We start from the raw sequence: 56,282 nt of genomic DNA, 5'->3' as shown, positions 1-56,282 counted from the left end.
TGCCATGGGTGTCGTGCAGCGCGTCGAGGACGGCGAGATAGCTTTCGCCGGGAACGCCGAAGCTCTTGGTCGCGCCAAGCGCGATCAGGCACTCGACAAGAAGGTGACCGCCATTGCGGACCATGCTTGGACATCCTCACGATTGGCGGCAAACGGACCGGGCCTGCCTTCTCGGATTTATACCTGCACGCTGGCAGGCCGGGACGAAATCAAGAAATGCGGTCCATTCGAAAGTTTTTCTTTACAGTGTCGAACGCACCAGAACACCGGGGTTCATCGTGCCCTGCGGATCGAGCGCGCCCTTCAGCCGCGCCATGATTTCCCGCTCCACCGCGCCGCGATTGCTGTCGGCCATGGCGATCTTGGCGCGGCCAAGCCCGTGCTCGGCCGCGAAGCTGCCGCCCATTTCCGTGGCGAGCGCCGACAGCGCCTCGGCGAACTGCCCGGCCTTGCCGTCGAAATCGGCGCAGCCTACCGGCGGGGTCAGATTGTAGTGGATGTTGCCGTCGCCGAGGTGCCCGAACGGATTGATGCGCACACCGGGCAGAATCTCGTTGCAGGCCTTGGCACCGGCCTCGATGAAACGGGCGATCGCTCCCGGCGGCACCGAGATGTCGTGCTTGAGCTGCTCGCCCTCCAGCCGCTGCCCCTCCGGCTGCTCCTCGCGCAGTCGCCAGAACTGGGCCCGATGCGCGCCCGATGTCGCCAGCGCGCCGTCCAGCACAAGGCCCTGCTCCATGCCCCATTCCAGTGCTGAAGCCAGAATGTCGTCGAGGGGAACGCGCGCCGAGCCCGAAGCCAGCTCGACGAGCAGATAGACATCGCCCCTGGTTTCCAACTGGTAGGCGAGATCGGGCACATGCTTGAGAGCGAGTTCAAGGCCGAGGTCGCAGAAGAATTCAAGGCCGGTCAGGAATTCCCCCGCCTCGCCGCGCAGGAAGGCGCCAAACGCAACCGCGGCGGCAAAGTCGGGCATCACCAGAAGCGCGCCCGCCTGCTGCCTTGGCGTGGGGTACAGCCTGAGCACCGCGCGCGTCACGATGCCGAGCGTGCCTTCCGCGCCGCAGTAGAGCTTGCGCAGCTGGTAGCCGGCATTGTCCTTCTGCACCGCGCGCAGCCCGTCCCACACCGCGCCGTCAGCTGTCACGACTTCGAGGCCGAGCACGAGGTCTTGCATCATGCCGTATCGGAAGGCGTGGCTGCCGCCGGCATTGGTGCCGATCAGGCCGCCGATCCTGGCGCTGCCTTCGGCGCCGAGATGCATCGGAAACATCAGGCCGTGCGGCTCCAGCGCCTCGTGCAGCGCCGCGAGCACGACGCCCGCCTCGACGACGATCGAGCCGCTGTCGAGATCCGGTTTGCCGATCGCCGCCATGCGCGACAGCGAGACGATCACCGCGTTCGGCTGCTCCGTGACGGCGCCGCCGCAAAGCCCGGTGTTGCCGCCTTGCGGCACCACCGCCAGACCGGCCTCCCGGCACAGCTTGACGACCGCGGCCACTTCCGCGGTGTTGGCCGGCCTGGCGACGCCCAGGGGGGCGACGCCATACCGGTTGAGCCAATCGCGCTGGTAAGGCTCGGCGTCGATGCCTGAAAGCCAGCCTTTCGGTCCGAGAATCGCGCGCAATTCGAGAACGGGATCAGTCATTGAAATATCCGGAAGATAGCTGTGCGGCGTGCTGCTCGGGAACGTGGCATCTTCCAGAATGTCGTTCAATGACCCAGCACCTGCGACAGGAACTGCCGCGTGCGCTCGTTGCGGGAGGCGGTGAAGAACTCCTCCGGCGGTGCCTCTTCGACGATCTCGCCGCCGTCCATGAAGATCACCCGGTTGGCGACGCGACGCGCGAAGCCCATCTCGTGGGTGACGCAGATCATCGTCATGCCTTCCGAGGCGAGCGTGACCATGACGTCCAGCACCTCGGAAATCATTTCCGGATCGAGGGCCGAGGTCGGCTCGTCGAACAGCATGATCTGCGGCTGCATGCAAAGGGCGCGCGCGATCGCCACCCGCTGCTGCTGGCCGCCGGAGAGCTGGCCGGGAAACTTCATCGCCTGCTCGGGGATGCGAACCTTCTCCAGATAGCGCCTAGCGGTTGCCTCTACTTCCGCGCGCGGCTGCTTGCGCACGATCATCGGCGCAAGCATGCAGTTCTCCAGCACCGTCATGTGCGGAAACAGGTTGAAGTGCTGGAACACCATGCCGACCTCGCGCCTGATCTCGTCGATGTTGCCGACATCGTCGTTGAGTTCGGTGCCGAGCACGGTGATGCGGCCGCCATTGTGCTGCTCGAGCCGGTTGATACAACGGATCATGGTGGATTTGCCGGAACCGGAGGGACCACAGACGACGATCCTCTCGCCTCGTTCGACGGACAGGTTGACGTTCCGCAGCGCGTGAAAGGCGCCATAGTATTTGTCGAGGCTTTCGATGCGGACCGCGGGTCCGCCGGGCTCGCCCGAACTGCCTATCGTCATGCGGACCTCCTTAGCGTTCGCCGACCGACATGCGGCGCTCGAGAAACGCGCCGTAGCGGGACAGGCTGAAAACGAAGACGAAGTAGATGAAGGCGATGAAGGCGTAGACTTCGACATAGGCGAAGCGCCATTCGCCGGTTCCGTAGGCGGCGTTGCCGGAGGCCAGGATCTCGAAGAAGCCGACGATGACCACCAGCGAGGTCTCCTTGAACGCGACCACGAACTGGTTGATCGTTGCCGGCAGCGCGTTGCGCATGGCCTGCGGCAAGAGGATGCGGCCGATGCGCTGCCAATAGCTCATGCCGAGCGCCATGGCGGCTTCCTCCTGCCCTTTTGGAACGCCCTGCATGCCGCCTCTGACGATCTCCGCCTGGTAGGCGGAGAAGAACAGGGCGGAGCCGATGATCACCCGGTACAGCTTGTCGCCTGCCAGCCACTGCGGCAGCGCGAACGGCAGGACGATGGCGAAGGTGAACAGGATCGAGATCAGCGGCAGCGAGCGGACCGAGTCGATGATGAGGCCAGTGGTCCGCGATATCCACGGCAGCTCAGACCGCCGCAGCAGGGCCAGGCAGATCGCCAGCGGAAAGCCGATCAGGCAGGTGGTCACGAAGATGAACAGGGTGAGCGCCAGGCCGCCCCAGGCTTCCTCGCCGACATAGGGCAGGCCGAGCACGCCGCCTTTCATCAGCACGTAATAGAGGGCCGTCCCGGCTCCCCAGACCAGCGCGATCCGGCGTCCGGTCCAGAAGGCCGGAATGCAGCTCAGCACCGTCATCACCACCACGGTGACGCAGGCCAGCGCCGAACGCCATTGCTCCTCGAAGGGATAGAGGCCGAACAGGATGATGCGCCACCTGGCCGCGATCACCGACCAGCAGGCTCCTGCCGCTGCCTGGCAGGCCTCAGGCCCGCCGCTCGTCGTGAAGACGGCCGAGAAGATCGCCCAATTGAGCAACTTCCAGGCAAGGAAGACCATGACTGTCAGGGAGATCAGCGACAACAGGGCCTGAAGCGGCGTCGCGAAAAAGCGCCGCCTCAGATCCTCGAGCGTCCCTGGAGCAGGCGGAGCGAGAACGACCATTTCCATCTCTCATCCCCTCAGTTGATTGCCCTTGAGGGCAATAGCCTTGTTGATGCGGTTGAACACGGCGGCGAGGCTAAGGTTGATGGTCAGGAAGCCTGCCATCAGGATGCCGATCGATTCCAGGGTCTGGCCGGAGTGGTTGATGGTCAGCGACACGATCATGAAGAAATCGGTGAAGCCGATTGCGATGCCCATCGTCGTCGCCTTGATCAGCCAGACATACTGGTTGGCGAGGATCGGCAGCATGGCGCGCAGCGCCAGCGGCAGCTTGACCAGCGTGAACACCCGCCAGGGACTGAGGCCCAGCGAAAGGGCTGCCTCCACCTGGCCCTTGCCGACGGCCTTGAAGCCGCCGCGCACGATCTCGGCGATGTAGGAGCCGCCATAGATGGCAATGGCGACCGCGAGTGCGGAAAACTCCGGCGGAATGCGCAGGCCGCCCTTCAGGTTGAGGCCGTGCAGGGCGGGGAAATCGAGCAGCGGCGCATCGGGCAGACGGCCGATCATCAGGATGAGAACGACGCAGGACAGCGCCGCGGCGGCACCGCCAAGCTGGACGGCGGAACGCTCGCCGACCGGCTGGCTCAGCCGTGACGTCCGGCCCAGCCAGACAGGCAGCGCGATGGCGCCGATCACGGCCAGCATAGCCAGCGCCATTGCCAGGCCGCCGACATTCGGGATCGGCATATAGAGGCCGCGGCTGGTGAGCAGAAAGCCCCACGCCTCATGCGCGGCGCGCGGTGTCGGCAGATGGGTGATCAGCGCGTACCAGAAGAAGACCTGAAGGATCAGCGGGATGTTGCGGAAAATGTCGACATAGGTGCGTCCAAGCAGCCGCGCCAGTTCGTTCGAGGAAGTTCGCGCCAGACCGACGATCGTTCCGACAATCGTCGCCAGGACCAGCCCGACGCTGCCCAGGAACAGGGTGTTGACGATGCCGATAAGGAAGAACCACCAATAGGGATCGTTGGCGGTGGCGGGCAGGAGCGAGAAGTTCACGTCCCAGCCCGTCGACTTGTACAGGAAGTCGAAGCCGGAGGTGATGCCTTGCTCTGCCAGGTTGCGCCTGGCGATCATCGCGCAGGAAAGCACAAGTGCTGCAAGCGACCCGACATAGAGAACCTGCAGCAATGCGTTGCGGACCTTCTGATTCCTCAGCAGGCTGACCATATGCCAATCTCCCGGATTGCCGCCGGCCCCGCCCGGCAAGGCCGGGCGGAACTCACAGCGGGACGCGTAAGGAACGGTCAGTCGATCACCAAGGGGATCAATCGATCACCAGCGGGAACAGGACGCCGCCATTGTTCCACAGGTTGGTCAGGTCACGATCCATCTTGTAGGGCGAATCCTTGCCGAGATCGCGATCGAAGATCTCCGCGTAGTTTCCGACCTTCTTGATCACGTTGTAGGCCCAGTCGTCGGGAAGCCCGAGACCCTTGCCCATGCCCGGCGCCGCGCCGAGGAACTTGGCGACTGCCGGTGACGTGGGCTTGGCCTTGATCTCATCAACATTCTTCGAGGTGATGCCCTCCTGCTCGGCGAAGAGCAGGGCGGTGAGCGTCCAGTTGGCGACGTCGACCCAGTTGTCGTCGCCCTGCCGCACGATCATGACCTCCGGCTCGACCGCGATCACGTCGGGCAGGATCACATGCTCGTCGACCTTGCCCTTGGCGACGCGCGCGATTGCAAGCACCGGCCCCCATTGGGCGTACATGTCGCAGCGGCCCGAGAAGTATGCCTGCTCGAGTTCTTCCGTCTTTTCGATGACGACCGGCTCGAGCTTGATGCCGATCTTCTGGCTGTAGGCAGCAACCTGTTGTTCGATGGTCGTGCCGGCGGGGATGCAGATCGTGCCGCCCTGTGCATCCTTGAGCGATTTCAGGTTGAGCTCCTTGTGCGCCATCACCTTGGTCGTGCCGAGATAGTATGACATCGAGAACTGAAGCCCCAGTTCAGTATCGCGGCTCAGCGTGCCGCCCGAAGCCTTGACGACGATATCGACGTCGCCCGACTGAAGGGAGGGCCAGCGCTGGGCCCAGCTGATCGGCACGATCTTCAGCTTCGCCGGATCACCGAACACGGCCGTGGCCACCGCCCTGCAGAGATCGATGTCCATGCCCTTCCAGTTGCCCTTGTCGTCCACCTCGGCAAAGCCGAGATAGGAGCCGTCATGGCCGGTGCAGTTGAGCACGCCGCGCGCCTTGACGGTTTCGAGCGTCTTGCCGCCAGCGGCCTCGGCCGGCGCAGCGAAATGAACCAGGCCAACGGCCAGGGCCGCAGCCCCCCATTGCATCACTTTCATGTTGTTGTCTCCACTGTTGAGGTTGTTCCGTTTCTTGTTTTTGTTGGAGCCCGAAACAGCGTTCGGAACTCGGTCGCGAAGCCGCCTCCTAGTCGGAAAGCGGGGTCGGTTTCGGCAAGGAAATCTTGAGGTCGCTCCGCCAATCCTGCTGGGCCAGCCACCGGTGCAGCGCGGCTACCGCCTTCACACGCAGATGCCCGCGCGGAACGACCAGGTAGAAGCCGGGCACCTCCTCCGGCCGCATATCGGCAATGGCGTCGCGGCCGATCGGCGCGACCAGCGCGCCAGACCGGAAATCCTCCTCGGCGTCGATGACGGAAACCAGGCCAACGCCGATGCCTTGCAGGGTCGCGCGGCGCATGGTTGCCGCGTCGTCGAAGCTGATGCTGCGGTCGCCATCTGTCAGCTCCACCCCCAGGTGCCGCAATATGTCCGGCCACAGGCGCTTCGACTTGACGGTGTCGAGCAGCGTGAACTTCGTCAGGTCGTGCGCCGACTTGATCTTCTCGCCGATCGCCGGCGTGCAGCAGATGATCTTCGGATCCGGCACCAGCAGCGTCGTGTCGTAGTCGGGCCAGCTGCCGTAACCCCACTGCACCGTCATATCGATGTCGTCGCGCCCGAAATCCGGCAGGTCGACCATCGTCGTCAGGCGCAGGTCGGCGCCGGGCAGGATCTCGCGGAACAGCGAAAGCCTGGGCAGCAGATAGTGGGTGGCGAAATACGGGCTCGCATTGAGGTTGATGCGGTCGCGGTAGGTCGACTTGGTGACGCGGCGGACGCCTTCCGAGAACTCGTCGAAGCCGGCCTTGACGTAGTGCGAGAGCAGGATCGCCGACTCGGTCAATTCGATCGACCGGCCCTTGCGCTCGAACAGCGTCACCTGGAGCGTGTCTTCAAGCAGCTTGATCTGCTGGCCGACCGCCTGCGGCGTCACCAGCAGTTCGTCGGCCGCTTGCCTGAAGCTCTTGTGCTGCGCGACGGCATGGAAGACCCTGAGCGCATTGAGCGAGGGAAGGCGAAGCTTGCCGGTCATCGTAGTTCCGCCTCCTCTTGCTTGAGACTCCGTCGATCATGCACTGCCCGTATTTCCGCTGCCGCCGGCTGCGGAATGTCACCTCATGCGTAGATATAACCGCCTGAAACGATTACGTTTTCTCCGGTCATGTAGGTATTCTTGGGGCCGCCCGTCATCAGCACCCACTCGGCGATCTCGGTGGGCTCGGCGCCGCGGCCGAGCGGGCTTGCCTTGGCCAGTTCCTCGAGGAAGCCGAGGGCTTTCGCCTTCTCCGTCGCCATGCCGGCCGGCGCCACCGAATTCACCAGGATCCCGTCCTTGGCGGCGTGATGGGCGAAGGACCGCGTCAGGCTGACGACGGCAGCCTTCGTTGCCGCGTAATGGGCGTTCTGCGGATGCGCCTTGAAGGCGTCGACCGAGGTCAGGTTCACGATCCGCCCGCGTACCTGGGCTTTCGGTTCCTGCGACTGCATGTGGCGCACGGCCGCCACCATCATGTGGTAGGTGCCCTTGATGTTGATGCCGTTGGAGGCATCCCACTCGGCGTCGGTGATCTCGAGGAGCGGGCGGCGCGGATAGATCGCGGCGCAGTTGATCAGCGTGTCGACGCGCCCGAGCTTCGAGACTATGGCATCGAACGCCGCGTGGGACTGAGGCCCGATCTGGATGTCGCCGGTCGCCGCCGCGGTCGGCAGGCCCTTGGCCTTTGCCGGCTCCAGCGCGGCCTCAGCCGCCTCCTGGTTGATGTCGATGATGCCGATCTTTGCCGCCCCGGCTTCTACGGCCATCCGTGCCAAAAGCGCGCCGAGGCCGGCGCCGCCACCAACGATGAGAACGGAAAGGTCTTTCATCCTATTTTCCTTGCTTGCTGCCGCTTGGGCTGGTCGGCCGGGTCGGCATGATGTCGAAGCGGGTTACGTCGGCCCAAGCGGGCAGGCCGAGCAGGGTGACGACCATGCTCGCCACGTCGTCCGGCTGAACGGCGACGTTCCCGGCGTACATGGCGGCCCGGGCCTCGGCGTCGAGTATGTCCTTGTAGAGCTGCGTCTCTACGCGACCGGGCACGATCTCGGTCACGCGGATGCCGTACTGGGAGAGGTCGGCGCGCAACGCGGCGGCGAAGCCGGCGATCGCTGCCTTGGTGGCCGAATAGACGGCGACGTTGGGAAAAGCCGCATGGCCGGCGGAAGACCCGGTGAACAGAATGTGCCCCGATTGCCGCTCGCGCATTTGCGGCACGATGAGGCGAGTGAGCAGGATTGCCGCGCTGACATTCACCTCGAGCGCGGTGTCGATGTCAGCGATCTTCATGTCGGCGAAATTGCCGAGCGGCGGCATGATCCCGGCATTGTTGATCAGCACGTCGATGGTGAGGTCGGCCACGACCGATTCCAGCGCTTCGCGGTCGGTGACGTCGACGGCGATCGGCACGATGCCGGGCCGTTCGGCCTGCAACTCCTTGAGCGCGGCCTGGCTGCGCCCGACGGCATAGACGTCGTAACCCGCGTCGCTCAACGCGACCGCGATGGCTCGCCCTATGCCGCTCGTCGCACCTGTGATGAAGGCTGTCGTCACGTGGGCTTTCCCCGATTGCCTGGCTTTCAGTGTGCGGCTTCGACCGCTGCCGCGAAACCAAGAAAACCAGCAAAAAGGAAAGATAAACTTTCGAAGGCCTTTTTGGCGGCTGGAATATTCCAATGCGCTTGCGCGGCCGCGAAACCCGCAAACCCAAGCAAAGTAAAGCTTTCACCGCGTGAAGCTGGGCTTTCGATCGCCGATCGAGCAAAAACATGGCTTTCGCGAACGCCCGCCCGGCCGTGCTCGGCGAATGCGCGGCGCGTTGACGGCGGGGCCCTATCCGGCCGTCGGCATGGGCTTGTTCATTTCGGTGAACAGCGAGGCCGCGGCCGCCTTCTGCTCGGCGTCCGTCGCCTCGACGCCCGAGGCCCGGGCGAGCGCGCGCACCCGACCGAGACTGTTGTGCAGGTGCTTGCGCATGGCCTGGCGGGCTGCGCGGCCGTCCTGTCGTTCGATGGCATCGACGATAGCCTTGTGCTCATTGTGGATGCGCGCGTAGTAGCTGTCCTTGAGTTCGGGCTCGACCACGTAGCCGAGTTGGAAGCGCGGCACGATCATCGGCCGGAGATAGGCCAGGAAGCCGTGGATGAATTCATTGCGCGCGGCCTTGGCGATCGCCAGGTGGAAATCATAGTCGTAGTGGATCTGGACGACGGCCGGATCCGCCTGCTGGGCGTCGACCTGTTCCATCACGGCCCGGATCGCGCCCGCCTCGGCGTCGCTCCGCCGTTCGGCGCAGAGCCCGGCGGACTCCACCTCGACACTCAGCCTGAGTTCCAGCAGGGCGATGGTTTCCGGCAAGGTCCTCAACGCCTCGTCCGGGATCGAGAAATTGCGCGGCGCCGGCGTTTCGCTGACGAACATGCCGCGTCCCTGCTGCGGCACCACCATGCCTTCGGAGCGCAGCCGCGCCACCGCCTCCCGCACCACGGTGCGGCTGACGTCGTATTCGGCGCACAGCTCCGCCTCGGTCGGCAGTTGCGCGCCAGGCAGCAGCCGTCCGGAACGGATCTTTTCAGACAGGCTCTCCGCCACCACGGTGGAAAGCGGCTTGCGCTTCGTCATCAATATCCCTCCCGCCAGATTCGGGATGATGCCCGAACCGGCAAGACCATTCAAACCGCCGCGGTCACGATCAGCTCGACCAGCATGCCGGGCCTGGCCATCCGTCCCTCGCCGGAAGAGCGCGCCGGCGCATGCTCCTTCGGCATCCAGGCGTCCCAGACCGTGTTGACCTCGTCGAAATCGCGCACATCGTCCAGCCACATCTGGACGTGCAGGATGCGGCTCTTGTCGGTGCCGGCCTTGGCAAGCAGCGCATCGATCTTGCCGAGCACCTCGCGCATCTGGTCGGCCGCGGACTGGCCGGGTTGGGCGACCTGGCCGGTGAGATAGAGCGTGCCGTTGTGGATGACACCGTGGTGGATGCGGGTGTCGAAGTCGAAGCGCTGGATATCGCCCACTGGATTGTCCTTGTCAGATTGCCGGCGTTTGCCGGATCGGGTTGCCTTGCAGATATTGCGCGTAGGGCGCCTGAACGAGCCAGCCGGCGTCGACGGGCAGGGTGACGCCGGTGATCGACGCGGCGCGCTCGGAGCAGAGGAACAGCGCGGCCTCGGCGACGTCGCGCGGCTCGACGAAGCGGCGCAGCGCTGTGGTCGCCTGTATGGCTTCGGGGTTGCGCTCACCCTTGGCGATTTTTGCCTTCAGCCCGTCCGACAGCGTGTAGCCCGGGGCCACGGCGTTCACCCGAACCCCGTTCGGCCCAAGCTCGGCCGCCAGGATCTGCGTCAGCGCCAGAACGGCGTGTTTTCCCGGCGCGTAGGCCGGCAGCGACAGCGGCGCGAAGGAGGCGAGCGAGCCGACGTTGAGGATGGCGCCGCGCCCGGCCGCCGACATCAGCCGGCCGAACACCTGGCAGCCGAGCAGCGTGCCGCGGTAGTTGATCCGCCACATTTTCTCGTCTTCGTCCAGGTCTTGGTCGAGCACGTGCTTGCCGCTCTGCAGGATGCCGGCGCAGTTGACGACGACATGCGGCGTGCTGAACGGTTTCACGACGGCTTGTGCCAGCGCCTCGACCGAGGAGGGATCGCCGACATCGGTCTGGACGAACAGAGCGCGCGGCGCACCCCCGCTCTCGCAGGCGAGAGCCGTCTCCTTGCCTCGTTCGAAGTCCCTGCCGGCGACGACTACCTGATAACCGTCCTCGGCGAAGCGCAGGGCGATCGCTCGCCCAATGCCGGAAGTGCCGCCGATGATGACGGCTGTCAAAGCCTCAGCCATGGTGGCGATCCTTGCGCTCGATGTCGAAGAATTCGGCCATGGCTTCGACTTGGAAATCCATCATCGGGCGTCCGGGCTGGATGCGGCATCCGATCTCTTTCGCCGCCTTGAGCAGCGCTGTCTCGGCCGGCTCCATGATGATGTCGACCACCGTCATCTCCGGCGTCAGCCTGCTCACGTCGAGCGGCAGCGGATCGCTGGCCTTCAGCCCTGAAGGCGTCGCGTTGATCGCCATGTCCATGCCGGACGGATCGGGCTGGCCGACTTCGATTCGGCAGTTGGGGAAGCTCTTGCCGACCAGCGCTGCAAGGTTCGCGGCGCGATCCCTGTCGATGTCGGCCAGCCGGATCTCCGCCGCGCCTTCCTCCGCCAGACAGTAAGTCAGCGACGCCCCGGCGCCGCCAGCGCCGACCTGCAGGATGCGCCGGCCGGCGATCTGGTGCCCGCCGGCCTTCAGCCCATCGATGAAGCCGACGCCGTCGAAATTGTCGGCGTACCAGGTGCCGTCCGCCTGCCTGCGTACCGAGTTGGCGCTCTGCACCCGCGCGGCGCGATCGTGGGCGGCCGCACATTTGTGGTAGACCGGGACCTTGTACGGCACCGAGATGATCACGCCGCGGATGTTCTCGGCCGCCGTGATGCCGGCCCAGAACGTGTCGAAATCCTCCGGGCGACAGCTCAGCGGCACCATCAGGCTGTCGAGCCCCTTCTGCTCGAAGATCTCGTTGAACATGCCGGGGCTCTTCGCATGCCCCACAGGATGGGCCAGCATCACGAAGACATCGGCCTTGCCGGTACCGCGCATCGGTTCATTCCTTTCCGGTTGACAGTTCATGGGCGCTGAGGTTCTCGAGCGCCTGGACGAGGGACGAGTGGTCGGCCTCCGCGCCGCCTGCTCGGGCCGAACAGGCGTTCATCAGTTGCTGCGCCGCCGCCGTGTTCGGCAGCGCCACGCCAAGCGCGCGCGCACTTTCCAGCGCCAGATTGAGGTCCTTCTGGTGCAGCCGGATGCGGAAGCCCGGCGCAAACGTCCGCGCGATCATGCGCTCGCCATGCACTTCGAGCACGCGCGACGAGGCGAATCCGCCCATCAGCGCGCTGCGCACCCTGGCGGGATCGCACCCGGCCTTGCTGGCAAAGACCAGCGCTTCGGCGACCGCCTCGATGTTGAGCGCGACGATGATCTGGTTGGCGATCTTGCAGGTCTGGCCGGCGCCGTTCTTTTCGCCGATCAGGGTGATGTTCTTGCCAAGCTTCTGAAGGATCGGCAGCGCCCGCTCGAACTCGGCGGCCGGCCCGCCGACCATGATGGTGAGGCTCGCCGCCTTGGCGCCGACCTCGCCGCCCGAGACCGGCGCATCGAGATAGCCTGCACCTGCCTGCCTGATCTGTGCCGCGAAGTCCGCCGTGGCGATCGGGCTGATCGAGCTCATGTCGATCACAAGCTTGCCGGCCGCGAGTCCGTCCAGCACGCCGTCTCGCCCAAGCAGCACGCGTTCCACGTCAGGCGTGTCAGGGAGCATAGTCACGATGATCTCGGACATCCGCGCCACTTCGGCCGCGGAGGCCACGACCGATGCGTTGAGGTCCTTCGGCAGAGGCGAGCGGTTGAGCACGGTGGCGATCTCATGCCCGGCGTCGGCGAGATGGCGCGCCATTGGCGCGCCCATGACGCCAAGTCCAATGAAACCGATCTTCATTTTCAACTCCCTTGCGGACCAGCGCGAACTGCTCTTGCAGCCAAAGTTAGCCATATGATATAGGACATCATACAAATTTCAATCCTGGAGACGATCGCAAAATGCAAGAGCGCGTCAATTCGCTGAAGGCAGCCGTAACGGCCGGCCGGGCTCATATCGGCATCTGGTGCTCGCTGGCTTCGGCCCTCACCACCGAGATCGTCGCCGGCTCCGGAACCGGCTGGGTCCTGATCGACGGCGAGCACAGCCCAAACGATCTGCGCAGCATCATGGCGCAGCTGCAGGTGATAGGCGGCTTCGACAGCGAGGCGGTGGTGCGGCTGCCCTCCGACGACGCCAACCTGATCAAGCAGGCAATGGACATCGGCGCGCGCAGCCTGATGATCCCCAACGTGCGCACGGCCGCGCAGGCCCGCGCCATCGTTGCCGCGATGACCTACGCGCCGGGCGGCATCCGCGGCTTCTCCGTCGGCCATCGCGCCAATGCCTTCGGCCGCATCGCCGGCTATCATGCCGATGCGCGCGTCCAGCAGCTTCTTGCCGTGCAGATCGAGGATGAATCCGGCGTCGCCAATGCCGCCGCGATTGCCGCGGTCGACGGCGTCGACGTTCTCTTCGTCGGTCCCGGCGACCTCTCGACCAATATGGGCGCGATGGGCAATCCCAACGCCCCCCATGTGCAGGAAGCGATCGCCTCGGTGCGCAAGGCGGCAGCGTCGGCGGGCAAGGCCAGCGGCATCCTGGCGCCGGCCAAGGCCGATGCCGACCGCTATCTTGCCGACGGCTTCACCATGGTGGCTGTCGGGTCGGACCTTGGCTTGCTGGCACGGGGTTCCGATGCCCTGATCGCTTCCTTCAGGCAGTAGGAAAAATCATGGCGATCCCTCCCTACAAGGCCCCGTCGCGCTCGGCCTACGACATTGTCATCGTCGGCGGCGCGGTCATCGGTTCGTCGACGGCCTACTGGCTGACCCAGGCGCTGGGCAGCGGCGCCTCGATCCTCGTGGTCGAGCGCGACTCGAGCTACGAGTTCTCCTCGACCGCGCTTTCCACCAGCGCCATCCGCCAGCAATATTCCAATCCGATCAACGTCAAGATCAGCCAGTTCGGCATCGAGATCATCCGCGACTTCCAGGAGCGCATGGCGCCCTTCTACAAGGACGAGCCGGCGCCCGACCTCGGCTTTCGCGAGCATGGCTATCTCTACTGCTGCTCGCCCGAGGGCGTGGACGCGGCGCGCGAGCGCGTCGAGCTGCAGCGCAGCCTTGGCGCCCACACCGTCTTCCTCGAGCCGGGTCCGCTGAAGGAGCGTTTCCCCTGGCTCAATGTAGAGGATCTCGGCGGCGGATCCTGGGGCTCGCGGGAAGAGGGCTGGTTCGATTCCATGGGCATGATGAACGGCTTCCGCCGCGCCGCTCGCGCCAGCGGCGTCGAATACATCGACAACGCCGCGACCGGACTGGATCTCGCCGATGGGCGGGTTGTTTCAGTCCGCCTCGCGACCGGCCAGACGGTCGCCTGTGGAACCCTGGTCAACGCCGCCGGCCCGCGCGCGCAGCAGGTCGCGGCGATGGCCGGCCTGTCGATCCCGGTGGCGCCCTACAAACGCTACAGCTTCGTCTTCGCCAGCGCCAATCCGATCCCCGGCCGAATGCCCAACGTCATTGACCTCTCGGGCACTTTCGTGCGTCCGGAAGGCGAACTCTTCCTCACCGGCAACACGCCGCAGGGCGACGGACCGGCCGACTACGACGACTTCGAAATGCACTTCGAGGAGTTCGACGACCATATCTGGCCGGCGCTGTGGCACCGCATTCCGGCTTTCGACGCGCTGAAGGTCCAGACCAACTGGACCGGTCACTACGAATACAACATGCTCGACCACAACGGCATCGTCGGCTTCCACCCGGAGGTGAGGAACTTCATGTTCGCCAACGGCTTCTCTGGACACGGCCTGCAGCAGTCGCCGGCCGTCGGCCGGGCGGTGTCGGAGCTCATCGTCCACGGCGCCTTCCAGACGCTCGACCTGTCGCACTTCTGCTACGAGCGCATTCCGCGCAACGAACCTTTCCTGGAAGAAGCGGTGATCTGAGCCCGGCTGCGCCGAACGGGCTCCGCGATGAAGGTCCGCACGAATGGCCGACGGGGTATGGTCCGAGGACCAGCCTGTCAGGCAGCGGATTTGAGCGCCTCGATCTTGCTCAGGACTGCGTCACGCGCGCGTTCGTAGCGTTGCAGGGCGGGCGTCAGGTCGGCGCCATCGATGCAGCACGTCTCAATGTCGCGGCACAGATCGGACAGTGTTTCGAAGCCGAGCATGCCCGATGACGAGACCAGCGAATGGGCATCTCTCTGGACGACGTCCCGCTCGATGGCGTCAGGCGCGATCGACACGAGCCGGGTTCTGAGCACGTCGGCCAGCTTGTCGAGCAGCTGGTTCACCCTGTTCTTGCCGAGCACTTTTGCCAGGTTTCCGAAGACGTCGGCATTGAAGACGCCGTCCCGATCGGCGGTCGCACCCGGTTCGTCGGCGCCTCGGTTAGGTCTGCCGCCGGTGTTGCGGACGATCGCCGCCAGCAATTCGGGCTGCTTGAAAGGCTTTCCGACGTGATCGGTCATGCCGGCGGCCCACAACTCGGAGAGCTGGAACGGCAGCACATTGGCGGTCAACGCGACAATCGGGATGTCCCGGACCGGGGAATTCAGCTCCCGGATATGCCGGGTTGCGGTCAGCCCATCCATGACTGGCATCTGAACGTCCATCAGCACGACATCGTAGCTCCGGTTCTGCACGGCTGCGACTGCTTCCGTGCCGTCAACCGCGACATCGACCTCATGGCCGTGAGCCCGAAGCACCGCACAAGCTATGTCGCGGTTGATCTCCATGTCCTCGACCAGCAGTATCCGGGCCGGTGCCGTCGTCTCGTTCATCGCCTGGGCAAACCGTGAAGGTTCGGCGTCCGCGGCGGCCTCGGGAAGTGCGACTTCGAACCAGAACAGTGAACCCTCCCCGGCGGTGCTCTCAACGCCTATCCGTCCCCCCATCAGTTCGACAAGGCGCTTCGAGATCGCCAGTCCGAGACCGCTGCCGCCAAATTCACGACGGACCGATCCGTCAACCTGCGAGAAGCGCTGGAACAGACGGTCCTGCTGTTCGGCCGGAATGCCGATGCCGGTGTCGCGGACGGCAAAGCGCAGCCCGATAGAGCCGGCGCCGGCATCGCCGATGCGGTCGACGGCCAGGGTCACGCTTCCCGTGGCGGTGAATTTCACGGCATTGTTCAGAAGGTTGAGCAGCACCTGCCTCAGCCGGTCCTGATCACCGACCAGGTGCGGCGGCAAGGTCGGGTCGATCCGCCGCACCATTGCCAGACCCTTGCGTGCGGCGATGCCGTTGACGATCGAGAGCGTATTGTCGATCAAGGCGCCGAGCGTGAACGGATGAGCGTCGATTTCGATCTGACCGGCTTCGATTCTGGAGAAGTCGAGAATATCGTTGACGACGGTAAGCAGCGCCGCGGCCGACGTCCCGATGCGCTCGGCGTAGCGTCTGTTCTGCTCGGACAGTTCCTTCGAGGAAAGCAGAAGATCGCCATAGCCGATCACGCCGTTGAGCGGGGTGCGGATTTCATGGCTCATCGTGGCGAGGAAGGCCGTCTTGGCTTCGCTCGCCTGCTCGGCATTCGTCTTGGCGATCTCTGCTTCCGCCTTGGCAAGCTTGAGCTCTTCCGCTCTTTCCTGCTGAAGCGTGACATCGCGCTCTGTAACGACCAGCTCGGTGGGAGTTCCCGCTTTGTCGCGCACCAGCTGCAGAGTGATCTCCGCCTGCACCCAGTCATCGTCCTTGCGGTGCAGCGTGAACACGCCTTTCGATTCGCCTATTTCGCCTCGTGCCAGCTTTGCGTACTCGGCCTGGAGGCGGGACCGCTGCTTCGGGTGAACGTCGGAAAATGCGTTCGAGTTCTGAAGCTCCTCCGGCGTGTAGCCGAGAAGCCGCATGCAGGCAGGCGAGGTGTAGAGCCGTGTCCCGTCGAAGGCGACGCGGCTGATCATGTCCGAGCTGTTTTCCGCCAGGAGCCGGTAGAGCGCTTCACGCTCGGCCAGTTCGCTTGTCTTGCGATCAACCAGTACTTTGACGGTTTCGGCACGGCGTGCGAACAGGAACAGCAAGGCGCCGAACAGCGCAGTGAAGACGATGCCGCTGCAAAGCACGAGCAGCGGCTCCTGGCTGGCGACGCTGTGCTCGAACGCGGGCGTGCTGTGCCAAGACAGCGTCCAGCGCTGCTGCATCACGTCGACCTGCTTTCGTATCGAAAACGCAGGCGCGGACGCAGTCTCGTCGGGCTCGCTGCTGTGGTAGATCAATGCTTCGGCGTCCTCGCTGTCGCCGTCATAGACGTGCAACGCCAGCGAGCGGTCTTCGCTTGTGGTCAGCCCGCTCATGAATTTCTGCGCGACGAACGGGGCATAGATCCAACCGGTCAGGGCGGCGCGACGCTCGTCGACCGAATTGAGCGGCACGTTCTTGCGATACATGGGATGGAGCAGGATGAAGCCGTTGCTCTTCGTCTGGTCCTGCACCAGCACGATGCGCTTGGTGATGGCCGGCTGGCCGGTGTCTCGGGAGAGCGTCGCCCCTTCCAGACGATTGCTCTCGAACGCGATGTTCAGTCCGAGGGCCGGGCGGTTCGGTGCCAGCGGCTCGATATAGGTGATGACAAAGCGAGGTCCGCCGGGAACAGCGGGATGGATGGTGAACTGGGGCTGCGTCATTTGAGCCCGCAGAAGGAAGTCCGCTACCTTTTCCACCGGAACGTTTTCGATGTAGCCGATGCCGTTGACGCCGGGCATGCTGCGCTTGAGGTCGAGGACCTCGACATAGGAGCGCCATTCCTCGGCGCTGACGTAGCTCGACCCTTCGAAGAAGCCGACGCCCCCAACCAGGGCCTGGTCGTAGGACGCCAGGCGGTGCATCAGCGCCTGCTCGTTCTCGATCGCCATCGAGGCGAAGATCGCGCTGTTGCGGTCGTAAATGAACTGGTTGCTTGCCTTCCAGCCGTAGAACGTCAGCCCGAGAGGCAAAAGCAGCAGCAGTATCGCGGCAACCGGCAGTGCGCCGAGCGGCGCGCCACGCCACGTAAGCCGGCGCTTGGCGCCGGGGGCAACGAGCACGATCGGCAAGAAGATGACGATGCCGAGGACGTCGCCACTCCACCATGTCAGCCAGTTGTGTGCCACGCCGGCGTACGGAACGACTCCGGCGACATAGAGCGAAGCCACACCGACTGAGGGGGCGACGATACAGCTGATCGGAGCGGCTGCGAGGAACAGCGCCATGATATCGCGGATGCCTCTGAGATCGATCGGTATCCCGACCGCCCGGCTGACCAGCCAGCGGGCGACCAGGGCCTGCACGGTCGAGCCGCCGGCAATCGCGGCCGCTACAGCCAGTTTGTCGAGCGCCCACCCGGTTTCAGCCGAATAGCCGCCGCCGATCACGGCGTTGAGCACCAGCGATCCGATGAAGATCCCCGGCCAAAGTGAGCGCCCATAGGCAAGCAATGCCCCGACCGCGATGCCGGATGCCGGCCAGATGATCGTCGCGTAGCCGGGCGGCACGGCCAGAAGCAGCCCCAGTTGTCCGGTCAGGTAATACAGGGCCGCAACGGCGACGATCTTGGCAAGCGCATGCGACAGCAGGCGTTGCATGGGGTGAAGAACCATCACCAGACGCGACATGGTTCGCTCACGAACAAGAAGATCGCCCCGACATCCGGCGGTGCGTTACGAAATGATCCGCTCATTCCTGCGACAGCACGCACATTCGTAAGCCAACCCGACCGGAGCAGAATTCGGCAGATCGCTGCATCGATCCCGCAGAGATTGCGCCGAACCCGTCAACGTCCGATTAATGCTGCGCTCTTCAGCTGCTCAGATGCGACAGTTCCAGCCCGGTCTGTGAGGCCGGAGGTCGCGGGTTCGAGCCTCGTCACTCGCGCCATTTAGATCAAACACTTAGCGGTGTTTTGATTTTTCAGTTTCAACTTTTTTCTCCAGCGAGTTTCAACTTTTTGAACTCGTTCTGTTCCGAGCCAAGTTTCCGTCTCCCTATGCGACGGGACTCATCGGCGGCGCGAACAGCCGCGAGGTTGACGGGCATATAGGTCTTCTGAAGCGTCTTGTTTTGGTCAATGCTGTTGCCCATCTTGGCTGCAATCGACTCGACAGACGCACCACCAGCATTGGCCTCGACGGCGCCAGCTCGCCGCATGTCCATCAGCCGCCGCCGCTCATCCGACCCGAACACGAGCCTGCGAACTTCGGCGAAATCATCAACAAGCGAATTTTTCTGGTACGGCACGGCAACGCGCGGCCTACCGCCTTTTCGCCCGGCGCAAAGCCTTGTGTGCGAAACATAGGCGCGTCGTCATGGAGGGTGTAGTCGAGGCCGGAGACATATAATTCGACCGTTGTCGAGCCTCGTCTTATTCCGCCTGAAAAGGCCGCTCGCCGGCTGCACCTAACGCCCGCCGAGTTCGAGGCCAAGCGCACCGCGCTGTACCAGCATGGTTTCCCCATGCCAGTTACGAAGCGAACAGATGCCCACTGCGGTCGGTTATCATTCGCTGCTCTGGCCACGCGCTTCTCCTACTCTGAATGCCCGGCGCCGAGATATGTATTGTTGAGACGGGTATCTCTCCAGCTTTAGGCCGCCCTCAGGTAGCCGCCGCCCTCAGGCTTCCGCCACATTATGTCGTAGGTTTCGACCCGCTCGCTACCCTTGTGATCACGCCAGCGAATCTCCCAAACACCCGCAGCATTGAAGCCTGCGGCCAGGGGGGCGTTCGTTCGGGCGGTACAGATTGGCGCTCTCAGTCATCGTTGCGACTCCTTGGGTGGTAGTACCGGTAGTCAAAGACGCACTTGAGCGCGCTGCCAAAAGCGATCGCCGAACGTCGCCTCCTACGTCGAGATTCTCCTAATCGCCGATCTCGAGGCCAAGGGTTTCCTGCCCAAGGGTGCGGCGGAGTAGGAGGCGCGCCGCTGCTATCAAATTCACGGCGCGCCTGGTTGGCGAAGCGTCGCCGACCGGCCTTCCGAACCCCGCCCGCCCGATCTCGGCGAGCTAACCCATATACTCCTCATATACCAGGCTTTGCAGCTCACAGCTCGAGCCTAAAGGCGTTTTCGCATATATAGTCAAGTACAAGTAGGCGCTTTCGCCTAAGCACTTCTCCACTGGACACCAACGTTGTTCTGTGGAATCTATCGGCGTCGTCAGCAATGAGTGGCAACGATGGAACAGACTTTCAATGAACTCGCTCGGATCCTTGCACAGGGCCCCGTTCGCGCCCGCTACGCAGCGTTGATGATCCGCCTGGCCGAGAGCCTCGCGACAGGTGTTGCGATCGGCGTAGGAGTTGCTGTGGGCCGCGTGTTGGCGGGCTGAGCTTCTTGTGCTCGTCCACGTTCTTCATTACGAACGTTGTTGAGCATAGGAGTTTGAAAATTGATCGACCAAGCCGAAGACCACGAAATAGTCAGTCTTACTGCGGATATTGTTTCCGCCTATGTGAGCAACAATCCTATCCCCGCGGCCGGCCTGCCGGACCTCATCGCGTCGATACATTCTTCGCTAACTGGCGTGCGCCAGCCTACCGCGGCCGAACCTCCGAAGCAGGAGCCGGCGGTCAATCCTAGGCGGTCAGTGTTTCCCGACTACATCATCTGCCTTGAGGACGGGAAGAAGTTCAAATCGCTGAAGCGGCATCTGAACGTCCACTATGGACTGACGCCCCATGAGTATCGCGAGAAGTGGGGTCTCGACGCAAGCTACCCGATGGTGGCGCCGAGCTACGCTGCCCAACGGTCGGCCTTGGCGAAGGCGGCCGGGCTCGGGCGGAAGCCCGGTGCGAAGCCTACGAAGAAGGCGGCGGCGAAGCGAAAGGCGCGGGCATAGTTGCCGCTTAGCGCTTCCGCTGCACGAACTGCAGATAGTAACCGCTTGTTCACCATAAGCCGGCAATCTGATTGAGGGTGATCTAAACACACCCAAAACTGACTCTGCGTCATTCGTGACGCACCCCCGCCGAGGCCGGCGGCCGACGTTTTCAAGTACCCCAATGCGCCCCAGCAAAAGTATACGTCGGCCGCCGGTTCTTCTCTCTATTGGGTGTTATGCCCTTCGTCCCGCTTACATCAGCGCCGTCTACGCCTCGGTAGGCATGGCGGCCTGCCTTCTGATGGCCGGCATGTGCGCCTACAGTCTGTTGCGCTAATGCGAAACCCGCTGCCGAGGGGACAGCAGCGGGCTTGGCTTCTCAAGGCATTGGCCGGATGCGGGGTTGGGACACAAGGCATCCGGCCAGCATTTCCAACGAGGGTGGCGATCCTTTGTTCCCCATATATTAGCAACATCTTGATTAAACTCGCGCTCGCCCCAGAATCGCCTGCATGGCGACGGGAAAAATCGGCATTGGCGATCTGGTGGCAGGGGGCGACTTGGGGACTATACGCCGTCTTCAGGAATCGGCGAGCGGAATGTAACGACAAAAAATGGCCCGCACCCGAGAAGGGGACGGGCCACATTGCGAATCGGGGATTTCCCGGCCCGTAATGAGGAAAACGGCCGGTGGAGGTCTGAGAAGCCAGGCGGTCAGAACGGTGTGTTTCGTCTCGACAAGGGCCGCATTCAGCGGATCCGCTAGTGTTCGGCCGGCAACCCTCTAGTGTCGACCTTTCAGGAACCTAGCCTCGCGAAGCAGCGAATTCCAATCTGTGCCAACCAGCTCGATCAGCTGCTTGGCCTCTTCCTCCCCGATGCCAGTTTCTCTCGTCAGTCGCTCCGCCAACAGTTTTAGCTGGCCTTTCCGCTCCTCCCCATTGTCGATTGCCGGGCACATAACGGTCCTCCAATGAAGAGAAACCGCTGAATCTAGCTTTTGTTTCGAGCGCCCGGCTCGCTTAAACTACGCGGGGGCACCGCGCACTCTGGCTAGCTCCCCTACTGGGTAGCCTATGACCAGTCGTGTAGCCCGATCCATGCTGTTGCCACGATCAACGTGGCGAGTATGGCGAACTCTACTATGGTTTGACGTGAAGGCATCTCTGCTTAGCACGGTCCAAGCATGAGTTTTGGCTTAATTCAGTCCCAATGCCGCCGGGCACCATCACATTGACGAAATCCACGGCGCCGGCCGAAACCAATGAAAGCCGACTTGGTTCTATGTGATCCCAGGCACCGGCGGAGGATCATGTGGGTAAGCAATTCAATAGCAGCGACCCGGACTCGGACCAGTTTCCGTATGAGGTCGATTTTTTTGCAGCGAAGCACGGCATTCCAAGACGCATGGCCGAACTCATCTTGCACTCCAATGGCCCATCTCGCCATCAATGCGACGCAGCCGCGGCGGCCTTTTTGCAGGTCATGCAATGGCGTCAACGGCCACGGCCAGTTACGAGTTGATCCGTCAGTTCTCCTGACATCCTGCAACCATACATTAGCAATCACTTTCGAACCTATTTGCCGTGTCGGAGTTGTATCGACATGGCGAAGGGCAGCATCAAAGTCGGCGACGAGGTCGCGATCAAAGCGACCGTGCGCAAGCGCATGACTGAGGATTGGGTCGCCGTGTTGATCCCTTCCTACCACCAGCCGCATTCGATCGTAGACCGGTCGCCAAACGTGAGCAGCGGGCAGAAAGTCGAGCTTGTCGGGGTAGTGACGCGGGTCGACGAAAGCACCGTCACCGTCAGCGGCCGGAATCTTGGGATAACGGTTAGCCGTGACGCCGTGCGGCGCCGTTCCGGCTAGCCCCATGCCGTAATGGACACGGCAACGTGACGGCCATACTCTCGCATCGCGGGAGAAACAGGGCGATGCAATTGTATATCGGTGCCGACGACGCTGATCGTTGGCGAAAGAATAAGGAGCGCGGTCGTGGGGAGCCTAAGACCGGCCCGTGGTCGCCGCCTCAAAAGATCGAATTGCCGACCCGTGCGCCGGAGCCCACGCCTCCTCCTGTGGAGCCACCCGTTCCGGAAGAACCAAAGCGAAGACGGCCCGCGCTGATTGTTCTAATCGCGACCGTCGCCTTGGTCGTAGGCTACTTCTCACCGTTGCTTCTCCAGCGGCCATCGTCGCCGAGCGCCCGCCTCAGAGAGGCACCCCAACTGCCATCGAAGGTGCCGCCCCCATCGAGCCGGCCTGACAAGTAAGCGACGGCGTAGGCTTCGCTATGGGCAAGGTCGCTTGCCAAGGGCTTTTGCGATCACTTCTGGTCTGGCTTTGAAATCGCCGCCCAAGTGCCGTCTGGTTGGCACTCATTGCTGCCTTCATGGACGGCGCCTGTGTTGAAGAATTTTTGCTCGAAGACACAACCGGATGCTGACGCCTTGCCGGTCTCCGATACAAACGAGGGCGTGCACAACATGGCGCCCTCGCCTGCGCGAACCGTTGCTCCAGGGGCTCCCAGCCATCGCGACTGCTCTGGAGCGACTTGCTGTTGGGCGAATGCCGAATGTGAGACCATCAGAAACGCTGCTGTCACGAACATCATGCGCATTGGATTCCCTCCACTTGAAAATCCTGCATTGTCGCATGCCGTAGAATATGCTCGCCGCGAAGGAATTTCACCCGGCCAGCCGGTGATGCCTACGCGATCACGCCATAGCCTTTCGAGGTAGTTTAGCCGAATTGCATATGCGGCGGCTCCTCGGGGAGCTGCCAGGCCGGCGCACGTCCTCAGGCATTCTCCCCAAAGAGAGGCGCCGGCCACTATATTAGCGACTGCTTGTAAACGGAACGAAGTAGGAAGATAATGCCTGTTGCGAGGAGGTTTGAGGGAGGTTCCGATGCGATGGCCTTTGATCGTGATCGCGCTGGTTATTGGCTTGATCCTCTGGGACCGCTTTGCCAACGACAGCGCCTATACCGCCGACGTTGAGCGCAGCTTTGCATCTTTGCAGATGCCGAGCGGCTGGAGAGAAGCCCCTGTTATCCATTTCCACAACCCGCTCGACCGGTGAGCGATCCTAGCAGCCGTCCGCAGTTTCGCCCTCGCCATCGACGGCTACGTCTCGATAGCCGCCGTGCTTATGATTTGGTGGCTGCGCCTTAGCTCAGCGTGATCTTCGGGTCGATATAGAAGGTTGACGAAGCTGCCCCTGCATTTACATAGGCAAAGAGCCAGCCCCTCTGCTGTGGCGTGAACGTAACAGCCAATTTGAACTTGGTCGTGCTTCCGCCCCATGTCCCGGAGCCCGCCGAAAGCGCCGAGCTAGATGCGAGAATGTCAGCCTTGCTGTTGTAGGCGAAGCTGGCATTCGGCGACGACCCACTGCCTAGATATTCCACCTCAAGCCAGATGTCGTTATTGTGCGGCACGGCGCCGCCGCCCCAGATGCCTCGATTGTCGCGGTGACTGATGACCCTGTGGTGTCGTTCCAGATGGCTATCGGAGGGCTTTTGAACGGAAAGTGTTCGGAGCAATTGGCAGTGGTGACAATCTTCTCGGCGATCACCGTGGTGCCGTCGCTGGCACCGCGGCTGCGTACAATCGTCGTCTCCTCGGTCTGCGTGCCTTGATAGCGGACACGACCGTGCTTGTAGTTGGTGCCGCCGGAATCGACCCTTACATAATCGAGGCCGCCTTCGCCTCTCGCCGCAGGCCGCGAGCTGAGCGTCACCGCCGAATCGATCTTGCAATCCATCAACACAAGCTGGGCCGCGATCTGACCAGCGCTGTTTGTAAAAATCGTCTTGCCAGAGCCGAGCGCGCTAAGATCAACGCCACGGCATTCGATGTGAGCGCCACGCGTGCTCGCGGCCACGACGAACAGCGTGGTTGGTATTGTTGCCCCGGTTACGGCGGAAGGTGTGTCCCTCCATAATATTTCTGCCGAACAGGTGATTTTTTGCGAAGCGTGTCCAAACTGGACTGTCGTGTTTTCCAACTCGACGCTGGCGCCGCCGGCGCTGGCGGTCCCGAGAGCGATCTGCGCACTGGCGCTCGACGTTCCGAGGCGAAGGGCGCAGTTCCTGAATTTGACAATCTTGTCAGTTGCGTTGAGCACCGTCATGCTCGCGCTGAGGGAGCTGCTTCCACAGGTGAATGTTATCCCGTCGTAGACGCAGAACGACCCATCAAACGTCATCGAGTTGCTGGTCGTCGTGGCTTCCGTAGCCGTTGTCCGGATATCGGCGGAGACCGGCGGCACCGAACCGGAGTGGTTGACGCATACGACCCTGACTGGCGAAGCGGCGGTGCCAGGCGATGTATAAGCCTGCTGGCGCTTGAAGCCGCGTGATCTTCCGAGACATAGATCGTGTCGCCTGCGGCGGATGCGGTTAGCGCGGCGGCAAGGGCCAGATAGGCGTTGGCCCAATCGGTGCCATTGGCGGCACCACCGGCACCTGAGCGGACGTAGCGAAGAGTCATTTATTTGTGTTCCCTTTTTCAATGAATGATGTGCCCACGGCTGCGCGATCGCGCCGAGGCGCGTTTGTTGGTCATGACTGGGATTCCTTTGGAGGGCGGCCAAGCGCGTATGGCGACGCGAGCAGCGTGCAATGTGGTGCACTGTTAACAGTTTATTTAGTGTTTCCGGAAACAATGGCGATTACGTTGAGTCCACTGTTGGAACCGAAAAAATGTATGATGTGATACGGGTCGCCGGAGCGATTCTTGTCTTACTCTCAGCCGTTGGCGCTATCTCGAAGAGACTTGGAAAGGTGCTGCCTATAGGAGGATCCCATACCGCACAGATGGCAATCGTGCTTGGTCTGGCGTTCGCCATCTCAGAGTTCGGTGAGGTATTTATCCGGTGATGGGATAATGGCTGTTCAGAACCGAATTTCCGTATCGTTTGACGACGAGCAATTCATAGTGCTTGAGCGGCTATCGACACAAACGCACAAGACCAAGGCAGAACTAATTCGGACGATTGTGACCGAGTACCTGAGGGACAATCCGAACCGTTTTCGTAGGGCAACCAGCGTCACAAGGGCGAAGAACATCGTTCTTCCAGATGACGACTAACGACACAGTAATCTCACTAGCTTCAGCCTTCGGGGAGACCGGGTGATAATGCGCACCGCGGGGGTTCACTAGAGCCATGCTTGAGCTAGACAAGATATGCAAAAGCCCACCTAGCGAGGATTTCGTCAATTCGTTTGAGATCATCCCCATCAGGAGATAGGTTTGTCTGCGGATCTATCATCGTATCTGCGGTCGCAGCCCAAAACTCCGTTGTGTATTTTTCCGAGAAATGTGTAGTCAGTCCGCTGTACACTTCCCCATGTAATAACATCACAAACGTTATCGTCATACGCTAGACCCAAGACGCAATGACTATTGCTACGCAGGCCAGCGCCCATGTATCCAAGCCACGGATCGCCAAGCCGCCAAGCGTCAACGGCCGCATCCGGTAGATCCAACATAATTATCACACCGCCAAGCCTATCGATGGCAACTTGGATGCAGTCCTTATATGTTAAGACAACAGGCGCGGTCATGCCAACTTTGAACCATCGTAATTTGCGACCAGCAATCCCCGTTGTTGTCCAGTAGCTGGCCGCCTTCGGAATAGTTAATCCCGGATCAGGAGCGCCAGTTCGCGGGTTCCATCCGGTGAGGTTCGAATAATCTTGAAGGATTCCTTGCGCGGAGACATTCATCATGCCGGCTGACGTTGCCCCCGTCCAAGCCATGAGGAGGCGTCCAAAGCAAGCTAGTACGCAGTCGCCAGCGACAAAATTCCCTAAGTCATCCCAGTTAGTTACACCGCCAATACGGTCTAGCTGAGAAGGAGGTTTTGGTATCGGTTCACCAGGGAATTCTATGATGACTGGCGGCTCAGGCGCCACCGCCTCCGTGGGTATTGCTCCAAATTTCAGTGGGCCGTCGTATCTGGTCGTTCTGCGCGGTCTCTCTGGAAGCATTTTGACGGTCTCCCAAGCGTAACCTCTATGCGCAGTTTAGATATAGATGAACCTTAAGTACAGCGCGGCAATCAACGTGCCTTGAGTACCAGAGCAGGCGGTCTCATCGGATGCCCGCACCCGGATATGTTAGAACCGCCACCGCCCCCATTCCAAATTCCTAATTTTGCGGATGCGAATATTTCCTTTCGGCGCCGGTACCCGCTAAAACGCGACGCAGAGTGAAGATGCCCCTCACCGGATGCCGCGCAACCGTATCGCCGCTCGGACATGCCGCCTCAATCGCACAACATAACGTCTTGAATTTTTACTTGATGCTGGTGCGCTTGCCGCCGGCACGGTTAACCGTGTTTCTTTGGATTTGATTAAATTGAGCGGCGCACGATGTCCCAATGAGAAAGATAAATCCGACATGCGCGGCGATCCTGATCGCTCCATTTCTCATAGTTGGAGTGCTGTTTGTCGTTGCGTACACGCTAGACCGCAGCCCGCAAGTTGACCTCAGATACACGTCGACCATCAGATAGCAGCATCTAATTGATGCCACGCAACCTGTGATCTCGCTCTATTTTCTGAATTACGCGGCGCCTGGCTGCAGCCGCGTTGTCCATTGAGGTTTCGGAGCGCGTCAGACTGGCCGATGTCTCGTTGTAAGCCGGGTCTGGGCAGAGCGACACCTCCCATAGAACAGCCTCCTCAATGATACGCAGAGGCAACTGCGCGTCGTCGCCGTCGTCCCAGGTCTCTCGCGTCACCGTGAAGCCGAAACTACAGCCTGAAACGTCCTGCCTGCGCACCGTTCCGATCGCTGTCATGCCATCTGGAGTAGTGTCGTCAGGGTTAAGCCCAAAATACAAACCAACACGGTCTGAGCGCAGGTCCAGCGTACCGGACGAGGTCCGACCAAGCGGGCGATCGTAGTTATGATTCCATAACGCCAAAACGTCGGGGTCGTTCGCGAAGGCTTTTGTCAAAAAGGGCCGGGAGAGATTTTCTCCCTGAACGATCCTCCAATGTCGGTCACGCTGTTGTAGACGACGGCATAGCCGCTGATTGAATGATCAGCCATTACGCTTTACTCGCCTTGAAGCGGATTGGACGTCGCTTGCCGCCTACTGTGGCATGCTCGACGCGGGTTTCATTGCTGCCGTTAAGCTGCATAGCCAGCCGCCTCCGCTTCTTTGATGTAGGACGCAATCCGGCGTGCCGGATCCGTTGCGTCGCCAAGGTAGAACGGTTTCACCTGGCCAAGCTGGCCATATCGGATATCTTCCGCGTCGAGATCGTGGCAAAGTTCGTGAAAAGACTGGTGCGCGACATCGAGTGCCTTCATCGCAGCGACCATTGCCTTAACTCGCCGCCCGAACTCAGGGCGAACCGCGGCACAGGCAGCGCGGCTGGCTGCCGTGTGGGCGTCCCTGATACGCTGTTCGACGGTTTTGAGGGCGACTTCGTGGTCAGACTTTTCCGCCCGCACCTCGGCCAAGCGCTTGCTGTTTAGTGCCTTAGTGCCCGGCTCGTCGCCGAGCAGCTCTTCGGGAGTCAATTCGTTGAACCGGTCAGTAAGTTCGGTTCGTTTTGCGATGAGCGTGGAATAGTTTGTGTCCGACTCTGCGAGAGAGGGCACCCGGTACGCGTCGGTCGGCTTCTCCTTCGGGGCGACACGCGATGGCCGCGGGTCGTTAACCGGCTTCGGTCTAAATTTATTGATGATCATGATTTGGCTCCAAACAGGTCATTGATGACGTCGCAAAAAGCGCCGTCGTTGATTTCGACTGACTTACGGTGGCCGTACTTCATCCAGCGGCCAGGCTCGCCTTCGCTAAAGCGGCGGCAATCGATCGTGTCGGTAAGTGTGATCTCCTGCCAATTCGATACGACCGTGATGATCGTCTTGGCGACGAGCGCCCTCGCGTCCAACGAGCCCGTAGCGGCGATTTCCGCCATGATGTCGAGCTGCTCGCCAGCTGTGACGCTAATGCTTGCCGGTGCGCCCTGTGGCACGCCTTCACGGCGAAGAGCACGGTATTCGCGTACGGTCTCTGCTACGGCGCGCAGCGGTGCGTCTACGGCCACGCCGAGCATCAGCGTCGCAACGTCCTGCGGACTCAGGTCTGGCGAAACGCCAGGCGAGCCAGCGGGGAGAATTTGGGCTTCAGTGAGCGCGCGAGCGACCTCTTTGGTGCGGCCTGTATCATAGCCGACGCGGCGCACGAGTCCGTCGCACGCCTGTTTTGTACTGGGCATGTTGTTGTCCTTGAATAGAGTGGGAAATTGCAATTTCCCGTGTAGATGGTTGTAAAAAAGAAGGCCCGGTGGCTGAAGCCACCGAGCCAATCTGCTCGTCTGTGGAACTGCCACAATGACGAGTGCCGAGGGGCGGTTAGCGGCGACGCAGACGACAGAGCGGGCGCCTGCGAGGGAAAGAGGTGTTAGTTCTCCACCTCATACCTTTGAAAACGAGTTGGGGTACGGATTAGGCAGCGAGGCCCAAATACTGTGCTTCAGCCGGGGCAAGCTCATTCCGCCGAGCGTCCACGCGACGACTGCAGGCCGCGGCTTGCGCTGCCATTTGGCGATCAATCATCTGCCATTGATCGCGAAGACTATCGATGCCGCCATACACAACCCACTTCGCCTTAGCGCTCCGGGCTTTCCACCTGTGGCGAAGATCCTCTCCGATCTCGGTCAGGGTGCATCCGTCAAGCACCGCGTCTTCAAATGGAATGAGGAGGTCACCCAAGCCAGCCCGCAACGCCGCCAGGATGGGCTGGCCGTCAATTTCTGGCAATCCGCTCGTCCTCGCTTTTAGCCAACCGCAGCGGTGTCTGCGTCCTGGTGCCGTTCTCGTCGTCGGCCACATTGGTGCGCTGGCCGACGCTTACGCGCTGCTTCACGTTCTGCCTTGTCTCGCGATAGGAGATTTCCCCGCCCGATAGCATGGCGCCCCTCCAGTCACCCTTCTCGGCTCGCTGAAACGGCTTGTCGAAATTCTTTCCAGATAGGTGCAGGCTGCGGTTTTCGACGCTGATGCCTTCCTCGCTGATGTCGAGTTCGTCATCGTAGGGCGAAGTGCCAACCACCTCGCAGAGTAGCCGATAGCGAATGATCCATGGGATGTCGTCATGCCTGCGATCGCGGCGTAGAAACAATGGGCAACGGCGCCGCATCGTTGTCATTCGCGGCTGCATACTTGCGCGGCTCCATTTGTTCGGCCCGCGGGGCGCCCTGTAGCGGCATATGGTGATGGCCGGCGCGGATGCCACAGGTCGGCAAACTCGCGCCTGGCGAGCGCTTTTGCGGAAGGGATGGCGGTGTCGACTTCGAACGCTACCTGCAAATACCTGTTCGCGATGTCGAACACAGGCGTGTCGTCATTGGCCGCAATGCTACCTTCCGCCTCAAAAGCGGCCTCCAGATTTTCCATTGAGGTGCTCTGTTCCCAGAAGGTCGCCCCACGCGACCGTTGCGTTGTGCCAGCACAGCCGGCGGGCTTTGCCGCCTCAGGGCGGTCTTGGTCTTAGTGCTATCTAGCGTTGACGGCACCTGCAAACACTAAATGTATGGTCCATTCCGGAATTTTTCTAGCGGCACGGCGTCTATAGCGAGTGCGCTGTGTCCCATTCGCAACAACAGTTACCTGAATCGTGCTGGCACAATGTCGAATGAACATAGACGACCGGCCGCGTGAGGGCGCAATTGAGCGCGTTGTCGATCGAACGGAGGTTCAAATTGTCGTCAGTGTTTCAGTCCGAACTCAAGGCGCAGTTATCTCGGGCTGCCGATCGAGGTGCCCCATCGGTGGTAATCAATTCCGGTGAATTGCACCGCGCGATCGGTGGCTACCCCGGACCCAACCACCGCATGCCTGTGTGCTGCGAAGCGATGTGTGCAGAAAAGAGGGACGGCGATCGTGTGATATCCAGCCCGCCAAAAGGCAAGGGTGCTAGCTTGAGTATCGAATACAAACTGCCGCGGTGAGCATTCGGGTTAGTCGTCGCCGTTCTCCTGCGTCCCCTTTTGGATCTCAGCGCGGTAGAGATACTCCAACTCCCACTCTCGGATGATCCCGTCGCGGGTGGGATTTCGAGCATCTCGATCGCGCGGGAGGAACTCCTCTGCGTTTCTCTTCCAAATCCGACGATACCTAAACCAGGGAACAATCAGTACGAACAGGCCAAAAGCATATGGCCAAATTGTCGACGCCGGCTGGACACCAAAGTAGGCGATACAAAGGATTGCGGCGCCGACGGCGCTCTGTATAGGGGCGCCTGTGACGGCCTCCTGCTGCTTAAGATCATAGACTTCCAGTTGAAGATTACTGATGTAGTTTTGCACCTCCTCAGGCAGGTCTTCATATCGCGCAGCAGGATGTCTATCCTGCATTCTAATCCATCCAGCAGGCGCTTGTCCGCCTCTTTCATCTGCCCTTTATAGTCGGGAGCGCGATACCATGGGAGCACCTCGCCTTGTGTCTTCTTTTGCCACCACATCAATTTGCCCCCTTCGACAGTTTGAACGCGCTTTATGGTAGCCGAGATTGGCCATGAGTAGACCCCCAACATCTGAATCGGAAAACTGCGTACGCTCCGGTTGCGACGGACAAAATCCCGTCCGACAAGGATTGCTAGGCCTCCCTCGCGCGCGCTTGCGCGCACGCGTGGGAAAAACTGTATTAGCACTATCGGCAGCCGTTCGGGGCGGTAGGGCGCGCTGATTGATTTAGAAAGCCGAGGCGCCCTCCCGCCCTCAATGCAGTCCCAACTCTGGGCTCCAGCAAACTGGCCAGCCGCTGACGTCGTAGCCGATCCGAGAGTGCCTTGCCGCCCGCGCCTTCCCACCTTGTCTTAGATGAATGGTGCGATTTGCAAAGGCTCTGGTGATTGCGCTCCTCGCGCTCGAGCGATAGGTCGCCATTCGGTCGCCTGATATGGTCGACGTCAGTCGCAATCTCTACGATGCCAAGCACCACTGGCACAGCGGCTCGAGCGCAAGTTGCCGCGGTCTGACGTGTTCACGCCAGACACGCGAGTCGAGGAACGGTCTACGCATCGTCGACAACATCCTCGGCGAATTGCGCTACCGCCTCTACGTTTGACTTGCGTTTCGCCATGTCCTCGACGCGGACCGCTCCTTGAATGCAGAGCAGCGATGCCGCGCCATCCGCAGTCATGCCCATCGCACGCAGTTTGCTGATAGCGTCCTCAACAATCTCGCGCGCCCGGGTCTGCCTTGGGTCGATAGTGGTCATGCTGCTTTCTCCTTGTTGGTGTCGGGCCGGTTGTCGTTGTCGGGCTTCGGGGGAGGCTTGGGAACCGCGACGGTGCAGACACGTTGCTGGTCCAACAAGGACCTGATCGATGCTGCGATTGTTGATGTTTGGGCTGGCTGCTTACGTGGCGATGCTGATTGTCCGAGAGAACTCTGGCGAAGCGGACTCCGAGCCGCTTCGCGATGAAGAGCCCGCACGCGGTACGCGGAGGCCGTCGCCGAGGCGTCGGACGTCCAAGCGCTGATTGTCATTGTCGAGTTTCGGCGCCATTCTGTTGTGCCCCACGGTAAGCCGACGCAGTGCGTCGACTAGCTCTTCCTGGCTGAGATATCCCCACGCTACAAGATCGAAGAGTGCAGTGTGTACGTGCGGCACGATCGCGACTCTTGATCGTCTCCACGATGTGGCGAACGCTGGCGAGGGCATTGCCATACTTCGAATGAAACCAATCTAGAATGAAGCCATAAACCAGCATGTGCTTGCGCTTTGCGCGCTGGTCATATGGCAGGGAAATGGCGAGTCTAAACTTCGCCTCGAGGCTTTCCGCTTTCGGAAGGCGAGGCGGAAGGACATCAGCTTCCGACATGGCTGCCGGCTCCGAGCGCCGCTACCGCGGCTGCCGTGATCTGCTCTGCCAGGACAGGGTGAAAGGTAGCGGTGTGCTTGCCGCATGAATTCGGGGCATGTGTGCGCAGGCCGTTTGTGGTGCGCTTCAACAGCAGGCCAAAGAGCCGCAAATGTTCATTTATCTCGACGTCAAAACGCGCTTCCGCGCCCGACCCCTGCAGCAGGGGTCGGATGGATAGGATTTTCAATTTCGTGATGTCCTTGTGGGCTTTGCGGGTTGGCGCCGGTTGGTTCCGGAGCTTTTGGTTTCAACTTTCTCGGCTTTTGCCGCGCGTTAACGCTTTGAAACTTTCAAGTGGTGGAAACGAGAATCCCCCGGTCTGTGAGGCCGAAAGGCGTTCTTCCGCCAACCGGAACATATCCTCGAAGGCCAGCTCAAGGCTAAGCATCGTGGTGATGCCCTCAACGCGGCAGGAGCCACGCCCTAGCCGAAGCTACGGGGTTGCAGCCGCCGCTAGACCAAGGCCGGCGGCGGAACACGTCTCAGGGTATCTAAGAGCCCCGCGGCATTCAGGTGAGTCGGCTCGGAATCATCTGGCCCGATGAGGATTGAGAACGCGTTCGCAGCCGCAGCCGGCAGGGCTAGGCGCTTTAGGTAGGCCTTTGGCGCAAGAATTGAGCTTAAAAGCGGGTCAAACCCATCAAATGCGGCTCCGGCGCCCTTGCCTAGATTCTCTCTCGCAGCACCAGCTGATTCCTTGCGCTATTGGTTTCGTGAGCGCCTGGATCCAAGCGCAGGCTTGAAATGAGTTGGGGTTCCTCGAGTGCGAGTTAGTCGGTGGTAACGGTCGCTCGGGATCTCCATAACTGCGACATGGTCGAGGTTGGCGTATCGCGCCCGGTAGTAACCCTCGCTCTCAATTTCTGTGAATGTGTGCGGCGGAACCTGAAAGATCGCAGCCGCCTTCATTCCGAAGAAAATACTAGCGGCTACTTCGTCCAAGAAGTTCCACTCATCCTCTCCCTGGTCGTACGTGATACGCACAAAGGAGACCATGCGCATTGCTTTATCCTCGCCTATATCTGCGATTATAGCCTCACAATCTTCCCTAAGATTTTCAGAAGTCTCGCCTATTTCCAAGTCGTATAGGGCTCGATAGACTGCAGCAGGATAATATGCGGGCATTGCCTCAACGTCATCGCCAATTAATTCTATGGATTTGGCGTATCTAAGATTGATAAGAACAAGTTTATTATCAAGGGTTGAGCAATAAATCCAACCATGAGATTTATGATGCGTGCGGAAAGAATTCAGATTTTGTAGCTGAGTGAGAAGTGATAAGCGTGCGCTTTCAGCTATTGGATATCTTCGAATACCGGGAGCCGTGCGCAGACTAAGGGTACCATATCTCGTCTCAATATCAAAAGCTGTAAACGGTCTCATACGGCACTCCTCATCATAGAGGCGGTCCTCATTATATGGGGGATGTTCAATTGAGCTGTTTGTCGTTTCCCAGGGCGGCCATAAGCGATGCGTCCATCTTACGACCATCACTGAAGCACTTTCAGTCCATTTGTCCTCCGGTTGTTGGCGAGAGCGCATCTGACTGCCGCCTAATGCCCAAGTCGGACGCGACCTACCTGATCGGTCAGTGGGGCCCTGTGACGCATTAGACTGTGGTGAAGGAGCGCTCCTAGACATCCGCGAAGTATTCCGTGTTTTGGGCAAATCGGGAATGACCTTTACGCCGCCTTTTGCCGCCGTTTCTGCTCAGTGAGGTGCACGGGCGGATTGCTGCCCGGTACTGCACGCTTGTGCTCCCATGAAACGCTCATCTGGGGTGGTGAGCCTTCGTTGAGTTCGAGGTCGGCAGTGTTGCCAACAAGCGAACTCCGATCACTCTAGCCCTCACAGTTTACTTTCCTGGGATGCGGCAAACGTCATTTCCATGCTTGTGCTGCTGCCGATCAGCACATCATGGTCAAGCCGTCGGTGGGACTTTTTTGGTAGTTGCTTGCTGGCGTTTGCCTTCGTGGCACTCCCGCGCGGAAGCCATGACAGCTCGTCGGGCCGTCTTGTGTTGAACCGCCATCGGTTCGACTCTGCTTCGCTTCCAGCTCGGGTCCATCTCCAGGTCGGCGATCAGCCCGACACATGGATGCGCACTCGGTGTTGGAGCCGCATGGAATGCGCAATCAAGCGTCGACCTTTCGCCTCAGCACTGACTTCGACGCTCATTGCCTGGCAGAGAAAGAGCTTCACTGCAGCTTTTAATTATGCCCGGCGGGCCTCGAAGGAGCGGCTGACAGAAACACTAAGTGGGCGGGCGACCTCAAAAAGCATGGGCGGGCCTGCCCGGTTTGTCGCGTCATCGTATTTTCTGCAGCCGCTGAAAGCAGATGCCGTTGGATCGGGCAAGCTGGGTCCGCCGGCGAGACATCCGACTCAACGCGGATTGTCACTATCTGCCTACCAACATGATGATCGGCAGGATGAACGCCACCTCGATTTTAGGCTCGCCCACACCTGGAGTAGCGGGCGCTTCGGTTCCAAAGCTGCCCGTTGCATCCGATGGCGTTAATGGAAGAGATGCTGGTGAGCGCCTTCCACCATGCGTTGCAAGTCTGACTGGGATGAGCGAGCCGAAGGCGTTCAAAGACTTTTAACCAGAAACGATATTCGCACGTAGCTCCTCACAGTGCGCCGACAGAGCGGACCAAGCAACAACCGTCGCAGCCCCCTCGCACCAAGTACTTTTGCCATCTCGACGGCTTCGGTGACGGACCAATGCACGGACGACGCGGCCGCCTTTTTCCCTCTTGAACCGAGAGGCGGAGGGCAAAGCATTGGATCAATCAGCTTTCCCGCCCGTGTAGGGAGAACTTTTGACTACGATGGGCAATTTGTCGTCTCGTTTCTTCACGCTGCGCCCCCTTTCCCTCCCTTTGAGACGCCAATAGTGCACCCTCCTCGCCGCCCTGATTTTGAAGTGCCCAGCCTGTTCGGAAGCATCTGCTCCGGCACAAGCTCTTGCCCGATACGGATCACATCTCCGAGCACAGAGCGAATGTGCAACCAGGGAAACTCAGCAGAGGCTTCCGCCGGTTCCCCTTCGCTCAGCACGGCATCGAGCTTGGCCGCCACACCCGCAAGTGAAGCCGCCGGGGTCTCCAGCAATAGCTGAAGCAGGTTCTCCGCTTGGTCCGCCGCCTCGCCTTCAGCGAGTAACGCTGCCGAATAACCAATTTCCCTATCAGCGACATCCCAGCGCTCTTGATGGGCCTCCAAGTCAGCCTTAAACTTTGCGCGGGCTGCCTCGTCTTCTGGTCCTGGACCGAGTACTTCGTTTAGGGCCTGGATTGAATGGAATCTGACGCTCGTGCCGTCGTGCAGCGGGATCGTTGCACAAGGAAATCCAACAGTTTCCACAAGATTTCGCTCTAGGCGCTGCTGCAGACGGCACCGCCGCTCAGCCTCTTCGTGAGCTATCAGCCATTCGCGCCACACTGCCACTGCAGGATCGGCTGATTGATCAGCTTCCGCATGGTCGCAGACAAGCTTCCCTGGTTGCCTTCCCTCCTTTGCATTTGCCGCTATCGCAAGTACCCTCCTACGGGTGACGCGGGGCAAAGTCGTGGTATTGTCGGAATCAGCCATGATCCGAGCTCCCTGAAGCTTAGGTGTGGTCAGGCTGACTTAGGTGTTCCTGCACCTGGTCAGCCGCTCTGCGGACCGTTCCAGTAATGGTCTCGGCACGCGAGAGAAAGTGATGGAAAAAATATCAATGCGACTTCGCCAATGTCAATAGAAAATCTATCAAACCAGGCGTCGGCTGTGACCACGAGACAAATCAAGGCTGCACGGGCGTTGCTGGGATGGTCTCAGGGAGACTTGGCTGAACGCTCAGCAGTGTCTGAACCAACAATCGCGCGTCTAGAAGCGGAGGATGGACGGCTCGGTGGTCGTCCCGAAACTGTGACGAAGATCATTAGCGCGTTGGTAGTCGCAGGTATCGCGTTTATCCCGGAAAACGGTGGCGGGCTAGGTGTGCGCTTGCTCAAAGAGCGTCCGCGGTAAAGGCGGGTTCAATCTCGCTGCCGGTTAGTCAATTGTTAATATGCGACAACGCCACGCGTGCCTCGTCTTGAACCTCCAGCAAGCGTTCCTCCGCCGACCGGTACATGTCCTCGAACGCCAACTCATGCTCGAAGACGACGCCGCCGGTGCGGATGGCGAGCACGTCCTTTTCGCCTTTCGGCGCGAAATAGATCTGTCCGACCGCCTCTCGAATGCGTTCGCCGATCTCCTTGGCGTCCTTTTCGGTCGCGCCCGGCAGAAAGACGCCGAACATCGAGGTGCCGATGCGGCCGACGAGATCCTCCTTGCGAACCGACGACTGGATCGTCGAGGCGATGAGCCGAAGCGCCTCGTCGCCCCATTCCAGGCCGAAGCGCAGGTTGAGGGACTTGAGATGCTCGGGATGGATGACTAGGAAGGCGCCGGAGCGCGGCCCGGCCTCCGAGGTCTTCGCGGCCCGTCTGTCCACCATCGAGGTGAAAACCGGTCCGTTCAGGCAGCCGGTCAGCCTGTCATAGGTCGCCGACCGGTTGAGCTCCTGCCGGTAGCGGCGGATCTCGGCCTGCTTCGATCCGAGCATCAGGAACAGCGGCAGGCCGATGGCCAGCGGCAGCAGCGTTGCCGTGATCACGCTGCGCGCGAACGGCGTCAGCGCCTCGCTGAACAAAAGCAGATAGTTGAGGCCGAGCGAAAGGATGAGGCAGCCGGCCGTCCCCAGCACCGTCAGCCACGCAACATCTTTCCAGCTTTGGGCAGAGGGGGTCGCTGTCGGTTTGGTCACTGGCCAATCTCCTGTCCGATGCGCTGGCATAAGGCCGGTGTGTTGCAATTTCGGTTTCGACGATCGCTACAATTTGATGCATGCGGGCGGAATGGCCATCAAATCGGCCCGTGCCGGCAAAGGCTGCACCGCAAGGGTTAACAAAACAGATATCGAAGGTGGCAGTCGGCGCGGGCCTGACGGCCAGCCTGGAGCGAGCCGATCGGCAGCGGTCCCGCGCCTATCGAGGCGGCCCGAACATGCCCATTTCGGCGCTCCTGGCCGTTGCCTCGGCCTTGCCGTAGATGCCACCGGGCAGCGCCGTGGCCCAGCCGTTGGAGACCAGCCAGGCGCCGACGTCCTGCTTGCCAAGCTTGCAGGGCGCGGCGATGGCGAAGCGGTCGACATCCGGCGGCACCAAGCATTTCAGCGCCCGCCCGCGCAGCCAGGCGTTGAAGGCCGCCCGCGCACGCTGACCGCACGGCCAGGCGACCTCGTGAAAGGAACAGCTCCTGTCGGGGTCGATGGCGAGCGTGCCGCTGATCGCCACCGTCCGGCCCATCGCCTCGAAGATCGCCGACGAGGTGGCGATCGGCCGATAGAGCAGCATCTCGCGCCAGTCGCCCGGCATCGGCGTCTTCGGCCAGTATGCAAGACCGAGTTCGCCAAGCGGCGGGCGGGCCTCGATCCGTTCGATCCGGGTCGCATCGAGTTCGGGCGGCGCGATGAGATCCTGCGCGATCTTGCGCGCCGGCTGCCGCGGTCCGGCATCGAACATGGGTGGCGCCGTGGTCGCTGGCTGGTTACCGGAGTCCAATGCCGGCGTCTGCCGACCGACCCCAATCAACGCCCCGGCTTGCAGGATCAGCAAGACCCCGGCCAGGAGTTGGACACCTCCCAACGCGATCGCCAGGCGAGACCTTGCCGCGGTGCCGCTCATCGGCGGCGTCCCGGCCATCGCCGTCGAACAAAAGGCCGACCTGGCAACCAGCTTGAGCGCACCCCTTCAACCCCCGATGAAACGGCTCCGGCCATCCGATCCGCCGCGTTGGCGTCCCGGCAGTGCAGCATAGCACGCGCGCGAAGGATGCCGAAGCAGGCGCCCCGTTAAGCTTCGTTAATCCTTGCGCAATCTCTGTTGCCTATTGTGGCCCGGAATTTGTCGAGGACGACATGAAGCGCAAACCGATACTGCTCTTTGCTTTCCCGGCTCTCATGCTGCTCATCCTGGCGGGTGAGCGGGCGGCGACGTTCCTGCTCGGCACCTATCCCGCCAGCCCGACGATGTGGCGGATCTGGCTGGAGCTGCGGCCCCTGGCGACGATGTTCTGGCAGCAGGTCGACCTCTATATGGGCGCTTCGATCGCGCTGGACGCAGCCATGCTGGCCACCGCCGCGATTGTCTGCTGGATGGCATGCCGGGCGAGGGGATCGGCGGCCTTCTTCCTGGCCAACCATGCCACTCTTCTGTTTGCCGGGCTGATGATTGCCGCCGGCAGTCATTCGGAAACGGCGAGCACGATTGCCGCCTTCACCGCGCCCAGCGGCATTCCATTCTCGCTGGCGATCGACTTCACCCTGAAGAACAGTCTGGTGCTGTGCCTGGGCTTTGCGGCATGCGCCTATTGCCACGTCGCCTTCCTCAACGAAGCCAGGCAGCGTGGTGAAGCCCGGGCTATCCGTATTCTCGCGCTGCGGCGGGATTTCTAGGCCTTCAGCCTCAATCGCCCGGAACGCTCGGCAAAATCAGTTGATTTTGCGGTAGTAGACCTTGCCGTCCGCCTGCTGGATGCGCTGGTAGGCAGGGTTCGGGGCAGGCGGCGGTGCCCGCTTCCTCAGCGGGGGCATTTCGACGGATCCTGGATCCGCCGTGTTTTCAGCAAAGGCCGACGGCTCCGTCTCCGTGCTGGCTGGGGCCGCCTCCGGCTCGGGCGCGCTCGCCATCGGTTCGTCGCCGACTGGCCGGCTCTGGCCCAGCCGGGCGATGCCGCCATTGACCTCGTTGAACTTCGCCTGCAGCTGGTCGTCGAGCTTTTCGAACCGGCTCTGGAAACCGTTGTTGACGGTATCGAGACGGGCGCTGATGCGCTGCTCGAACTGGCCGAGCTGCTCCAGCCGCGCTTCCACGGTGCGCAGGTCGTTGATGCCGCGATAGAGGTAGACGGCGGCCGTCAGGTTCACCACCGTGACCACCGCGGCGCCAGCCACGACAAGGCCGATGGTGCCTTTGCGGCTTGGCTTGCCGACGGCCACTTCTTCCCGCGGGCCGAGTTCGATCGCCGGCATCTCCGGGTCGCTGATCATAGTCATTCCACCACCACCTTTGCGCCCACCGCGACGCGCTTGAAGAGGTCGATCACATCGGTATTGGTCAGGCGAAAGCAGCCTGACGTGCCGTCGAAGCCGACACCCTTGGGATCGTTGGTGCCGTGTATGCGGTACAGCGTATCGCGCCCGTCCCGCAAGAGATAGAGCGCGCGCGCGCCGAGCGGATTGTAGGGGCCGGCCGGCACCATGTCAGGCAATCCCGGCTGGCGGGCGCGCATTTCCTTGGGCGGCCGCCATTCGGGCCATTCGGTCTTCGCCCCGACCTTGACCGTTCCGGTCCAGCCGAATCCGTCGCGGCCGACGCTGATCTGGTAGCGCAGCGCCTGGCCTTGCCGCGTCACCAGGTAGAGCGCCTTCTCGTCCTTGCGGATGATGATCGTGCCGGGTTGCTCGGCGCTCTGGAAGGCGACCGTCTTCTTCAGGCTGGGTCCCATGGCCGGCAGTGGCGGCCGGTCCGCGACAGCGGACCGCGCCTCGGCGAACGGCAGGCTGGAGACCAGCGCCATCGCGGCGATGGAAGCGCCGGCGAAGACACGGATGATGTGCGTCCTAGCGGCCGGCGTCACTGAGCCGTTCCTTGAACATCAGCTTCAGGTCCTTGTTGAAGCGCGCCCGCCTGTCCACTTCGGAAGGCAGGATGGCGCGATTCAGCGCATCGGTCAAAAGCGCATTGTCGAGCGCGACCGATTTGATGTGCGGCGCCTTGAAGATCTTCTCCAGCTCGCTGCGCGAGAAGTGGTTTCCGAACCATTTGCGCTTGTGCTTGTTGGCGACCAGCGTGATGCTCACCTGGTTGCCGCGCAGCTCCCGGATCTTCTTGTAGAGCCGCTTGCCTTGCCTGAGCGAGGCAACGTTGAGCTCGAAGACGATGAAGATCTCGTCGCTCGTCGAAAGCACCGAACTGTGCCAGGGCGTCTCGATGTTCGGCAGGTCGATGACGATGTCGTCGAAGCGGTAGGCGACGAGATCGAGCAGCCGCAGCACGAAATCGGCGCCTCGCGGCTCGAACGGAAGCTCCGGCCGCTCGAAGGAGTAGAGCGTGAGACCCGACTGGCGCGAAAGCTTGATGACGTCCATCAATTCGACATCGAGCCGTTCCGGCTGGCCGATGATCCCCGAGAGGTCGAACTGGTTGAACTGGTTGAGATAGGCGCCGCAATTGGCGCTTTGGAAATCGAGATCGACCAGGCAGGTCGAGGCGGCGCGCTCGGACGACTTCGAGGCCAGGTATTCCGCCGCCGACAATGCAAGCGTGGTGGCGCCGGCGCCGCCGCTGGCGGCGATGAAGGTGATGATACGGCTCTTGGTGCCCTGGTTGCCGGTGTCGTGGAAGGTGACGGCGTTGAGCAGCTCCTTGGCGTCGAGCGGCTTGTGCAGCCAGTCCGAGGCGTTCATGCGCACCAGCACGCGCGTCTGGTCCGACGTCAGCTCGTCGGAAATCGCGATCAGCGGCACCGAGGCCCATTTGGAGCGCGCCTCTACGATGCCCGGCTGGCCGAGCAGCTCGCCATTTGCAAGGTCGAGGATGACGATGCCGGGACGCGTGTCGGCGGGCGGTCCCTTGAGGAATTCGGCTGTCTCCGAAATTCTGACGTCGTAGATCGCCAGGGCATCGAGCCTTGTCGACACGTCGCGCTTGAATTGCGGATCCGACGAGAACAGGGCCACCTGCTTTCGTTTGGTCGGGAGGACCTTGGTGTCGATGGCGTTCATGGTGCCCACGTGCTCTTCATGTCTTCGCCCGTGACCGTGCTCAGCATGGAGGGCATGGTGATGTTGTTGAAACCGAGCAGTCCGCCCAGGAAGAAGAACTGGAACGGATGGTTGGTGATGCTGGCGGTGATGGTCGGCACCGGTCCGCTGGGGCGCGTCCAATAGCCCAGGCCTGAGGCGGCGTATTCGATCCGAACCTCTGACTTTTTCAGCGTCGACAGGAAGTCGTGCATTCCGGCCCGGTTGGCCGTGCCGTCATAGATCGCATCGAAGGCCGTTTGGCTCGCATTCGATGGTTGGCACGCGCCTCCTCCGATACTGCAGCAAGCGACACCTACTGCGCTTGCGGTACAGACATAGTCATATGTGCCGGCCGGCACTGCGGTTCCGACTTTGGTTACATCGCTCTGCGTTATTGTCTCAGATGGAAGACCGAGTGCTACAGGGGTAGAAATCTGCGCCAGTCTTGCGCCGGCTTGCACAGCTTTGTTTCCGGCGTTCCATTGATAAAAGGCATAGCCGAAATCGACGAAGCCAAGCAGAAGCGTCAATAGTAATGGCAGAACGATGGCCATTTCGACCATCGCGGTGCCCGACTCCTCGGCGCAAAGCCTTTGGGTTCCCATCACCATCCGATAACTCGCTCTTGATGGGAGACACTTAGGGTAAGAGCACCAAAGCCAAGATACGACAAGAATCCAAAGTCTGGGTAAGCATAGGATGTACTGACGTCTACAACGTCGACCGTGCTCGTGTTGCTCAGATAAAGCTGGATGCCCGTGGCTACATCGGTCGCAGCCGTGGATGTTTTGGTAATCTCAACTGTCGTCGGAAGCCATCCGGCCACTCTGGCACTGCCGCTAACGACTGCCCCGTTGGCAGCAAGGTTTTGCGCGCGCCCCTTGCAGGTGTCCCAGTTACTACTGCATCTCGCCATATAGCGGGCCGCATCCTCGACTCCTGCTTCGAGCAGCAGGCGCGTGTTCAGAATGTTGGAAAATTCAAACACACCGACTGATAATAGCAACACGAGTGGTATTGTGATCGCGGCTTCCACCAAGGCGATGCCACTTTCGTCGCCGTGGAACCGCCAGATGATTTTGCCGAACCTGGTCATGTCGACACTACCGATACAGCTGGGCTTCGTTGCGGAATGCTTTGTCCACAAGGGTGTTGTTGGCGAATCCGCCATCTACGTCAACGATCTCCAAACTGATGGGCTTTTCGCCAGCCGAAGGGTCCTCGGGGTCTTTGGTGTTATCCTGCTTTTGGACCGGAGTGTTCACGAACACGCTCGCATAGCCAGACGGCTTGATCTGGACGTGACCGTTGATCTTGTCAGTATTCGCAAGGCAATCGACGATTGCCATGTTGAGGAGACGGCGATCGGGATCCGGTGTCGGGGCTGTACCCTTGTAGCACGCGGGCGTGCCGGTTTCTTTCGTCGGCGCCTTCGATTTATCACCCACCAACCCCTGCGAAATCTCATATTTGTAGACGTCGTATCGGGAGGCCGGCACAGTTTTGGAGCCGGTCGGGTTGGTTGCGCTCGGGACATTCGGATATGCCGTCCCGTGGTTTATGGTCCAGTAGCTGTTCCAGAAGCTTTGCGCCGTGATCTTGTCAGACATGCCTTTCGTGTCGACGTAGTTGGTTCCAGGAGGGAGGGGCAGCGCAGTATTGTCGGTGACGGGATCATATTTGCTACAGCCAGTCTTCTGGCCTTTGCGAACATTGCTGGACGGCCGATATGCCCAGTCCCTGTCATACTTGTTCAGAGAGCCGCTGTAGAGATCGAACCTTGTATTCAGTCCGGTGTTGACCGCACCCAAGGTGACGCCGGTTTTGGTGGTAAGCGAATTTCGGTTGTAGCAAGTGCCAGCCGTTCCCATTGCGATGGCGTCGCGCAGCGATGTAAGGCTGTTGTCGAGTAAGCCAAAATTGCCGGGGCCAGGATTGTTGCCGGCCTTCAGGACGCGAAATTCGCGACCATAAGTGTCGCCCGATGCGAACGCTTGCTGGATGGTCTTGCTGGTCAACGGGTCGGTCGTCTCGAACGGGTTGCACATGAAAAGCGGCACGGTTTCGCAGATCGACTGAACGAATCCGGCCGCGGCCTGGGGCTGGATGTCCATAGTATTGCTGCCGCCGATAAGGCTTACGGGAAAGATCGTTTCGAAGGCACCTGCGCCATCCGCCAAACCGGAAGCATTCACCGTCACCAAGGAGAAAGACACCGCTGTAGGGTCAGTGCTGGCCCAGTTGACGCCGTTGGCGTCGACGCCGGCAGCGCTCAACCTGGTGTCGTCGCTGGCGGGAATGCCAGTCAAGTAGGTTACCGTTACATCAGACAGGACGAGCGTATGATCGCCGGCAGTCGAAAACTTGGTTTTGTTGGTGAGAAGGGTCGTCTTGGCCCGATCTGCTCTGATGATCGAATCCGGTTTGCCGTCCAGTTCCGAAGCCGTAGCAAGCGCAAGAGCATCGACACCCTTCTGAAGATCGTTGTGCAGTGCGCTGGCCCGGCTGAAATCGATGGCCAGAATAGCGAAACCGACCAGTACAGGTATCATTATAGCCACTAGGATCATCGCTATGCCGCGTTGATCGTTCCAGAACGCCCTAATGGTCCCCAACATGACCCTACTCTCTACTTCCTTGCACCAGGCCCCTCACTCACCCGGCGCATTGCGACCGCATCCTTCTGTTCAATTCGCTCCGTTGGTCACACCCGACCCGCCGACATTGACCGTGATCGCAGGCGGTGGCGGCGGTGGCGGCGGAAATTTGTAGCTGTGGGCAACGGCGGCTGCCCGCGCGCCGTCGCCTTCTATATGTGTGTTCTTCGAGTTCGGATTGTACGGGTCGACCGTCTGCAGCAACGAATTGAATTTCTGCGTATCGCCGGCCGCCAGCGTCACCGTGTCGTAGTTGTTCAGATAGTCTGCGGCGCAGCCTGTCAGCAGGCCGGTGCACAGAACGACGAGCAAGAGCTTATTTCTTGACATAGAGCATCTTGTCCTTCGATTTCACGTCTAGCATGTGGCCATAAGGGCCGGTGACGCCTTCGCCATGTTCATACTGGCGGATCATGTCCTTGTTCACCTCGAGCTGGCCGAGGATGAAGAACTCCGGATCATTGGCCGGCCGCGTCTTGTCGAACGGCGTCGCCAGCTGCTCGCTGGGCTTTGTCGGCCGCACGATATGCGGCGTGACGATGACGACCAGTTCGGTCTCTTCCTTCTGGTTGCTCGAATTGCGGAACAGCGTGCCGATAACCGGAACCTGGCCGAGCCACGGCACCTGGTTCTGCAGCTTGGTGGTCTTGCTCGACAGGAGCCCGCCGACAGCGAAACTCTGGCCGTCGCGGAGTTCCACCACGGTTGCCAGCTTGCGGTTGGTGAAGATCGGGTCGCCGGCGGTGGTGAAACCGGTGAGGTCACTCACCTCCGGCGCCAGCTTCATATGGATCTTGCCGTCGTCGAGTACGACCGGCGTGAACATCAGATTGACGCCGAATTGCTTGTACGTGATGGTTACCTCTCCATCATTGCCGAGGACACGGATAGGCACTTCGCCGCCGGCGTTGAAGCTGGCCGGCTCGCCGGACAAGGTGGTGAGATTGGGTTCAGCCAGCGTGCGGACGACGCCCTTTGCCTCAAGCGCTTCAATGATCAGGTCGACCTTGATGTTGCTGTCAATGACGCGCGTAATCAGCGCTGCGAAAGGGTTGCTAGTCGACAGCAGGCCGCTGAGCAGGTCCCCAGGTCCCAGCACCACGCCATCCTCGTCGACGGCCGCAATGCCCGTCCCGGTGCGAGTCGTACCCCTGCCATTCGTGCTCCTGATGGACACGCCGAGATCGCGGCCGGCGTTGCGCTTGGCCTCAAGCACGCGGACCTCGAGATTCACCTGCTGGCTGTCGTCGACGATGACGGAATTGATGATGGCGTCGGGGCCATATTGCTGTACTATCTCAAGGATCGACGCCAGCGTGGCGCCATCCTTGACGTGGCCGCCAAGCCTGATCTTGCCGTTGATCGAGCCGATCTCGATGCGCGCGCGCGGCGCCACCTGGCGAATTGCCGCGGCCATGTCGCTGACATCTTGACCGACCTCAACCTGGAGCGTGCCCAGTGAGCGTTTGTCTTCGGAAAACAGGTTGACGGTCGTTGTGCCGACACCTTTGCCGATGACATAAAGCGTCTTGTCGGTCATCGGCTGCGCGTCGGCGATCTTCTCGTCGCCCACCACAATGTCGCCCAGGGTGGAGTTCACCTGGATCGTCACCGACTGCGACACCGGCACGAAGATGCGATGGATAGTCGGGTTCGAAACATCGATGCTGCGGTCGGCGGCATGGGCCACGGGACTGAGCGGCAGCAATGCGCACGACAAGGCAAAAGCGGCGGCCGCCAGTGGTCTCCGGAACACACGCATCTACGCTAACCCCCTGCCGGCTGATTCGGAGTGTCGATCCTAATGCGCCGGCGTCATTTTTGTCGCGGCACATCGTATGTTTCGAGTTTTATACCTCGAAATACACCGATTGTCGCCCGTGCCGGCGGCTCCGGCTGTACATATTTGACAACTTCTTGCACCTGCGGCTCAGATGCCACAGCCGGTGCCGGCTTGACCTTGCTTAAATCGTCGAGCTTGCTGCCTACCCGTTCGACGGCCTGGGTCAATCCGGCAATCCTGTCGTCGGCGCGCTTGCGCTCAGCTGCGGCGGCTGCCTGCTTATCCAGTTCGGCCTGCCTTTTGGCTACATCGTCAGGCGTTTCGCCGGTCAGATCCGAAAGCGTCACGCGTCCGGTCGTCTCGCCCTTGCTGGCCGCGGCTTGGCGAAGCGCCAGCGACAATTGGCCGGCGCCGGCGGCGAGTGTGAGCTTCTGCGCGTCCTTGGTGCTGGCCTCGACCGTTACCGCCTTGACAACCGTCGGACTATCCTTGCTTTCGTCGGCAACCTGGTCCACGGCGAGCACCTTCATGCTCTGCAGCAGCACGTCGACAAAACTCTTGTCCGTGCCCTCATTGTCGCGCACGGTTCGCGTCAGGAGGATATCGACGCGGTCTCCCGGGAAGACAAAGCCGGCGACGCCAAGCACGTCGTTGACCCTGATGGAAACGGCCTTCATGCCTTCGCCGAGTACTGCCGAGAGCGTGGCGCGCTGGCCAGGGCCGGTGATCTTGGTGGCGAGCACGGGCTCGTTGGTGCCAATCGTCTGCAGCGCCTGCTTTACGCCTTCGCCGGCCAACGCGTCTTTCGTGGTCTTGAAGGCGCCGGTTGGAACCGCGCCCGCTGGCCAGGCGATCTCGCGGAGCTTGTCTGATGTTAGCGTGTCGCCGAATTTCAATGGCACCGCGGCCACTACGACCGTGTCGCGCTGGACACCGTTTGCTTCTGCCATGGCGCTGCGCTGGCTGGCCAGCCACATATTCACAAGGACAACCGCTAGGACGCCGAACACGCCGGCCAGGATGATCATGATAAGTGTATTGGCGCGCATGAGCCTAAACCCCAAAAGCCCAGTAAAAATGAACCGCACTCGCCCAGTGCGACCGGTTCAGGTCCGGGTCGTGAGACCCGGACCTGAGTTTGTTAGGCGATCAGCTTCCGCCAGCCGCGGAGCAAGTGCCAGTCGGGTGCGCGTCGAGACCGGTGCAAAGTTCTGTGAACCGACCGTTCACCCAGGCGCCGATGGCGATGACAACCATGATCGATGCAACGGCGATGATGCCGATAAGGATGGAATATTCGACCATGGCAGCGCCGTTTTCGTCGTCGCGGAACTGCCGGGTCATCGTCATGAGCTTCTTCATGATAATTTCTCCCTTTGGAGGTTGAACCCGACGAGACAGAGCCAAGGATGAACCCCATACCCAAGCATCCCCCGTCGACTTGATCTAAGTCCCGCCAAAAAGCAGAGTCAAACGGGATTAACAGTTCCTTAACCTTCGAATACATGAACGGAAGTCAGTCTAATTTTGGCAAGGGATTGATTCGATTAATTTTTTGAACGCTCTTAACCATTCGTTCACAATCTTGCGCCACCCATATCGGTAGCCTCATCATATTAGAGTATGTGCATAGTCCTTTATATGTAACGGCTTACCGAGGGTCGGTAGCGAGGGAATCGTACGTTGCAGGGCGAAACGTTTCGTGAGGCTGGAGTAGAGGTGTGCTCCTGGATCCACACTCCGAAAATAAACCGATTTTTTTGGTGTCTCGTCTTAACTATGTTGTAAGTATTCGATCCTCTCGTCCGTGCTCGGCGCTTGTGCCCCTGGTGGTTAACGCTTAGTTTCCAAACTGAGGGAAGTTTGCGGGGGCTTGGGTCATATGCTGGGGCGCTTCATCAAGGGACCGAGTGAGCCGCGGGCGTCGCAGCCTTTGGCCGTCGTGGCGACATCGAATGGAGCGGCAGTCTCTCCGGCGTCGGATGCCGAAATGCAGGGCGACGATTTTCTCACGCTCAAGGTAGAGCTCCACAGTCACCTGATCGACCGGTTCAATCTTGCCGCGCTAGAAACGGCATCGAAGGATGAGATCCTTAACGAGATCCGGCCGATCGTGCGGGAATTTGTCCGCGGAAGAAACGTGCCGCTCAATGCCCGCGAGCTCGATCAATTGACCAGCGATACGGCCGATGAGATGCTTGGCCTGGGGCCGATCGAACCGCTGCTGAAAGACGATTCGATCGCCGACATCCTGATCAATACCCACAATCGCGTCTTCATCGAACGCCGTGGCGTGCTCGAGGAGACCAAGATACGTTTCCGCGACGAGGCGCATCTGCTGCGCGTCATCAACAAGATCGTCTCAAATATCGGCCGGCGCGTCGACGAATCCGCGCCGATGGTCGATGCGCGCCTGGCGGACGGCTCCCGCGTCAACATCGCGGTTCGGCCGATATCGGTTGACGGCCCGCTGGTCTCGATCCGCAAATTCTCGAAGAATCCCTATTCGCTCGAACGACTGATGGCGCTCAATTCAATCAAGCAGCCGATGATCGATCTGTTGCGGATCGCCGTGCTGTCGCGCAAATCGATCCTGGTTTCGGGTGGTACGGGCAGCGGCAAGACCACCTTGCTCAACGCACTGTCGAGCTACATCCCATCCAGCGAGCGCCTGATTACCATCGAGGACGCGGCGGAGTTGCAACTGCAGCAGCCTCATGTCGGCCGGCTGGAGACCCGCCCGCCCAATGTCGAGGGCAAGGGCGAGGTCCGTCAACGCGAGCTGGTGAAGAACGCGCTACGCATGCGGCCCGACCGCATCATCGTCGGCGAGGTGCGCGGCGAGGAAGCCTTCGACATGCTGCAGGCCATGAACACCGGCCACGAAGGCTCGATGACCACGATCCACGCCAACACCCCGCGTGACGCGCTGTCTCGTCTCGAACAGATGGTTGGCATGGCCGGCATGCCGATGACCAATGACTCCATCCGAGCGCAGATAGCGTCAGCCATCGACATCATCGTGCAGACGCAGCGTCTTTCGGACGGGGGAAGGCGTGTTATTTCCATCTGTGAACTTACCGGCATGGAAGGCAATGTCGTCCAGCTCCAGGAAATCTACAACTTCGTCCGTCGCGAGGTGACGCCGGAGGGCAAGATCATAGGCGAGTTTCGCGCCACCGGCATCCGTCCACGCTTTGCCCCTGAGGCGGCGACGCTTGGCCATCATTTCGCCAAGGACGCGTTCAACCCACAGGTTGCGCTCTGATGTTGACCGGTCAAGCTTTGCTGTATTTTATTTACGTGCTCGCAGCCGCGTCGGCTATTCTTGCCGGCGAGGTTCTGTATCTTTCCTTTGCAAAGAGCCGGTCACGGATTGGCGCGATCAACCATCGGCTGAAGCGGCTGGCTGATGACGCTCCGGCCGAAAGAACCTTGCAAGGTTTGCTGCGCGAGCGCGGGCTGACGGAGTCAGGCGACTTTCTTTTTGGCCTGGTCGGGCTGAATAGGCTCTATACCCAATCCGGAATCACAGGAAACCCCCTGTCGTTTGCCGCGATGTTTATTCTAGTCGGGCTAGTAGTAGCGCTGCTATTATCGTTCCTTCTCGGCTTCTCGGCCTTGGTGTCGCTGCTTGTTTTTCTGACAATCGGATTTGTGCTGCCACTTCTCGTTCTCCGCCGCGCGCGCGCCAAGCGAATCCAGAAATTCGCCAAACAACTACCTGATGCACTGGACATGATCGTGCGTTCGCTGCGCGCCGGACATCCGGCCTCGGTGGCGGTTGGTCTCGTAGCCCGCGAAATGCCTGATCCTCTCGGCACCGAATTCGGTATCGTCTCCGACGAAATTACCTTCGGCCTCAGCATCGAACAGGCCGTGCGAAAACTCTCCCAGAGGGTGGGTTTCGACGGACTCCATCTGCTGTCGGTATCGCTGTCGATCCAGGCCAAGACCGGCGGCAATTTGACCGGGATCCTGTCCAATCTCTCATCCGTACTGCGCGAGAGGCAGAAGCTGCGGCGGAAGATCAGGGCGCTTTCGGCGGAGGGCCGGGTGTCGGCATGGGTCATCTCACTGTTCCCAGTTGCGATGTTCTTGATCCTTCAGTTGCTCTCTCCGACCTACTACGGCAAGGTTTGGCACGACCCGCTAATCATGCCGGTGTTCCTGATTTTTGGCCTATGGGCGCTGCTGGGAGATTTCATCATGTATCGAATGGTCAATTTCGATTTCTGACAGGAGCGAGGCATAAACTTGTTTTCGACTATTCAGAATCTGGGCGCTCTGGTCTCTGTCGCCGTGTTCGTGGCGGCGGCGGCGCTTTTCTTGTTCGGCGCCCTCGTCTTTTTGCCGGCGCTGCAGACGCGGAAGCTGGTCATTCAAAGCCTGATGGGAGAAGGGATTTCCGATCCGCGCACGCTCGTCGGACAGGAACATCTTGCCAGGATCGCAGCGCAGCGGCCGGTCGATGCATATTTTCGATCGATAGAAAAGGAGCGGGACGAGCCAAATGCTCTCGAAGCGAAGCTCTTTCGGGCGGGCTTCTATCAGCCGAGCGCTCCGCTCTTATATACCCTGTCGCGCCTTGGTGCGGTCTGTGTCGGGTTTCTGGCTGTCTATGCGATCCTGACCCGAATTCTACCGCCTTCCTTGCCCGGTTTTATAGGCTTTGCCGGAGCCGGCTTGTTCGGGCTCGCCTGCCTCGTGATTCCGAGCGTTTTGCTCGATCGCTTCGAGAGCGCGCAGAAGGAAACCTATCGTCGCGGCTTTCCCGATTTCATGGACATGATGATCACATGTGCCGACGCGGGAATGAGCCTGGAGGCAGCGGTTGAGCGCGTCAGCAGCGAACTGGCCGGCACCCACAAATGGCTCGGCATCCAGCTTGCGATCATGAATCTGCAACTGCGTGCCGGCAAGCCGCTACGGGAGGCACTGCGCGAACTCGCGGACCGTATCGGTCTTGACGAGGCGCGGGCGCTGGCTGTGCTGTTCAGGCAGTCGGAAGAACTCGGCACAAGCCTGACCGACGCTTTGCGCGTTTACAGCGAAGAGATGCGCGGGCAGAGGATTCTGAGTGCCGAGGAGCGCGCCAATTCGCTACCGGTCAAAATGATGATTCCGTTGGGGCTGTGCATCTTCCCGGTGGTGATGATGGTGATCATGTTACCGGTGGTCATTCGCATGAGAGGCATTTTCTTCTAAGCTGTCATATGCTTAGATTCGAATTGGAGTCGGGGGACCCCTGGGGGACAGAATGACAGGGAAAATACGCCTCGCGGCCGCTACAAGTTTGCTGATTGTGCTGCTTGCCGGTTGCCAGACGGATGCCACCGATGGTGTCGTTCGCACCAATGAACCGTCCAAGGGCGACGTCACGTCCTTTGGCGATACGTTCGATGGGCTGAAGACGGTCAGCGACGTCGACTATTATGCCTCGGACCAGGCGGTCGCCGAGGCCAAGAACCAGTTCCGCTCGGAAAACTACGGCAATGCCGGCGCCCTGTTCTACAAGGCGACCCGGCTGGCGCCCAACGATGGCGTTGCGTGGCTGGGGCTTGCTGCTTCCTGCGATCGCATCCGCCGCTTCGACCTTTCCGATTTGGCCTATAGCCGCGCCTTCAAGCTGATCGGCGGCACGCCGGAATACTACAACAATCTCGGCTATTCCTATCTGCTGCGTGGCAAACTGCAGAACGCCCGCACCAACTTCCTCAAGGCCTATGAGCTGGCGCCCAACGATCCGACCGTGGCCAACAATCTGAAGCTTCTGTCCTCCAGCGTGCAGAACGTCGAGCGGCAGTAGCGATGCTGCTCGGCGCATCGCTGCTGCTCAAGGCGCTTGCCATCCCTCTGCTTGCCAGGATCGCCTGGGTCGACTTCACGACGCAGAAGATATCCAACCAGAAAGTGCTGTTGCTGCTCTGTATGGGTCTGGGGTCGCTGCTGCTTCTGTCGGTCCAATCCGGATCGTGGTGGAATACGGGCCTGAGCGCGCTCGCCGGTCTTTTGCTGTTCGTCCTGCTGTTCCCATTCTGGGCCTTACGCAAGGTCGGCGCCGGCGATGTCAAGTTGATGGCGGTCGTGCCGTTGCTGATCGGCGGCAGCGGCCTCGTTGTGTTTTGCGTGCTGCTGCTAATCTTTGCGCTGGCCACGGCGTTGATCGTGAAAAATCCCTTCATGCTTCCGGCGGGCTTGTTTCGCGTCTACGTGCAGCATCTCGATCGCAAGGGCGTCGTGCCGTTTGGCGTGCCGATCGCGCTCGCGACGATCTGCTCGATCGCGTTCCATATCTATGAGAGTTTGATGTTGGCCAGCAGTTCGGGCGTTCTGCAGCAGCTCAACTGAGGCCCGGCCCTCAAAACCCCGCAGTCGACTTCGCCACCAGCTTCAGCGCGCCCTTCTCGACCCGGTAGAACGGCATCGTGCGCTGGCTGGAGCCGTCGGCGCGGAAGCGGAACAGGCCGGTCGAGCCGCGGAAGCCGCTGGCGTTTTCCAGCACCTGCTTGCTGAAGCCGTTCGGCCCGACGGCGCTTACCACGCCCGCGGTCAGCGCCACCATGTCATAGGCATAGGCGACGTTGACGTCAGCCGGGTAGTGGAAGGTCGCGTTGAAACGGTCGGCGATCGGCCCGGTCTCGCTCTGGTCGAGCGTGGCGATATAGGCGCCTTCGAACGACGGATCGATCGGATGCTCCAGCCAGCGATCCGTTCCGATGAGCGAGACCGTCTTGCCGGGAATGCCCTTTGCCTTCAGCGCCGCGAGCACCGGCGACGGGCTGGCGTCTCCGCTGGCGACGATCACCGCATCGGGCGCGTCCACCAGCGAGCCCATGTCGGCAACCGCCTTGGCTCCGCCGTCGGCCGGCGAGTAGGGCAGGGTGACGGCAAGCGCCGCGCCATAGATGCTGAGGCCGTTGGCGACCCGCTTCTCGACAGCGCCGGCATCGCTGCCCGCGGCCACCAGCAACACGAATTTCTTGGCGCCCTTGGCGGCGATCGCCGCCGCGCCCGCCGCCGCGCTGTCGGCCTCGCTCAGCCGCACGGCATAGACGCCGGGGCTGCCGGAAAAATTGTCGGCCAGCGCCAGCACCGGCGGCCGCGTCGAGCCCGACAGCTTGGCGATGTGCTGCGCGGCCGGCAGTTCGGTCGGGCCGATGACGACCTTCGATCCCGTCGTTATCGCCTTGACCGCCAGGTCCTTGGCATTGGCCGGATCGCCGTGCGTGTCCTCGACGGTCAGCGTCAGCAGATTGTTGCCGAGATCGGCCATGGCGAGCTTGGCGCCGTCAAGCATCTTCCTGCCGTCTTCGCCCGCGCCTCCCGCAGCCGACAGCGGCAGCAGCATGGTGATCTTGGCCGGTCCTGTGCCCAGCGACTGCGTCGCCTGCATCGCCTTCGGCGCCGCGGCGACGCTGCTGCCGGCGGGCGCGCCGGGCGCCGCGATCGCGGCCGGATCGAGCGCCTCGCTCACGCTGCCTTTCGACTGGCAGCCGGACAAGGCGGCCGCCAGCGCAAACGCGATTGCCCACGCTTGTGGCGAGGGCGGGTGCCGTCTGTTGGAAATGCCGCGAAGCGCCGCGCCAGCATGCGCGGCAACCGGCGCCAGGCTCGCGGCGGCGAGCGGCAAGGCTTTCGGGGCTGTCATCACCAGTCTGTTGGCGCGCTCGCCCTTCAGGTCAGTTCATGTACTCGACCATGCGATCGTGGAAGCACTCGCATTTGTTGAGCGTGTCTTCGTCCTTGTAGTTCGTCTTCAGGTAGCCATAGGCCATGCCGCAGTAAGCCTTGGCTTCCGAAGCCCAGACGAAGGCGGGGCGCGACGAGTGGATCCACTCCGGGCTTTTGGCGACGGCGACCGACTCGTCCATCAGCTTCACCACCTGGGTCTTCAGGTCGGCGATGTTGTCGGTCAGCACCAGGTTGGACGTCCCGACGGTGCGGCAGTAGTCGGCCGTCGGGCCTTCGATGATGTCGGCGGCACGCCCTGCCGATCCGACCAGCAACAGGGCCGCGGCCGACACCAGCAATCTTGCGGAACGCTTCATGATAAAGTCCCCTCCATATCCATAGTATATTACTATTCTAATACATGGCGCGGTTCAACGGTTTAGCGCCACGCTGCTACACCAGATTTGCCGTTGTCGTATGCGTGGTCGTGCCATCGTCGTAGAGCAGCGTGATCGTGTTCGCCGCCGGGTGGTTCGTCAGCGTCGCGACGTCGACAAAATTGGCGCCGCCGGTCGTGCCGTTGGCATCGACGCTGAGCGTGCCGGTCGCCGCATCGTAGTTGACGAAGTCGCCGACATTGGCGCCGCCAGGAGCGGTGTCGAACAGCGCGGTCAGATCGATCTTGTCGCCGTCTCCGCCGACGCCGCTGAAGTCGGTGATCAGGTCCTTGATGTCGAGATTCTCAAGCCTGAACGTGTCGGCGCCTGTGCCGCCAGTGAGAGTATCCTGACCGGCGCCGCCGATCAGCGTGTCGTTGCCGGCGCCGCCGACAAGGGTGTCGCTGCCGCCTCCGCCGTTCAGTGTATCGGCGCCAAGCCCGCCAGCAAGATAGTTGTCCCCGGCATTGCCGAACAGGTAGTCGTTGCCCGAGCCGCCGATCAATCCCTCGATGCCCGTCAGCGTATCTCCGGCGGCATCGCCGCCGCCGATGGTGCCGAGTCCCGGATTGGTGAATGTCACCGGCGCTCCGGATGCATGCCCGTCATCGGCCAGATGGATCGAGACCGCTGCCACGCTGCCCGTATAGTCGGCAATGTCGGTTCCGGCTCCGCCCGAGATCGTGTCGGTATGCGAGCTCCCGGCGATGACGTCATTCACGGTGCCGGCAAAGCCGGGAAGCGTGAAGTTGCCGGATCCGTCCGCCGCCACCACGTGGATGCTCACAGGCTGTGCCGCAGTGGAGTCGCCGTCCTTGTCGGTCGCCGAAACCTGGAACTGCAGGTTGAGGTCGGACGGCAGGATCGTCTGCGATATGTCGACTGACGCCAGCCTCATTTTCGCATCGGCATTGCCGGTAATCGAAATCAGGTTGAAGTCGATCGTCGGGTCGATGACGAGGTGTCCGTTCACCACCGTCGCCGTTCCGTTCTGGGTCTGGTTGGTGACCGAGTTGGTCGCCGTCCACGAAACCGAACCGGAGCCGTTGTTCACGTTGAAATCGATGCTGCCGATGAACTTCGGATTCAGCGTCGGCGCATCATTGCCGGCGGTCGCTGAAGTGTGGAACTCCATGGTGAAGTTTTCGCCGCTGTCGATGAACTGGTTGTCGACACCGAAGCCTTGCGTGGAAGAGTTGACGCCGTTGCCGTTGCCTGTGAATTCGATCAGGCCATTCGGCGTTTCGAGGAAAGGCGTCGGTCCACCCGGGCTCAGCCCGGTCAGCGTCTGAGTGACGATCGTCGTGGCCTGCGGTGTGACGAGATCGAACTCATAGGTGCCATCCGGCCTCACCGTCAGGTTGAACACTTCGATTGCGCCGGAATTCCCGTGAAGCACCGTCGTGCCGTCCGCCGCGGTCGAACTGGTATAGGTAATGCCTGCGATCGCAGGGCCGGTGATGTTGAAGTGATCGAGACCATCGGCACCCGCCGCCAGCGCGAAGAACCCTGCGACCGATCCAACCTCATTCGGGATCGTACCCGAAGTGAAGGTTCCCAGCGTCGGGCCGTCGTCGTCGAAGGTGATCTGGTTCGACACATCGGCCGTGTTGCTGATCGCCTGGTCGTTGTCGCCGTCCGTGACCGTGACCTTCACGCCGAGACTGCCGGCGGCCAGGGCCAGCGTCTCGTCATAGCTGTTGAAGCTGTTGGCGGCGGATGCCTCCGCTGGATGGTCCAGCGACAGATATTGCTCGACCGTCACCGCGCCTGTCGTGGCATTGATCGAGATGGCAAAGGCCGCCTGGCCATTGAACGTACCGCCGGACACAACACCGACGACCGCGCTGCCGACCTGCTGGAGGCTGATCGCCGAGCCGTCGGTCAGCGTCAGGCCCGAGTTCGCGTTCGTCACCGTCAGCGCATAGGCCGTGCTGCCCGAGGCAGCGGCTCCATCCGCGCCGAACAGCGCGTTTACCGTCACCAGAGCACCCACGCTCGTCGCCGTCGAGATATAGCCCGAGCCCGAGACATCGGGATCGTCGCCCTTGACGATTGCGCCGGTGTTGATCGTGGCTACGCCGCTCGAGGTCGCCGTCTCGTCAAGCGCTGCCTTTATCGCCGGAGCTGCGGTGATCGTTACCGACGGCACGTCGTCGTCGAAGCCGATGTTGCCGCCGAGATCGGTGCTGACCGTTGAGGTCGCCTGGTCGTTGTCGCCATCGGTCACCGTCGCCGTCGCCGACAGCGACACCTTGCCGGCGGCAAGGTCGAGGTGGAAGGTGTCGTTCGAGGTGTTGAGGCTCTCCGGCAGATGGTCGATCTGCTGGTACTGCGTCAGCGTCACCGTGCCGGCGGCGTCGACGGCGATCTTGAAGATATCGCCATGCGAGTTCTGGCCGACGATGTCGCTGCCGACCTTGACCAGCGTGATCGCTTCACCCTGGCTGGTCAGGCCCGAGGCCGAGTTGGTGACATTCAGCGTATAGCCGCTGATCACCGTCGAGCCGGCGCCGTCGGCGCCATAGCTCGGCGACACCGCCGCCAGGAAGGCGGCCGCGAAGCTGGCGCTCGCCGTGTCGGAGTTGGCGCCGATCGTCTGCG

58 protein-coding genes (1 of these 58 running past the window's edge) are annotated in these 56,282 nt (G+C 61.3%); 13 read left to right on the top strand and 45 right to left on the bottom strand.

The annotated features are described in order from the left end of the window. The 14 genes from PU724_RS26425 to PU724_RS26360 form a co-directional block, all read right to left on the bottom strand. Nucleotides 1-124 carry the 5' portion of a thiamine pyrophosphate-binding protein gene (locus tag PU724_RS26425; RefSeq protein ID WP_354424454.1) on the bottom strand. It extends 1,547 nt beyond the left edge of the window, so only the first 124 of its 1,671 coding nucleotides appear in the window; its start codon is at nt 122-124; its stop codon lies beyond the left edge, outside the window. 117 nt (nt 125-241) lie between these two features. Further along, on the bottom strand, nt 242-1,648 hold the full coding sequence (locus PU724_RS26420; RefSeq protein ID WP_354424452.1) for an FAD-binding oxidoreductase: 1,407 nt from the start codon (nt 1,646-1,648) through the stop codon (nt 242-244). A 65-nt stretch (nt 1,649-1,713) separates the two neighbouring features. Continuing rightward, entirely contained in the window at nt 1,714-2,478 is a 765-nt protein-coding gene (locus tag PU724_RS26415) for an amino acid ABC transporter ATP-binding protein (RefSeq protein WP_354424450.1), read from the bottom strand. 10 nt (nt 2,479-2,488) lie between these two features. Next, nucleotides 2,489-3,568 carry an amino acid ABC transporter permease gene (locus tag PU724_RS26410; RefSeq protein ID WP_127282880.1) on the bottom strand — a complete coding sequence of 360 codons (1,080 nt, stop codon included), beginning with the start codon at nt 3,566-3,568 and terminating at the stop codon, nt 2,489-2,491. A gap of 3 nt (nt 3,569-3,571) precedes the next feature. Continuing rightward, entirely contained in the window at nt 3,572-4,735 is a 1,164-nt protein-coding gene (locus PU724_RS26405) for an amino acid ABC transporter permease (protein ID WP_354424447.1), read from the bottom strand. 97 nt (nt 4,736-4,832) lie between these two features. Further along, nucleotides 4,833-5,867 carry an amino acid ABC transporter substrate-binding protein gene (locus tag PU724_RS26400; RefSeq protein WP_320321905.1) on the bottom strand — a complete coding sequence of 345 codons (1,035 nt, stop codon included), beginning with the start codon at nt 5,865-5,867 and terminating at the stop codon, nt 4,833-4,835. Nucleotides 5,868-5,955: 88 nt separating this feature from the next. Next, nucleotides 5,956-6,903 (bottom strand): LysR substrate-binding domain-containing protein, encoded by a 948-nt coding sequence (locus PU724_RS26395; protein WP_292350381.1) that lies wholly within the window; start codon nt 6,901-6,903, stop codon nt 5,956-5,958. A gap of 83 nt (nt 6,904-6,986) precedes the next feature. Continuing rightward, nucleotides 6,987-7,736, bottom strand: a complete 750-nt coding sequence (locus tag PU724_RS26390; RefSeq protein WP_354424445.1) for an SDR family NAD(P)-dependent oxidoreductase — start codon at nt 7,734-7,736, stop codon at nt 6,987-6,989. A 1-nt stretch (nt 7,737) separates the two neighbouring features. After that, entirely contained in the window at nt 7,738-8,460 is a 723-nt protein-coding gene (locus PU724_RS26385; RefSeq protein ID WP_292101415.1) for an SDR family oxidoreductase, read from the bottom strand. Nucleotides 8,461-8,739: 279 nt separating this feature from the next. After that, entirely contained in the window at nt 8,740-9,528 is a 789-nt protein-coding gene (locus PU724_RS26380) for a FadR/GntR family transcriptional regulator (RefSeq protein WP_187331365.1), read from the bottom strand. A gap of 50 nt (nt 9,529-9,578) precedes the next feature. Further along, the gene (locus PU724_RS26375; RefSeq protein WP_292101418.1) at nt 9,579-9,926 is read right to left on the bottom strand and encodes a RidA family protein; all 348 of its coding nucleotides are present in this window, start codon (nt 9,924-9,926) and stop codon (nt 9,579-9,581) included. A 13-nt stretch (nt 9,927-9,939) separates the two neighbouring features. Next, nucleotides 9,940-10,746 carry an SDR family NAD(P)-dependent oxidoreductase gene (locus PU724_RS26370; protein WP_354424442.1) on the bottom strand — a complete coding sequence of 269 codons (807 nt, stop codon included), beginning with the start codon at nt 10,744-10,746 and terminating at the stop codon, nt 9,940-9,942. Then, nucleotides 10,739-11,551, bottom strand: a complete 813-nt coding sequence (locus PU724_RS26365) for a shikimate dehydrogenase family protein (RefSeq protein WP_354424440.1) — start codon at nt 11,549-11,551, stop codon at nt 10,739-10,741. The genes PU724_RS26370 and PU724_RS26365 overlap by 8 nt, the downstream gene beginning before the upstream one ends. Nucleotides 11,552-11,555: 4 nt before the next feature. Then, a complete protein-coding gene (locus PU724_RS26360; RefSeq protein WP_354424438.1) occupies nt 11,556-12,446 on the bottom strand; it encodes a 2-hydroxy-3-oxopropionate reductase in 891 nt (296 codons plus the stop codon). Between the two features lie 101 nt (nt 12,447-12,547). On the opposite strand from PU724_RS26360, the gene PU724_RS26355 reads away from it, so the two are divergent. Next, nucleotides 12,548-13,312 (top strand): HpcH/HpaI aldolase family protein, encoded by a 765-nt coding sequence (locus PU724_RS26355; RefSeq protein ID WP_292101428.1) that lies wholly within the window; start codon nt 12,548-12,550, stop codon nt 13,310-13,312. Between the two features lie 8 nt (nt 13,313-13,320). Next, a complete protein-coding gene (locus PU724_RS26350; protein ID WP_354424436.1) occupies nt 13,321-14,538 on the top strand; it encodes an NAD(P)/FAD-dependent oxidoreductase in 1,218 nt (405 codons plus the stop codon). Nucleotides 14,539-14,615: 77 nt separating this feature from the next. On the opposite strand, the gene PU724_RS26345 is transcribed toward PU724_RS26350, so the two are convergent. Both PU724_RS26345 and PU724_RS26340 read right to left on the bottom strand, forming a co-directional pair. Next, nucleotides 14,616-18,185: a CHASE domain-containing protein gene (locus PU724_RS26345; protein ID WP_354424434.1), complete on the bottom strand. Its 3,570-nt coding sequence runs from the start codon at nt 18,183-18,185 to the stop codon at nt 14,616-14,618. Nucleotides 18,186-18,486: 301 nt separating this feature from the next. Then, nucleotides 18,487-18,807, bottom strand: a complete 321-nt coding sequence (locus PU724_RS26340) for a hypothetical protein (protein WP_354424433.1) — start codon at nt 18,805-18,807, stop codon at nt 18,487-18,489. A gap of 936 nt (nt 18,808-19,743) precedes the next feature. On the opposite strand from PU724_RS26340, the gene PU724_RS26335 reads away from it, so the two are divergent. From PU724_RS26335 to PU724_RS26325, 3 genes are all read left to right on the top strand, one after another. Beyond that, complete coding sequence (locus tag PU724_RS26335) at nt 19,744-19,896, top strand: hypothetical protein (protein WP_426213670.1); 153 nt, start codon at nt 19,744-19,746, stop codon at nt 19,894-19,896. Nucleotides 19,897-19,959: 63 nt separating this feature from the next. Further along, nucleotides 19,960-20,406, top strand: coding sequence for a Ros/MucR family transcriptional regulator (locus PU724_RS26330; protein WP_354424503.1), 447 nt, complete (start codon nt 19,960-19,962; stop codon nt 20,404-20,406). Nucleotides 20,407-21,993: 1,587 nt separating this feature from the next. Beyond that, nucleotides 21,994-22,260: a hypothetical protein gene (locus PU724_RS26325; RefSeq protein ID WP_354424432.1), complete on the top strand. Its 267-nt coding sequence runs from the start codon at nt 21,994-21,996 to the stop codon at nt 22,258-22,260. 457 nt (nt 22,261-22,717) lie between these two features. On the opposite strand, the gene PU724_RS26320 is transcribed toward PU724_RS26325, so the two are convergent. Beyond that, entirely contained in the window at nt 22,718-23,011 is a 294-nt protein-coding gene (locus PU724_RS26320; protein ID WP_354424430.1) for a hypothetical protein, read from the bottom strand. Nucleotides 23,012-23,300: 289 nt separating this feature from the next. On the opposite strand from PU724_RS26320, the gene PU724_RS26315 reads away from it, so the two are divergent. Further along, on the top strand, nt 23,301-23,474 hold the full coding sequence (locus PU724_RS26315) for a hypothetical protein (RefSeq protein ID WP_354424428.1): 174 nt from the start codon (nt 23,301-23,303) through the stop codon (nt 23,472-23,474). 315 nt (nt 23,475-23,789) lie between these two features. On the opposite strand, the gene PU724_RS26310 is transcribed toward PU724_RS26315, so the two are convergent. The 13 genes from PU724_RS26310 to PU724_RS26250 all read right to left on the bottom strand — a co-directional run bounded on the left by PU724_RS26310 (nt 23,790) and on the right by PU724_RS26250 (nt 35,885). Further along, entirely contained in the window at nt 23,790-24,527 is a 738-nt protein-coding gene (locus tag PU724_RS26310; RefSeq protein WP_354424426.1) for a hypothetical protein, read from the bottom strand. Nucleotides 24,528-26,921: 2,394 nt separating this feature from the next. Next, nucleotides 26,922-27,362 carry an HK97 family phage prohead protease gene (locus PU724_RS26305; RefSeq protein ID WP_426213669.1) on the bottom strand — a complete coding sequence of 147 codons (441 nt, stop codon included), beginning with the start codon at nt 27,360-27,362 and terminating at the stop codon, nt 26,922-26,924. Next, nucleotides 27,359-27,457 (bottom strand): HK97 family phage prohead protease, encoded by a 99-nt coding sequence (locus PU724_RS26300; RefSeq protein WP_354424422.1) that lies wholly within the window; start codon nt 27,455-27,457, stop codon nt 27,359-27,361. Before PU724_RS26300 ends, PU724_RS26305 begins: the two co-directional genes overlap by 4 nt. Nucleotides 27,458-27,538: 81 nt before the next feature. Continuing rightward, nucleotides 27,539-28,105 carry a hypothetical protein gene (locus PU724_RS26295; protein WP_354424421.1) on the bottom strand — a complete coding sequence of 189 codons (567 nt, stop codon included), beginning with the start codon at nt 28,103-28,105 and terminating at the stop codon, nt 27,539-27,541. Then, nucleotides 28,102-28,635: a hypothetical protein gene (locus PU724_RS26290; protein ID WP_354424419.1), complete on the bottom strand. Its 534-nt coding sequence runs from the start codon at nt 28,633-28,635 to the stop codon at nt 28,102-28,104. The genes PU724_RS26295 and PU724_RS26290 overlap by 4 nt, the downstream gene beginning before the upstream one ends. Before the next feature lie 229 nt (nt 28,636-28,864). Then, nucleotides 28,865-29,179 carry a hypothetical protein gene (locus tag PU724_RS26285; RefSeq protein ID WP_354424417.1) on the bottom strand — a complete coding sequence of 105 codons (315 nt, stop codon included), beginning with the start codon at nt 29,177-29,179 and terminating at the stop codon, nt 28,865-28,867. Continuing rightward, entirely contained in the window at nt 29,166-29,567 is a 402-nt protein-coding gene (locus PU724_RS26280; protein ID WP_354424415.1) for a hypothetical protein, read from the bottom strand. Before PU724_RS26280 ends, PU724_RS26285 begins: the two co-directional genes overlap by 14 nt. After that, nucleotides 29,564-29,815 carry a hypothetical protein gene (locus PU724_RS26275; RefSeq protein WP_354424413.1) on the bottom strand — a complete coding sequence of 84 codons (252 nt, stop codon included), beginning with the start codon at nt 29,813-29,815 and terminating at the stop codon, nt 29,564-29,566. Before PU724_RS26275 ends, PU724_RS26280 begins: the two co-directional genes overlap by 4 nt. Nucleotides 29,816-30,378: 563 nt before the next feature. Further along, a complete protein-coding gene (locus PU724_RS26270; RefSeq protein ID WP_354424411.1) occupies nt 30,379-30,774 on the bottom strand; it encodes a hypothetical protein in 396 nt (131 codons plus the stop codon). A 658-nt stretch (nt 30,775-31,432) separates the two neighbouring features. Continuing rightward, nucleotides 31,433-31,639: a hypothetical protein gene (locus PU724_RS26265; protein WP_354424410.1), complete on the bottom strand. Its 207-nt coding sequence runs from the start codon at nt 31,637-31,639 to the stop codon at nt 31,433-31,435. Nucleotides 31,640-32,232: 593 nt separating this feature from the next. Then, a complete protein-coding gene (locus tag PU724_RS26260) occupies nt 32,233-32,475 on the bottom strand; it encodes a hypothetical protein (protein WP_354424408.1) in 243 nt (80 codons plus the stop codon). A gap of 515 nt (nt 32,476-32,990) precedes the next feature. Then, entirely contained in the window at nt 32,991-33,671 is a 681-nt protein-coding gene (locus tag PU724_RS26255) for a hypothetical protein (RefSeq protein ID WP_354424406.1), read from the bottom strand. Nucleotides 33,672-35,147: 1,476 nt separating this feature from the next. After that, nucleotides 35,148-35,885 (bottom strand): hypothetical protein, encoded by a 738-nt coding sequence (locus PU724_RS26250; RefSeq protein WP_354424404.1) that lies wholly within the window; start codon nt 35,883-35,885, stop codon nt 35,148-35,150. A 141-nt stretch (nt 35,886-36,026) separates the two neighbouring features. Between PU724_RS26250 and PU724_RS26245 the strand changes: the two genes are divergently transcribed. Further along, a complete protein-coding gene (locus PU724_RS26245; RefSeq protein ID WP_127393480.1) occupies nt 36,027-36,305 on the top strand; it encodes a helix-turn-helix transcriptional regulator in 279 nt (92 codons plus the stop codon). A gap of 28 nt (nt 36,306-36,333) precedes the next feature. Here the strand turns inward: PU724_RS26245 and PU724_RS26240 are convergent, their stop codons facing one another. Then, nucleotides 36,334-37,086, bottom strand: coding sequence for a GGDEF domain-containing protein (locus PU724_RS26240; protein ID WP_354424402.1), 753 nt, complete (start codon nt 37,084-37,086; stop codon nt 36,334-36,336). Between the two features lie 220 nt (nt 37,087-37,306). Next, a complete protein-coding gene (locus PU724_RS26235; protein ID WP_426213668.1) occupies nt 37,307-38,005 on the bottom strand; it encodes a thermonuclease family protein in 699 nt (232 codons plus the stop codon). 122 nt (nt 38,006-38,127) lie between these two features. On the opposite strand from PU724_RS26235, the gene PU724_RS26230 reads away from it, so the two are divergent. Next, nucleotides 38,128-38,775: a hypothetical protein gene (locus PU724_RS26230; RefSeq protein WP_354424399.1), complete on the top strand. Its 648-nt coding sequence runs from the start codon at nt 38,128-38,130 to the stop codon at nt 38,773-38,775. 36 nt (nt 38,776-38,811) lie between these two features. Here the strand turns inward: PU724_RS26230 and PU724_RS26225 are convergent, their stop codons facing one another. From PU724_RS26225 to PU724_RS26180, 10 genes are all read right to left on the bottom strand, one after another. Continuing rightward, nucleotides 38,812-39,375, bottom strand: a complete 564-nt coding sequence (locus tag PU724_RS26225) for a hypothetical protein (protein ID WP_354424397.1) — start codon at nt 39,373-39,375, stop codon at nt 38,812-38,814. After that, a complete protein-coding gene (locus tag PU724_RS26220; protein ID WP_354424499.1) occupies nt 39,372-39,899 on the bottom strand; it encodes a L,D-transpeptidase in 528 nt (175 codons plus the stop codon). The genes PU724_RS26225 and PU724_RS26220 overlap by 4 nt, the downstream gene beginning before the upstream one ends. Nucleotides 39,900-39,942: 43 nt before the next feature. Next, the gene (locus tag PU724_RS26215) at nt 39,943-41,106 is read right to left on the bottom strand and encodes a CpaE/TadZ family protein (RefSeq protein WP_354424497.1); all 1,164 of its coding nucleotides are present in this window, start codon (nt 41,104-41,106) and stop codon (nt 39,943-39,945) included. After that, entirely contained in the window at nt 41,103-41,738 is a 636-nt protein-coding gene (locus PU724_RS26210; protein ID WP_354424395.1) for a TadE/TadG family type IV pilus assembly protein, read from the bottom strand. Before PU724_RS26210 ends, PU724_RS26215 begins: the two co-directional genes overlap by 4 nt. After that, nucleotides 41,732-42,223 carry a TadE/TadG family type IV pilus assembly protein gene (locus PU724_RS26205; protein WP_354424394.1) on the bottom strand — a complete coding sequence of 164 codons (492 nt, stop codon included), beginning with the start codon at nt 42,221-42,223 and terminating at the stop codon, nt 41,732-41,734. Before PU724_RS26205 ends, PU724_RS26210 begins: the two co-directional genes overlap by 7 nt. Before the next feature lie 7 nt (nt 42,224-42,230). Beyond that, nucleotides 42,231-43,697, bottom strand: coding sequence for a pilus assembly protein TadG-related protein (locus tag PU724_RS26200; protein ID WP_354424495.1), 1,467 nt, complete (start codon nt 43,695-43,697; stop codon nt 42,231-42,233). Nucleotides 43,698-43,814: 117 nt separating this feature from the next. After that, complete coding sequence (locus PU724_RS26195) at nt 43,815-44,114, bottom strand: hypothetical protein (protein WP_354424392.1); 300 nt, start codon at nt 44,112-44,114, stop codon at nt 43,815-43,817. Next, nucleotides 44,101-45,546 (bottom strand): type II and III secretion system protein family protein, encoded by a 1,446-nt coding sequence (locus tag PU724_RS26190; RefSeq protein ID WP_354424390.1) that lies wholly within the window; start codon nt 45,544-45,546, stop codon nt 44,101-44,103. Before PU724_RS26190 ends, PU724_RS26195 begins: the two co-directional genes overlap by 14 nt. A gap of 53 nt (nt 45,547-45,599) precedes the next feature. Next, on the bottom strand, nt 45,600-46,616 hold the full coding sequence (gene cpaB, locus PU724_RS26185; protein ID WP_354424388.1) for a Flp pilus assembly protein CpaB: 1,017 nt from the start codon (nt 46,614-46,616) through the stop codon (nt 45,600-45,602). Nucleotides 46,617-46,716: 100 nt separating this feature from the next. Beyond that, nucleotides 46,717-46,929: a Flp family type IVb pilin gene (locus tag PU724_RS26180; RefSeq protein ID WP_127292960.1), complete on the bottom strand. Its 213-nt coding sequence runs from the start codon at nt 46,927-46,929 to the stop codon at nt 46,717-46,719. A gap of 520 nt (nt 46,930-47,449) precedes the next feature. On the opposite strand from PU724_RS26180, the gene PU724_RS26175 reads away from it, so the two are divergent. From PU724_RS26175 to PU724_RS26155, 5 genes are read left to right on the top strand one after another with little or no spacing between them, the layout of a single operon-like run. Further along, on the top strand, nt 47,450-48,835 hold the full coding sequence (locus tag PU724_RS26175; protein ID WP_354424386.1) for a TadA family conjugal transfer-associated ATPase: 1,386 nt from the start codon (nt 47,450-47,452) through the stop codon (nt 48,833-48,835). Beyond that, nucleotides 48,835-49,806, top strand: coding sequence for a type II secretion system F family protein (locus PU724_RS26170; protein WP_354424384.1), 972 nt, complete (start codon nt 48,835-48,837; stop codon nt 49,804-49,806). The genes PU724_RS26175 and PU724_RS26170 overlap by 1 nt, the downstream gene beginning before the upstream one ends. Nucleotides 49,807-49,824: 18 nt before the next feature. Then, nucleotides 49,825-50,775 (top strand): type II secretion system F family protein, encoded by a 951-nt coding sequence (locus PU724_RS26165; protein WP_354424382.1) that lies wholly within the window; start codon nt 49,825-49,827, stop codon nt 50,773-50,775. 52 nt (nt 50,776-50,827) lie between these two features. Next, a complete protein-coding gene (locus tag PU724_RS26160) occupies nt 50,828-51,376 on the top strand; it encodes a tetratricopeptide repeat protein (protein WP_354424381.1) in 549 nt (182 codons plus the stop codon). 2 nt (nt 51,377-51,378) lie between these two features. Then, nucleotides 51,379-51,918, top strand: coding sequence for a prepilin peptidase (locus tag PU724_RS26155; RefSeq protein ID WP_354424379.1), 540 nt, complete (start codon nt 51,379-51,381; stop codon nt 51,916-51,918). 10 nt (nt 51,919-51,928) lie between these two features. Here PU724_RS26155 and PU724_RS26150 read toward each other — a convergent pair whose 3' ends face one another. From PU724_RS26150 to PU724_RS26140, 3 genes are all read right to left on the bottom strand, one after another. Beyond that, nucleotides 51,929-53,218, bottom strand: a complete 1,290-nt coding sequence (locus PU724_RS26150; RefSeq protein WP_354424377.1) for a type 1 periplasmic-binding domain-containing protein — start codon at nt 53,216-53,218, stop codon at nt 51,929-51,931. A gap of 31 nt (nt 53,219-53,249) precedes the next feature. Continuing rightward, nucleotides 53,250-53,618, bottom strand: coding sequence for a hypothetical protein (locus tag PU724_RS26145; RefSeq protein WP_127285480.1), 369 nt, complete (start codon nt 53,616-53,618; stop codon nt 53,250-53,252). Nucleotides 53,619-53,694: 76 nt separating this feature from the next. Beyond that, nucleotides 53,695-56,282 (bottom strand): DUF5801 repeats-in-toxin domain-containing protein (locus PU724_RS26140; protein ID WP_426213667.1); only part of this gene is annotated, 2,588 nt, incomplete at its 5' end.

It is taken from the genome of Mesorhizobium abyssinicae, from assembly GCF_049887195.1.
Taxonomy (GTDB): Bacteria; Pseudomonadota; Alphaproteobacteria; order Rhizobiales; family Rhizobiaceae; genus Mesorhizobium; species Mesorhizobium abyssinicae.
This window is presented reverse-complemented; position numbering and strand designations above follow the sequence as displayed.

Excerpts from the sequence above, each read along its gene's own strand:
- PU724_RS26420 (WP_354424452.1), bottom strand. The coding sequence starts at position 1,648 with ATGACTGATCCCGTTCTCGAATTGCGCGCGATTCTCGGACCGAAAGGC.
- PU724_RS26415 (WP_354424450.1), bottom strand. The coding sequence starts at position 2,478 with ATGACGATAGGCAGTTCGGGCGAGCCCGGCGGACCCGCGGTCCGCATC.
- PU724_RS26410 (WP_127282880.1), bottom strand. The coding sequence starts at position 3,568 with ATGGAAATGGTCGTTCTCGCTCCGCCTGCTCCAGGGACGCTCGAGGAT.
- PU724_RS26405 (WP_354424447.1), bottom strand. The coding sequence starts at position 4,735 with ATGGTCAGCCTGCTGAGGAATCAGAAGGTCCGCAACGCATTGCTGCAG.
- PU724_RS26400 (WP_320321905.1), bottom strand. The coding sequence starts at position 5,867 with ATGAAAGTGATGCAATGGGGGGCTGCGGCCCTGGCCGTTGGCCTGGTT.
- PU724_RS26395 (WP_292350381.1), bottom strand. The coding sequence starts at position 6,903 with ATGACCGGCAAGCTTCGCCTTCCCTCGCTCAATGCGCTCAGGGTCTTC.
- PU724_RS26390 (WP_354424445.1), bottom strand. The coding sequence starts at position 7,736 with ATGAAAGACCTTTCCGTTCTCATCGTTGGTGGCGGCGCCGGCCTCGGC.
- PU724_RS26380 (WP_187331365.1), bottom strand. The coding sequence starts at position 9,528 with ATGACGAAGCGCAAGCCGCTTTCCACCGTGGTGGCGGAGAGCCTGTCT.
- PU724_RS26370 (WP_354424442.1), bottom strand. The coding sequence starts at position 10,746 with ATGGCTGAGGCTTTGACAGCCGTCATCATCGGCGGCACTTCCGGCATT.
- PU724_RS26365 (WP_354424440.1), bottom strand. The coding sequence starts at position 11,551 with ATGCGCGGTACCGGCAAGGCCGATGTCTTCGTGATGCTGGCCCATCCT.
- PU724_RS26360 (WP_354424438.1), bottom strand. The coding sequence starts at position 12,446 with ATGAAGATCGGTTTCATTGGACTTGGCGTCATGGGCGCGCCAATGGCG.
- PU724_RS26355 (WP_292101428.1), top strand. The coding sequence starts at position 12,548 with ATGCAAGAGCGCGTCAATTCGCTGAAGGCAGCCGTAACGGCCGGCCGG.
- PU724_RS26350 (WP_354424436.1), top strand. The coding sequence starts at position 13,321 with ATGGCGATCCCTCCCTACAAGGCCCCGTCGCGCTCGGCCTACGACATT.
- PU724_RS26345 (WP_354424434.1), bottom strand. The coding sequence starts at position 18,185 with ATGTCGCGTCTGGTGATGGTTCTTCACCCCATGCAACGCCTGCTGTCG.
- PU724_RS26335 (WP_426213670.1), top strand. The coding sequence starts at position 19,744 with ATGGAACAGACTTTCAATGAACTCGCTCGGATCCTTGCACAGGGCCCC.
- PU724_RS26325 (WP_354424432.1), top strand. The coding sequence starts at position 21,994 with ATGGCGAAGGGCAGCATCAAAGTCGGCGACGAGGTCGCGATCAAAGCG.
- PU724_RS26320 (WP_354424430.1), bottom strand. The coding sequence starts at position 23,011 with ATGCGCATGATGTTCGTGACAGCAGCGTTTCTGATGGTCTCACATTCG.
- PU724_RS26315 (WP_354424428.1), top strand. The coding sequence starts at position 23,301 with ATGCGATGGCCTTTGATCGTGATCGCGCTGGTTATTGGCTTGATCCTC.
- PU724_RS26310 (WP_354424426.1), bottom strand. The coding sequence starts at position 24,527 with ATGACGGTGCTCAACGCAACTGACAAGATTGTCAAATTCAGGAACTGC.
- PU724_RS26300 (WP_354424422.1), bottom strand. The coding sequence starts at position 27,457 with ATGGCTGATCATTCAATCAGCGGCTATGCCGTCGTCTACAACAGCGTG.
- PU724_RS26295 (WP_354424421.1), bottom strand. The coding sequence starts at position 28,105 with ATGATCATCAATAAATTTAGACCGAAGCCGGTTAACGACCCGCGGCCA.
- PU724_RS26290 (WP_354424419.1), bottom strand. The coding sequence starts at position 28,635 with ATGCCCAGTACAAAACAGGCGTGCGACGGACTCGTGCGCCGCGTCGGC.
- PU724_RS26280 (WP_354424415.1), bottom strand. The coding sequence starts at position 29,567 with ATGACAACGATGCGGCGCCGTTGCCCATTGTTTCTACGCCGCGATCGC.
- PU724_RS26275 (WP_354424413.1), bottom strand. The coding sequence starts at position 29,815 with ATGGAAAATCTGGAGGCCGCTTTTGAGGCGGAAGGTAGCATTGCGGCC.
- PU724_RS26270 (WP_354424411.1), bottom strand. The coding sequence starts at position 30,774 with ATGCAGGATAGACATCCTGCTGCGCGATATGAAGACCTGCCTGAGGAG.
- PU724_RS26265 (WP_354424410.1), bottom strand. The coding sequence starts at position 31,639 with ATGACCACTATCGACCCAAGGCAGACCCGGGCGCGCGAGATTGTTGAG.
- PU724_RS26255 (WP_354424406.1), bottom strand. The coding sequence starts at position 33,671 with ATGAGACCGTTTACAGCTTTTGATATTGAGACGAGATATGGTACCCTT.
- PU724_RS26250 (WP_354424404.1), bottom strand. The coding sequence starts at position 35,885 with ATGGCTGATTCCGACAATACCACGACTTTGCCCCGCGTCACCCGTAGG.
- PU724_RS26245 (WP_127393480.1), top strand. The coding sequence starts at position 36,027 with ATGTCAATAGAAAATCTATCAAACCAGGCGTCGGCTGTGACCACGAGA.
- PU724_RS26235 (WP_426213668.1), bottom strand. The coding sequence starts at position 38,005 with ATGAGCGGCACCGCGGCAAGGTCTCGCCTGGCGATCGCGTTGGGAGGT.
- PU724_RS26225 (WP_354424397.1), bottom strand. The coding sequence starts at position 39,375 with ATGACTATGATCAGCGACCCGGAGATGCCGGCGATCGAACTCGGCCCG.
- PU724_RS26220 (WP_354424499.1), bottom strand. The coding sequence starts at position 39,899 with ATGGCGCTGGTCTCCAGCCTGCCGTTCGCCGAGGCGCGGTCCGCTGTC.
- PU724_RS26215 (WP_354424497.1), bottom strand. The coding sequence starts at position 41,106 with ATGAACGCCATCGACACCAAGGTCCTCCCGACCAAACGAAAGCAGGTG.
- PU724_RS26210 (WP_354424395.1), bottom strand. The coding sequence starts at position 41,738 with ATGGTGATGGGAACCCAAAGGCTTTGCGCCGAGGAGTCGGGCACCGCG.
- PU724_RS26205 (WP_354424394.1), bottom strand. The coding sequence starts at position 42,223 with ATGACCAGGTTCGGCAAAATCATCTGGCGGTTCCACGGCGACGAAAGT.
- PU724_RS26200 (WP_354424495.1), bottom strand. The coding sequence starts at position 43,697 with ATGATCCTAGTGGCTATAATGATACCTGTACTGGTCGGTTTCGCTATT.
- PU724_RS26195 (WP_354424392.1), bottom strand. The coding sequence starts at position 44,114 with ATGTCAAGAAATAAGCTCTTGCTCGTCGTTCTGTGCACCGGCCTGCTG.
- PU724_RS26190 (WP_354424390.1), bottom strand. The coding sequence starts at position 45,546 with ATGCGTGTGTTCCGGAGACCACTGGCGGCCGCCGCTTTTGCCTTGTCG.
- cpaB (WP_354424388.1), bottom strand. The coding sequence starts at position 46,616 with ATGCGCGCCAATACACTTATCATGATCATCCTGGCCGGCGTGTTCGGC.
- PU724_RS26180 (WP_127292960.1), bottom strand. The coding sequence starts at position 46,929 with ATGAAGAAGCTCATGACGATGACCCGGCAGTTCCGCGACGACGAAAAC.
- PU724_RS26175 (WP_354424386.1), top strand. The coding sequence starts at position 47,450 with ATGCTGGGGCGCTTCATCAAGGGACCGAGTGAGCCGCGGGCGTCGCAG.
- PU724_RS26170 (WP_354424384.1), top strand. The coding sequence starts at position 48,835 with ATGTTGACCGGTCAAGCTTTGCTGTATTTTATTTACGTGCTCGCAGCC.
- PU724_RS26160 (WP_354424381.1), top strand. The coding sequence starts at position 50,828 with ATGACAGGGAAAATACGCCTCGCGGCCGCTACAAGTTTGCTGATTGTG.
- PU724_RS26155 (WP_354424379.1), top strand. The coding sequence starts at position 51,379 with ATGCTGCTCGGCGCATCGCTGCTGCTCAAGGCGCTTGCCATCCCTCTG.
- PU724_RS26150 (WP_354424377.1), bottom strand. The coding sequence starts at position 53,218 with ATGACAGCCCCGAAAGCCTTGCCGCTCGCCGCCGCGAGCCTGGCGCCG.
- PU724_RS26145 (WP_127285480.1), bottom strand. The coding sequence starts at position 53,618 with ATGAAGCGTTCCGCAAGATTGCTGGTGTCGGCCGCGGCCCTGTTGCTG.